The following is a 53,764-nucleotide window of genomic DNA, read 5'->3' as shown; positions in this document are numbered from 1 at the left end:
AGATGGCGTATATCGGTTAACGACGCAAGAATACGATGACTCGGGTATCAAAAGAGAGCGTCTTTATGATCAGTCCTATCATATCGCCCAAGGATTAAAAATTTCTGTTCCAGAGAAGCGAACATTCTCTACCAGACCGTTAAAAGAGTTTTCAAATCTTACGATGAATCATCTGACACTGCTCGTTGCAATCGATCCAGTTGCAGAAGCTAAGCTCGTCGGACTGGATAAAAGTATTCTTAAAGATAAACATTCACGCTATTTCGAAGAGACGGACCAATATCGTAAAGGAGGAAGTGATGGCTCATTCCATACCATTCCAGTCATCATCGATCCCGATGCCGTGAGTCGCGGTAATTTTTCATTTAAAGTCGAAAAATTAAAGATACCCTTCTCGACTGACAAAGAACAACAATCGTTTATCAATCGCCTTGCAAAAGAAGACCTGAACAAAACGTCGTTTAATTCATCTTTAAATGACTACCCAGCAAAAGTTCTACAGACGGAAACAGTTTCCGTCATGGACATGCAACGTATTTTTTTAAATTCATTGAATGGAAAAACGACACGATTCATGAATCGTGACGCTGCCGGATCCAATGTAGCAGGTCTATTTTTTAAAACGAGCCCACTAAAATACAAGACTACTAAAAGTCCCTTTCCTACACGTTGGTCCAATGCGTATGCCGTTGAAACAGCTCCAACAAAATTAAAAAATTGGAGTTTTTCTGAAACTAATATCCCTGCATTCGGTTATCGCTCGATTCAATCAACGGGCAAAAAATTTAAATCGAAAGATCCGGGAATGCTCCCATACGTCGTACCTTATTTTTCGATGAATATCATCGGACAATACGATGCTGACAACATTCAGGTGTCAAAAGATCCGTTGAATCAGTTACCGATGGAGACCTACAGACCCTCAACGGCTGATTTAGTTCTTGACGAAAAACAACAACCAATCAATCCAGCTCGAAAAATTCAATCGTCTGGAAACCCGGTCGGACTGCTGACAAACTCCCCACATATTTTAACGACACTTGATGTTGCAAAAGAGACTTATGGAAACAAATCGATTTCGTCGATTCGCCTAAAAATCAAAGGGGCTTCGACCGTCAGTGAAGAATCCGAACAACTGCTCCAAGACGTGAAACAACAAATCGAACGAGATACCGGTCTCGTCGCAACGATCACGAAAGGTTCTTCCCCACAACCCGTCGTCACGAAAGTCGTCGAACAAGGCAAGACGCTCGGTTGGATCGAACAACCATGGGTTCATATCGGTGCTGCGATGACGATCTTCCGCGAGACGAGCGTCGGGTTCTCAGGCGTCATCTTTGCGATGCTTGCCGTCGCGATTGTCTATGTCCTCGCGACGAGTTATGTCTCAATGCTCGCGCGCAGAAAAGAGTTCGCTGTCTTACTCGCACTCGGCTGGCGGACGAAGGATCTCTATAAAATCGTCTTGATCGAGGCGGCGATCCTCGCTGGATTCGTCTCGACGGTTGCCTTAATTGTCGAAGGGATCTTCTCCTATGTCCGTAACGAAGCGATGAACGGCTGGAGTCTCCTCTGGATCACGCTGTTCAGTCTCGTCATCTACCTGGCTGGTGCGACCTGGTCGGCGTGGACGATCCGTCGCATCTCACCATACGAAGCGATCAAGACCGGTGAATACGCGAAAGCCGCTCGTGTCGGACTGAAGCTTCGTTCGACTGCGACACTCGCACTGAAGGAACTGATCGGAAAATGGAAGCGCAATAGTTTGTCGGTTCTCTCGATTGCTTTACCGACAGCTCTCTTAACCTTCTTCCTGTTCGTGACGTTCCATTTACAGGGTGTCCTTTATACGTCGTGGCTTGGTCAGTTCGTCGCCCTGCAAGTCGGTCCGATGCATTACGTGACGATGGGTGTCGCGATCACGATCGCCATTTTGACGACGGGGGAAATCATGTGGCAAAACGTCACCGATCGTCGCGCATCTCTCGCCGTCTTAAAAGCGCTCGGCTGGACGAACGGCGCGATCCGACAGTTGATTGTCCTCGAAGGATTCTTCGTTGGTCTATTCTCTGGCATCATCGGACTGATTGTTGCTTACACGACGATTTATGTCTTGTATGACCTCGTTCCATGGAATGAACCGTTGTTAATTGGCGTATCGCTCGCCTTACCGATTCTGTTCGGTGTCATCGCGGCGTTCATCCCAGCACAACTGGCCGCTCGTGTTCAACCGTATCAAGAACTGAAAGATGCATCTTAATATTTGGCGGAGAGGCAACAGACGTTGTCCCTCTCTTCACAGGAGGAAGTCTATGTTACCGACATCGATTTATTCGTTATCAGCAGGAGCGGTCGTCTTGAATGACCAAAACGAGATTCTTTTGATCCAAGGACCGGATCGCGGCTGGGAGTTTCCGGGTGGCATCGTCGAGCCTGGGGAAAGTGCAGCTGACGGTATCATTCGCGAAGTCAAAGAAGAGTCTGGAATTGAGATTGAAATCGTGAAATTTTGCGGCATCTATCAAAACCTCGAGGCGAATGTCTGTGCGACCTGTTGGCTTGCAAAAGCGATTGGTGGTCAACCGCAGACGAGCAGCGAAAGTTTAGCAGTCGGTTTTTTCCCGCTCGAAGAAGTGTTACGACGCGTAACGTGGTCGAACTTCAGCGAACGAATCTTACATATCTTAGATGAACAGTCTCATCCATTTTTCGTAGCCTTTACCCCATAAAAGGAGGAATGACAATGTTTCGTTTTGTCTTAAATCAATGGCGCCGGCAGCGAGGGAAATTCATCCTGACGCTTGTCGGTGCGCTGATCATCAGTGCAGGGCTCAGTTTAATGTTCAACTTGACGGACTCCAGTCAAGGAACGGTTGAACAGACGTTACAAAAGAAATGGTCGTCTGCTTATGATATCGTCGTGCGACCAAAAGGCAGTCAGATGTCGACGGAGTCGAGTAAGTTACTCGAACCGAATTATCTCAATGGAATCAACGGTGGGATTTCGTTTAAACAGTACCAACAAATCAAACAGATGAACGAGATTGATATCGCAGCCCCGGTCGCTGTCATGGGATACGTCATGTCTAACGTTTCCTTTGAAAAAGCGATTAAAATTCCTTCCACACCAGGAATCTATCGTTTTACAGAAACCACTTATATTCAAAACGGCTTCAAGAAAGAGCAACAATCAAAAACCGTGCTTCATCTTGCTCAAGGAACAAAAGTTCAAGTTCCTGAGAACGCTTCATTCATTTCTGAACAAATTGATGGTTTTTCAACGGCTGTCGCTAGAAATCCAGTCTTGATCGTCGGTATTGATCCAAAAGAAGAAGCACGGCTTGTAGGTCTGGACAAGAGTGTGCGTACGACGAACAAATCCCGATACTTCAATTCGTCCGATCATCACGAATCAGATGCTGCTAATAATCAAAATATCATCCCGATCTTAGTGAATCCGAACTCTTTTAATAAGGGAAGTTACGACTATGATATCGAACGTCTCGATGCTCCTTATCAAACCGAACAAGACCAGCAAAAACTAATTGATAAGGTCATCAAAAGACAACCAAAACGGTCTATTATCAATTCTCCTCTTGCCTCTTATCCCGCTAAAAATATTCAACACCTTTCCATCCCAACCGCTAAAGTAGAAGAAACCTATCTGCGAACGATGGTTGAAAAAACGAATAGCTTACAAACGGATTCTGAATATGCAGAAGGAGGACAATTGGTTTATCAATCTGGCCCTCTTCAATTCCAAACAACGCTTAGTCCATTTACAAGCCGATGGAGCAACGCTTTTGAAGTATCCACGACGTCGACACGAATTTCAGGAATCGGTATTAGGAAGGAACTTATTTCAGATAAAGGATTTCGCTCCCTCACATCGATGGGACAAAAGGTTAAAAACCCAGAACCAGGCTCATCTAATGTCCGCTTTCCATTTTTACAATTTAAAGTCGTTGGTCTGTACGATCCGAAAAACATCAAGGTCTCAAAAGACCCGCTGAACGAGTTACCAATGGAAACCTATCGTCCCTCGTTTGCCGATCTTGTTTTAGATGCGAAGGGGGAACCTGTCAACCCAGCGAAATCGATTGATACGTCTGGTAATCCCGCTGGACTGTTGACGAGTTCTCCAAACATCCTGACGACGATTGACAGCGCGCGAGCAGTCAATGGCGAACAAGCTATTTCTTCGATTCGTCTTAAAATCAAAGGCGCTTCGACTGTCAGTGAAGATTCAGAGCAACTACTCCAAGACGTGAAAAAACAGATTGAACAGAAAACTGGATTGATGGTCACCATCACTAAAGGTTCTTCTCCACAACCCGTCGTTACGAAAGTCGTCGATGACGGCAAGACGCTCGGTTGGATCGAACAACCATGGATCCACATCGGCGCCGCGATGACGATCTTCCGCGAGACAAGTGTTGGTTTCTCAGGCGTCATCTTCGCGATGCTCGCGGTCGCGGTCGTCTATGTCCTCGCGACGAGTTATGTCTCGATGCTCGCTCGTCGGAAAGAGTTCGCTGTTTTACTCGCGCTCGGCTGGCGGACAAAAGATCTCTATAAAATTGTCTTGATCGAGGCAGCAATCCTAGCTGGATTCGTCTCAACGGTCGCCTTGATCGTCGAAGGAATCTTCTCGTATGTCCGTAATGAAGCGATGAACGGGTTGAGCCTTCTCTGGATCGCGCTATTTAGTCTCGTTATCTACCTCGCCGGCGCCGCTTGGTCAGCATGGACGATTCGTCGCATCTCACCGTACGAAGCGATCAAGACCGGTGAATACGCGAAAGCAGCTCGCGTCGGACTGAAGCTTCGTTCGACGGTGACACTCGCACTAAAGGAATTAATCGGGAAATGGAAACGTAATAGTTTATCCGTTCTCTCAATCGCTTTACCGACAGCTCTCTTGACATTCTTCTTATTCGTGACGTTCCATTTACAAGGTGTGCTTTACACGTCGTGGCTCGGTCAATTCGTTGCCTTACAAGTCGGTCCGATGCATTACGTGACGATGGGTGTTGCAATCACGATCGCCATTTTGACGACGGGTGAAATCATGTGGCAAAACGTCACCGATCGCAGGGCGTCACTTGCCGTCTTAAAAGCACTCGGCTGGACGAACGGCGCGATCCGTCAGTTGATTGTCCTTGAAGGCTTCCTGGTCGGTCTAATTTCCGGAGTCTTTGGACTGATTGTCGCCTACACGACGATTTATGTTTTGTACGATCTCGTACCGTGGAATGAACCGTTGTTGATTGGTGTCTCGCTCTCTTTACCGATTCTGTTCGGTGTTATCGCTGCGTTCATTCCAGCACAACTGGCCGCACGTGTGCAACCGTACCAAGAACTAAAAGATGCTTCGTAATCAAAGGAGTTGTACACATGAATTCTATTCAGGCAATATTTCTTGACCGGGACGGGACGATTGGTGGAGATGCATCCGTCCACTACCCTGGAACGTTTGCGTTATTTTCTTACGTTCCTTCGCTAATCGAACGCTTACGCAATCAAGGGATTTTATTGATTGCGTTTACGAATCAACCTGGTATCTCAAAAGGACTCTCGCATGAAGAGGAGTTCCGGACAGAATTAAAGAACTTCGGCTTTGATGACGTGCTGATTTGTCCGCATGCAGCGGAAGATCGTTGCACCTGTCGCAAACCGTCACCTGAATTATTATGGCAAGCTCAAGTAAAACACGATCTCCGACTCGAGCAATGTGTCGTCATCGGGGACCGTTGGAGTGATATGGTGGCAGCTGCGCACGCCGAGTGTATCAAAATCTTAGTTCGAACCGGTGCCGGAGAGAGCTCCATTCGCGATTACGCTGACCGGGTGGAACAAGCCAGCGTTGACTATATTGCGGACGACTTGGCAGATGCGATCGCTTGGCTTGATACGAAAAACTGAACAACGAAAAGGCGCAACTTCCGCATTGGAAGTCGCGCCTTTGGTTATTTCTTCGAACGTTTCGGTTGAGAAGATGCGTAGACACTGACCGCTAATACGAATAAGATTGCAACCCATGTCGAGATTGACATGCCATCGCCTCCTTTTGATGATGCGTGGGTACTTAAACTGTCTTCTTGTTCTTACCAAAAAGTTCCTGCAATCATTTGTTAGCGATTTTCTGTAATAGATAGAGGGCATAGATGATTGATGGGATCGCCATCGCCATAAGAATAAGATGAACACTCCCAAATAAAAGATTCATTGCTAGACTAAAACCTGACACATTTGTTTCCTCCTACAGCTCAATCCTTTTTCTAATTACTCTTCTAGAATAATACATCAAGACATATTTAACGACTTACAATTATGTAATAAATTTCAATTTTCATTCTTTTTTAGTACTTCACGCTACATGGTTTGTTCCGCAAACGGATAGACGAAAATCCCCTCGTCATGGCGAATCTGCAGTCCGCTCATTAGATCGACATCGATTCCTTTGATGATGAATTCCTGAAACACTTGTGTCGCGTAAAGTGACGTCTCGTCTTGTTCGACGACAGTTCCCATCTCCGCTAACAGTCGAATGGCTCGTTCAGCGTCTTCTAGCGTAACGACGACATCAATGTCACGCGGTGTAACAGGCAGTCCATGATGTGCTAACAGCAATGAACCACCGATGCCAAAGCGAATTTGCTCTTGTTGGAATGCCTTAACGATATAGGCTAATGCTTCCTCTAAGTTCATCGCCGGAACCCTGCCGCTCGAAACGGACCTTCCATCGAAATCGTAAAGATGATCCGGGCAATCTCTTCCGGTGATGTCTCGTTTGGACGGCTCAACCAGGATTCAATGACACCGAGATGAGCGGCTGAGAGATAGGCAATGAGATAATTTTCTGGAACGAGCCGTTCTCCTTGTTCCGGTAGTCCCGAGAACAGAATCTGTTGCATGTAATCGCGGACCCGGTTCCGAAACATTCCATCACTCGCCGGACTGAGTAAAATCCGCATCAGCGTCCGGTGTTCGTAGAGAAACGTCAAAAACGGAATGATCCGTCGGTACGGAGAGTCCTCCGTTTGGTTAACCAGGACAAACGGAATCCCCCGTTCGAACGTCGCCTCGATCTTTTCAAAGATCTCATTCGTCATCCGTTCGAGCAGTTCGTATTTATCCGCGTAATGATGGTAGAATGTCCCGCGGTTGACTTCCGCGCGCTCTGTCAATAATTTGATCGTCACGGCGTCAAAGCCGACTTCGTCGATCAACTGAAGGAACGTTTCGCGTATTCTGCGGTCAGTCCGAATGATGCGTAAATCCTGTTTTTTCATCGAAATCGCCTCTTTCTTCAACAGTTTGTCGGAATGTGTCGCTTAAGCGACAGATAGACGTCAACTGGTCATTGCTCCCAGTTTCTCTCCCTTTTATAATGAAATTAATCAACACGTTGTTCAATAATTATTTTATAAAAAGGAGGGAGAATACGATGGATTTACGACTGAACGGTGTATCAAAATCGTTTCATCAACAGAACGTCCTCCAACAGATTGATCTTTTGATTCCGTCCGGTGAGATTTGTGGGTTACTTGGTCCGTCAGGTTCTGGTAAGACGACACTGATTCGTTTGATGATTGGTGCGATCCAGGCAGACGCAGGTTCGATTCAGATTGGTGACACTTCGATTCCAAGCTTCAAGATGTTATCGGAGATTGGTTTCATGCCACAAAACGATGCTTTGTATGAAGATTTATCGGGTCTTGCGAATCTGCAATTTTTCGGTTCTTTATACAACATGTCCCGTCAGGATTTAGCAAAACGTATCGAAGAAGTGTTAACACTCGTCGATTTAACGAATGATCAAAAAAAGCTCGTTCGCCATTATTCCGGCGGGATGAAGAAACGATTGTCCCTCGCCATCTCAATCTTGCATCGTCCGACCGTCTTATTCCTGGATGAGCCGACCGTCGGGATTGATCCCGTATTACGCCGCCAGATTTGGAATCAATTCCAAGCGATTCGTGCGCAAGGTACGACGATTGTCGTCTCGACCCACGTCATGGATGAAATCAATGAATGTGACCGGGCAGCATTGATCTATAACGGTCGGATCATCGCCTACGATCCGCTCGACCGTTTGTTCGCACAGACTGAAAACGGTCAGGTCGAGGAACTATTCCTGCTCGCTGGAAAGGACGTGACGTGATGTGGCAACTCGCACGACGGGTCATCCGTCAAACGTTGAACGATAAACGAAGCGTCGGACTGATTTTACTTGCTCCGTTATTAATCTTTACCTTGATCTATTTTTTGCTCGGAAACGATGACTACACGCCTGTCGTCGCCATCAGTCAAGATGTACCGGCTCCGGTCTCACAAGCGATTGAAAAACAAGATCTGTCGATTAAAACGTATAACGGCAGCGATGCTGACGCCTACCTCAAGGACCATGAAACGGTCGACGTCGTCTTAGACATGAAAGATAACCAGCTATCGTTGAACCTCCGCGAACCTTCAACGAAAAGTTCAAAGGCACTACGCGAGATTCAAGCTGGACTGGCATCCCTGCAACCGACGATGCAACTTGAGTCGAACTATCTCTATGGTGATGTCGATCAATCGACGTTTGACGCGCTTGGTTTCGTCTTTTTATCCTTGTTCTCGTTCTTTTTCGTCTTTATCTTATCGGCAATGGCACTCGTCAAAGAACGCAGTGGTGGCACGCTCGAGCGGTTAATGATGACACCGATTCGCCAAACCGACGTCATCTTCGGCTATACGCTCGGTTATAGCGTCTTCGCCTCCATCCAGGCGATTCTAGTCGTCCTGTACGCGACGACCGTTCTTGACTTACCGTCTGAAGGTTCGATCATCTGGGTCTTCCTGACGATGCTCGGACTTGCCGTCGTCGCGGTCTTGTTCGGAGCAACGATTTCGATCTTCGCCCAGTCTGAATTACAAGTCGTCCAGTTAATTCCCTTTACAATCATTCCACAGATTTTCTTCTCCGGCTTGATTCCGCTTGATTTGATCCCGTACGGACTCGGAAACATCGGATACATCACCCCGATCTTCTACGGAGCGAGCGCGATCAAGGAAGTACTCGTATACGGCAACGGGTGGTCGAGCATCTGGCCGTACTGGCTTGGACTATTCCTTTATGGGACCGCCTTGTTCCTGTTGAACATGCTCGCCCTCAACAAGTATCGCGGACACCAAAAAAGACACGGCTGATTACACGAGCCGTGTCTGACTTTGCTTAAGCTGTTCGAGGAAAGCAGTCCGTCGAGAGGGATTGAGTGTCTGTTCTGCTACGTCGGCATAGCGAACGAGCTGATAGATTTCATGCGGGACTGTGACTTCTAAGCGTGTTAACCACTCCGTCAGCGTTTCATATGTCCGTCGCTGCTGCGCTGGAGCAAGTGACCGATTGAACGTACGCACTGCTTCGCGAATTTTTGAATCAAGCATACTGTCTTTAGATGAGGACTGGACTTCAGGAGTGAGCGGAAGCGATAGAGCGGTTCGCTTTGGTTGATGCCTTGATGGAAATGACCACTGCATGCGGTTGAATCGTTGTCGATGATACAGATAGAAGATGATCACCAAAGCGATAATCCAAGGAATCACACGTGCGATTTGATTGATTGCATCCGTCCATGATCCCTTTCCCACTTCAACAACAGGTTTCTTATCCGGCTCTTTCCGATATCCTTTGTGCCCATTTTTTGAAGAGCTCAGTGCCTTTGTGATCAAATCTTTTTTCGCATAGATGACTTTTTTAGTCGGTAAAATTGTGCTCGGGACATGTACCCAGTTTCCCGTCGACTGATCGATCGGAGGATCAACCCATGCCTGATACGACAGTTTTACACCCACGACGCCTAAAAATAGCACTAGGCACGTCAAAAAAGTCATTCCAATCATTCGACGTCTCATTTCATCCTGCACCTCCAAAACGAATTAAAATCCGTGACACAAGACCCTTTACCATATGTTACCATGAAAGGAGGCGATTCAGATGAGTTACGAAAAAGTATTTCAAATGCCGATGTTGCAGCTGTATCAGGTATACCGTCAAAAAGTCGAGCGCAAGCAACGGACACAAGACGAACTCGATGACGTGCTGTTTTGGTTGACCGGACACACGAAATCCACTCTTGAACAAGCCATACAAACCCAAACCGTCGCAGCCTTTTTCGAGCACGCACCCGATTTGAACGAACGCCGCTTTTTAGTTACTGGCATCATCTGCGGGATTCGAGTCGAGAACCTAACGGATCCTCACATCCGTAACATCCGCATTCTCGATAAACTCGTCGATGAACTGGCAAAAGGAAAAGCATTATCTAAGATTTTACGATAAGGAGGAATGCTGATGTCTACCCTACTCAGTACACTGGCGATCCTCATCATGGTGACCAGTGTAGCTTATTTCATCGTCTATCAGGTGAAACAAAATAAAGGAACCCATCGTTCACCCGTCTACCGTCTCGTCTTTAGTGGTCTGTTGGTCGGCTTGATGGTCAGTTATTTTTTGTTGACGTGAGTCGAGATTTTTAAGTTTTAATTTAAACAATAAAATCATTAATACAGTATTTGAAATAATAAGAAATAGACGCGAATAACGGTGAACGACTAACCCCCTCATGTCCGTTCGACATGAGGGGGTTTTCTTATGAAAAGATTTAGCGGATCGTTTTTAACGACGTTGCCCACGGAATGACTTGATCGAGCATCTGGTTGACCGATGTTTCTTGAACGGCTGCCGCCTTTAGGACCGATCCGTTCTCGAAATCCGTGAACAAGGATAACGCCGGATGCACCCGGACATCGGCAATCAATAATTCACCGAGGATGCCGCGCAGGTGTTCTGCTGCCCGCGCTCCACCAACGGAACCGTAAGAGACGATCCCTGCCGCTTTATTGTTCCACTCGACGCGGAGATAATCGAGCGCATTCTTAAGTGACGCTGCGATTGAATGGTTATATTCCTGGACAATGAAGACGAATCCGTCTTGCGCCGCGACATCCTTCGACCAAGCAGCAGCACCTGACGCATCGCCGTCTTTTTCACCAAGGAGTGGTAATTTATAGTCGGCGATATCAAGAATCGTATAGTTCGCATCCCCCCGTTGATCGGCGAGTTGTTTGACCCAGTTCCCGACTTGTGGGCTGATGCGTCCTTCACGTGTGGACCCTAAGATGATACCAATGTTTAATTTCTCCATTTTCATTTCCTCCTCTAATTTAGATGCTGTCAGCTTACTTTTCTTTTAAAGATATTCTTTTTCGATGTTGCGCGTGCTCCGGACCGTATCGATCGGACGGACCATTTGTTCGATCTGTGCCCGTTGCGGCTCAAGGAATGGGGGTAACGACAATTTCTCCCCGACCGTTTCGTATGGCTCGTCCCCCATGAAACCAGGACCATCCGTTGCCCACTCGAACAAGACACCGCGCGCGACACGAGCATAAAGGGACTCGAAGAAGAAACGATCGACGTAACCGGATGTGTTGAAGCGAAGCTGTTGCATCCGCTCAATCCATTCCTGTAAGGCAGCCGTATCTTCAACGCGGAAGGCGACGTGGTGCACCGTTCCGAATCCTTGACGTCCGCTCGGCAGGACGACGTTGTGCTCGACGATGACTTGGGCACCGTTTCCGCCTTCACCCATCTCGAACAAGTGCAGTGAACCTGCTTGATCGACTTCACGCATCAACATCGCTTGTTCAAGTACCGCTTTTAAGTTGTCGAATTCCGCAATCCGGATGTGGATTGGACCGAGTCCCGTGATCGCGAACTCGAGGGGTACCGGACCGTTTTGCCACGGTGTGCCGGAAGCGACACCTTGATTATGCTCGTCAGAGATCAACATGTATTGTTGCTCATCGAAATCGACGAACGAGAGCGTCTGCTTGCCGAATTGTTCTTTGATGCCACGGTGTTTGACGTCGTATTTGTCAAAGCGTTTAATCCAGTATTCGAGTGCCGCATCCGTCGGGACACGGAACGCTGTCTTGAAGATTTCATTCGTTCCGTGTGATCCCTTTTGAATACCAGGGAAATCAAAGAACGTCATATCCGTACCGGCAGATCCTTTATCATCAGCAAAGAATAAATGGTACGTCTGAATGTCATCCTGATTGACGGTCTTCTTGACCAATCGCATTCCTAAGACGTTCGTAAAGAAGTCATAGTTTTTCTCGGCACTACTCGTAATCGCCGTCACGTGGTGGATTCCTTTTAATTCATTCATGAAAAATCGCTCCTTTAATGGTTATTATCTCGAATTCGAGATATCAGTCTAAAAAAATTTTATTGTTTTTTTGCTTGATAGCCGATCGTTTTGGCTGTCTCGATGAATGCTTCGAGATCTGACGGGGCTATTTCTTGAAATACCTGATTGATCGCTTGCTCGTGCTCCGGAAAAATCGTTTCCATCAATTGTTCCCCTTCAGGTGTCAGTTCCGCAAATGTCACGCGCCGATCTTCTGGACATGCTTTGCGGAAAACGTAATTCTTCTTTTCGAGCTTATCGATGACATAGGTGATGCTACTGCTCGTGATCAAGACTTTTTTCCCGATCAATTGAATCGGTTGCCTGCCCCTGTGAAACAGCAACTCAAGAACCGAAAAATCCGTCGGGTTCAAACCCCATTGCGCAACATCCTTCTTGATGACTTCATGTATCGCATCAACTGCGCGCACCATGACTGTCAATGCTTTCAAGTTCGGATTCGGTGGAGTCATTTCGTTCACCTCTTTTGTATCTTTAATTCATATATCTTTAATTCGAGATAAATATACCATCCCGATTTTTGTTCGTCAACTGTTTTGAATTACTTTAAATGACGGTGAACACTCTAGATGTACAAAGCGTTCATCATCATTTAGAGCCAAGCACGTATCCTTCTCCTAATAGATAATGATCTGTATCAGATTGAATATACGCTGTATCGTCAGGTAATCCGATGGCGTGATTCATTTGAGACAGGCATTCCTGAAAACGGGTTGCCCGTTTTTCCTGGTTCAAGTGCGGACAGAGACAACCGCTCAGCCAGCCTTGTCCTGTATCCAGGCAATAGTCCGTTCCGTCATCACTCGTACGGATCCCGTATTCCATCGCATAGATTGCTCCAGCGCTGACACCGACGTACCATGTTCCGTGCTTGACGGCTTGCTTGATCAATCCATCCATGCCTTTTAAAGCAAGCGTCTGAACGAGTAACGGATAATTGCCACCGCCGACATAAAGAATGTCGGCACGTTCTATTAATTGTCGTTGTGTCGCTATGGATTGTACGTCGTCAAACAGCGTGACGATCGAGACGGTCGCTCCAAGTGCTTCATATGTATCTCGAAACTGTTGTTGGTATAGCGATTCATCCCGACTTGCCGTCGGCAGGAAGACAATCTGTGGCGCGTGTTTCGTCAGTTGAAAGACATGTCGATTGATACATTGATGCGACGGTGCAATCAGTTGTCCGCCCCCGATTAGCATGAGGTTCATCTTTTTTCTCCTTTAAAACTCCTTATTAGAAACGTGTTGCCTCCATCATACCGTATATCCCGTGAACGGCACTGGCGTCGACAATCGAATCCAGGTCGACGGTTTGCCGTAAATCGATGCGTCATCGAGAAAACATTCCAGTGTTGCAACGGACGCGGTTTGCAACTTGACCATGAAGTTATAGCTACCGGTCAGCCGGTGACACTCGACGACTTCCGGATGTCCTTTACAAAATTCAATCAAGCCTGCGCAGCGTGTCTCTTCGAACATAACGATCGCGAGTAACCCTTGCGCGAGTGCTTCTGGATTAATGACAGCGCGGAATCCTTCGATGATTCCCGCGTCCTCCATTTTTCGGACCCGTTCGATGACGGCAGGTGCCGATAACCCGATCTGTCGTCCGAGTTCCGACCACGGAATCCGTGCATCGTCTTGCAGAATCCGGACGATCTGTTGATCAATTTGGTCCATTTTTCATCTCCCTTTCGAATTAAAACCACTTTCTTCAAATTAATATGGAATCAAAGGAAAAAATAGCCTTTTCCTTTGTTCTGCTTCTGTGTTCATCGAATAGTATTTCTTATACTACTAACAAGGAGGTGATACATATGGAATCAACCTGTGTCCGGTGTCAAGAAACGATTGAAACGACGGTCTATCAGTGCTCGCACGCTTGTACGTTTTGCGAACCGTGTACAAAAACGCTTGATCATATTTGCCAAAACTGTGGGGAGATACTCGAACCCGCAACGCCAGTAGCGACATAAAAAGGGATTGACTCAAAAAAGAATGACTCGTCTTTTCACGCCCTTTCCTCAGGCGAGACACAAGCCAGTTTTCCTGCTTCGTTCAAGCAGGAAAGCGGGTCTTGTTTGTCTCTGACAGCGCAAAATGCGCTTTTTCCTGTAGGAGTGGCGTGTAATGAGCCATTCTTTTTACGAGATAAGGGTGCCAGATCATCATTCTGCCACCCTTATCTGTGTAAAAACTGACTTTTGAGTCAGCCCCTTTTGTCTATTTAGATTGTCTCTTGCGTCTGCCGCTCGGCTAAGCGCCCTTTTGCCTGTTCCTGATGCGGTTTGATTGCCGACTCGCCCAGTGCTTTTGCAAGACCTCGGGTCGGAAGATTGACATACATCGACTCATAATTGCTGACTTCGAACGTCTCATGGAAGATCCCGACCGCTTCTGATGCCCGTGCTTTCTGATTGAATCGTTTCCACGCCGTCAAATGACGCGAACCATGGGCATATGCCATCAACTCTTCCGTCGAGCGCCAGTACTGGATCAACGTCACGGAACGCCAACCGACAAGCGACTCATGCGAAATCAATCCGACATCGTTTGCATAACACTCTTGCAGCATCGGTCCCATCGCCTGGACTGTCGGCAACCATTGCCGGACGGAACGCAAGCGATTGATTCGTAAACCGATGATGAACACGACGACATCTTTGTTCGGAGTCGCAATGATCCGTTTCATGTCAATTTCCTCCTTCAAGGGTCTCAAGGGAAGCGTCACACCAATCGAGTAACGCCCGTGTCTTTCGAATGCCATAATCAAGCGTCAGTAACCAATAGACGGCATCATTCGAGTCCGGATAAGAACGAATCATCGCATCGATCGCTTGATACGTCTCAAGCCGTTCTTCGAGCAAACGCGCATGCTCCTGAATTTTCTGCAAGGTGACTTCTTTTGAAGCATGGCGGGCAAAATAAAGCTTTAACAATAAGTCGTTTCGTTGTACCGGCAGTTCGACGGACGGTTCAGCGACCCAACGTTCGAGTTCCGCATGCCCGTTTTCCGTCAGGGCAAATTGTTTTCGCTCCCCATCCGTGACCTCTTCCACGATCAACCCTTCCGCTTCTAACCGTTTCAGTGTCGGGTAGACTTGTCCGAAACTGATTTTCCAAAAGTGATTCAAACTCGTATCGATTGTGTGTTTCATCTCATACCCGGACGTACAGCCACTGGCGAGAAGTCCGAGAATCGCGTAACGCGTCATATTTTCTTTTGGCATCGGTCCCTCCTATATCTAAAAGATACTATCTTTTAGATATAGTTCCCGTTCATGCAAAAGACAAACTGGAAATGTACTGGATGAAGCAGGAATTTACGTTTTAAGTCCGAATTCTTGTTCACATACTTCATTAAAAGGAGTTTTCATATGACATACGCTGAAGCTTCTATCTTCTTTAGTTTGCTCGGTCTGCTCATCGCCTATATGGTTTTCCCACCGCTCAACTGGTCGTTCGGACCGAACTCGATGCTTACGATCCCAATCGGACTTGTTATTTATCTGTTTGGAATCGGACTCGGGATCGTCGCCATCAAACGACGCGAATCGGGAATCCTCAAATTTGTCAGTCTCGCCTGTGCCGTTCCGCTTGGTGTGTTACTACTGCTCTTTCTCGGTTTCATCTTCAGCGGGCAGATTTAATCATTTTACAATAGTTGTTCATGAGACGTTTTCCCGCCTGCATCGAATGTCAGCCGGTGAATTGCTGGACTCGACATGGCATCTAACCAGTCGTTCGCCGCTCGCCCAGTATATTTTTCAAGAACTAACGACAATACAAGTCCATGTGTCGCGACAACCACTTGTTGATTCGGATGCATGTCACGTAGCTTTTCGATGGTTACTACAGCACGATCAAGTGCCATACGATTCGATTCTCCACCAACTTCTGAGTAATCAACGTCTAGAAATGACTGTCTCACTACTTCCTCGAGTCGCTCAGACGTTAATCGTGCATCGATTGGTTGAAACAGTCGTTCTTGAAATGAAGCCGTCATGACCTGCATGTATCGTTGATTCGCAAGCGGTCGGACGGAATCAACCGCCCGCCGCATCGGACTCGAGTAAATGGCGTCAATCGGCATCGCTTTAAAGAACGCTACGAGTTCCTGCGCTTGCAGTTGACCTGCATCCGTCAAGCCTCGTTCCTGGTCACTCCCCGTTTTGACCGATTCACAATGGCGGACGAAATAAATTACCGTCACCGTAATTGGAGCCATTGCCCTTCAGAAATCACGTCCATCTTTCCTTCTTCGATGCGGATCGCCGTATCATCATCGATCGCATAAGCCGGATTCTGAAGTGCCGTTGCCCAGTCTTTTGCCGCCTGTAGATGATTTCCCGGTAACTGCGGATGGTCGAGATGCGGGAAAATCGAGAAGTCGACGAAACCAAGTGTTTCATCTGTCTGGTCAGCCGAGCTACGCCAATTGATGAACTCCACGCCAATTCTTGGTGTCAAAATCATACTACCTGCGCTCATTCCGACATAGACTCCTGTCAAATTGGGCAATAAGCGATCAAAACCAGATTCAACAAACCAGTGATGCAAAAATAACGGATCACCACCATTGACAAGAATGACATCCGCTTGTTCGACGGCCGGTTGCCAAATAGCCGGATCTAGCACCGAAACGGCTGACAATTCCAACAGACCGACTGACTTCCAGCCTAAACCGACCATCGGTGCCTCATCTTTACCTTGAATGAAGTTGGTAGCAAGGGTTGCTCCGTTTTGTAACGCATAGGATGCTGTCGTGATCGCAATCGCCCGGCATTCATCAATCGGTTTTCCGAGCATCTCACGCAAAGCTTGATGAATCGATTCATTTTTTACCCCACCAGAAGTTAATAAATATTTCATTTTAGACCCTCCTCTTAAAAAATACAATATTTGTTTATTTATGTTATTATTATCTGTATTAACAACCAACAGCACATAGAATTTTCATTCATTTTTTTACGTAATTACAAACATGAACAATCACCGATCATTTCATTTAACGAACTGGAGGTACATATGCATTCAATTCCTAGCTACTTCGTACTCTATTTCAAGATCATGCTGACGGATAAAATCCCGGTCTTCTGGTCGTTGATTTTCCCACTGATCCTTGCCTTCGTCTTTGGATCACGACTCGACTTTACAGAGAGTCGTTTTCTATCCTTTCTCGCTCTTTTTTGGGGCTACATCCTTCTCTCGATTTATGTGAACAGCATCGGTCTTCAACTTGCTCGAATGCGGGAGTATGGATTGATGAAGACCTATATCATGATTTCCGGGAGTAAGATGGGCTGCATTCTGGCACTCGTTCTCGTGCAGCTCGTATTTGCGACAATCAGTTTGACGATCTTTACAACGATCCTGATGCTCGTATTCGGTTTTTTCTCGCTTTCGACATTATCGATGGCTTATCTCGTCTTGATCCTCAGTATCCCGTTTGCCTTAGCAAGCATTGCCTTGACGATGCTCCCGGCGAAGATTTCGAGCATGGCGACATTACTGAATATCGTCATGTATCCGTTATTCTTGTTCGCTAATAGCCAGCCTGATCGCTGGTACAGTTATATCAATCCGTTTTATAGCATAAAAGCAGTAGGAACATCTGTCATTCCTCTTTCGACGACAATGAACGCTACACCTTCCTTGCTGCTGGTAAGCGTGATGTTACTTATTTATCTCATTCTCGGGATATTCGCCATCACACGGTTTAATCCCATGTCTTTACTGACCCGATAGGAGGATTCAGATGCACGTCCAACACATCCGCTTCAACTATCCGAAATCACCCGACCTGTTACACGACGTCTCCTTTTCACTCGTTCCGGGTAAGCTGAACGTCTTGATTGGAATGAATGGCGCCGGGAAAACGACACTGTTTGATTGTATGACCGGTGCTTTACCAATCGCATCCGGATCACTTGACCTCCCCGCCGTTGCAGATATTCTTTACCTCACACAATTCATCTATTATTCAGATGAACTAAAAGGTAAAGACGTCGCCGTTTTCGTCGGTCGACTCGCCCGCTTGAAAGAGTATCGTAAGCAAGAGACCTATATGTATCACCTGCAACAGCCTCGTGAACGTGAATTGTTTGTTCACCTTTGGGAGATGAAAATCGGCAAGATGTCCGCCGGCGAAAAGAAATGGCTCTTCGTCACACTTTTGACGACAGTACCACGTTCGCTCTACATTTTTGACGAGCCGACGAGCGGCGTTGATCCGGCAACCCGCCTCCATATCATGCGACGATTCGAACAGATGACGGCAAACGGTCAAACCTGTCTCTTTTCGACGCATCAATTGCACGATTTATTGCATACCGATGCCCACGTCATCTTCCTTCATCAAGGTCGTATCCTGTACGAAGGTGACTTCAAGGAGTGGTTGAATCGCTTCGAGACGACAGACCCGGACGTTGCGTTCGTTCAGATGTTAGAATTAGCAGGTTGATGGAAATCACAAAAAAACCGGTCATCATGTTCGTCTTCCTAATCGGAACACGAGAACATGATGGACGGTTTTTTGGTAAGTTCATTTTTTCGACTCCGCATACGCCTTGAAACGATCAAGGATTGCCTGCCAACCCGCTTGTTGCATCTCAGGCGGGTTCATCGTTTCCGCATCAAATGTCTCGACTACTTCTGTTTGTTCTCCATTTTTTGAGAAGTCGATCGTTACTTGACGACCATCCTCGAGGACATAAGCAATGCGTTCGTAAGGAACGATTGTCTCGTATGTACCCGTGAAATCAAATCCCATGCTCCCGTCTTTTGCTTCCATGCGGTTCGTGAATTGACCGCCGACCGTCAAATCATTCTCTGACGCTGTCGTATGCCAATCGTCAGACGCCGCATTCCAGCGTTTGATGTCTTCTGGTTCATTCCACATTTCCCACACCGTCTCGACCGGACGGTCAATCACGGCTTGAATCGTCAGTTTCGTCATCACCATTCCTCCTTTTAATTCAACTACCCTCCCCTTTTCGAGAATCCTTATCCAAATTCCTTGTGTCGATTCATTAATTCGGTGGAGACTTCGGACTTTTTGTTTTCCATACTATAAATAAAAGAATCGCTGGAATAAGACAAATGATCACGTCTTGAATCGTCGGTAGATGAAACGCTCGGCTTGTTAAAAAACGAACGCCTTCGATCGTCCAAACCGTTAGTACAAAGGCGGTTAACGCTCCGAGCCGCCAGTATCTCGGAATCCGGATCCAGTAAGCGAGGAGTCGCTCCGATTTCTTCATCCTCATTCCACCTTTCGAACCGCTCTCAGGAAGCTTTGTTCCGTTTTATAGGAGGTGTCGCGCCACATGAAGCGTTTCGTATGCTTGAACGTATTCTGTTCGAACTGGTTCCCGGAACTTGTCTTGAAGTAATGGGCGATACTTAGCGGACCGTCGAACGTGTTCCCGACGATCTTATTGTCCCGGACATCATGTTGGACGAGCAATTGCCCACCTTCGAGTCCTTTCGTATCATTGCCGATCAGCTGATTTTGTTCGATTCGGACCTGTTTTGTTCCACCGCGTTTCGTATCATAACCACCGATTGCAATACCGGTGTACACATTGCGTCGTACATCGTTTTGACGAACGATGATGTCTTCTGCGTAACGTCCGGCATGTTCACTCGTCACTTCAATTCCGATATCACTCGCTTCAACGCGATTCTTCTCAATCGTTAAATCTTTTCCACCATCGACGTAGATACCTGCTGCGTTGTATTCCTTCCCATAAGCAGGATTTCCGTAGCTCGACGTCCGGTAGACACGATTTTCCGACACGACTCCTTCACGGACGTAGTCATCTTTCTTCGACCGGGCGATTCCTTCATGACCGATCAAATCAATCCCGATGTTGTCGTTATCCCGCAAGACATTCTTCGTCACATAAAAATCTTTGACGTTTCCGTTTAAGACGAGGGCTTCGCTCGCACCGAGACGGTTCTGTTCGACCCGGTTGCCGGTGACAATCAAGTTTCGAATTGCTCCCGTTCCGTAGACAGCGATTCCGTGTGCATTCCCGTCTTTCGCGAGCGTCTTGATTTGGCGGACCGTATTGTTCTTCAACGTGATGTGAGATCCTGACCCTGTAATCAGAATCCCGATTGGTGTTGCGTCCGCTCGTTTCGACTGAACGTCTTCGATTGTCAGCCCTTGAATCGTCACGTATGTTCGATCCTTGATTTGGATGATTGGTAAGGTTGCGTCCCGATCTTTGATTTTTTCCCCACTTAAGATGACCCGTTCGCCTTGATAGTTTTTGAAGGTGATTGGTTGCTGTTTTGTTCCACTATATCTAACGTTCATCGCTTCATGATACGTTCCTTTTCGCAAGTAAACGGTCGTTCCGGCAGTCGCTTTTTGAGTCGCCTGTCGGATTGTTTTAAACGGATGCTGCAGCGTTCCCGCATTGTCATCATCCCCGCCCGGTGCGACATAGAACGATTTTGCCGTCGATTCAGCCTCATCACTCGTTGATGCACAACCGACGAGCAGGACGGTTGCTACTAACCAGTTCCCCTTCATGATTTCCTCCTTTTATCGCGTTTCGACGTGCGACATGTCGGCCACGACTTGAATCAGTGCTTCTCCATCCTGATATGCAACGATCGTCAAACTCGTTCCATGAATGAACGGTGGGTCCCATAACGTCGCGAACGGTTTTTGCTGGAGATGCGTCAGCAAAATATTCAGGAAGATGCCATGTGTGACGATCAAGATGTTTTCGTGTTCCGCATGGACAGCAAGTCGTTCCAAAAACGAAAGAATGCGCTCGCGGACGTCGTCAAACGACTCTCCGGATTCCGGTATGTATGCGTGTGGTGTTTGCCAAAATGCCGTATGGGCAAGAGGATGTGCCATTTCAATTTCCGCTGCCGTTCGACCTTCCCAAGTTCCCATATGCATTTCTTTTAGCCGTTCGTCGATCGTGACTGGAATCGACGGATCAAGATTCATCATCCGAACCGTTTCTTGAACGCGCCCAATCGGACTGACGTACAGGTGGTCAAAAGGAACGTCACGTAAGCGGTGACCCAAATCCCGCGCATTTTGTCTGCCTTTTTCTGTTAAGGGGGAGTCTTTAAAGCCTTGCATCCGTTTTTCTAAGTTCCATTCCGTCTCGCCATGCCGTGTAAGATAGAGTGTTGGCATTTAAATCATCCTCTCGATTTATCTTTCTCTAAAAAGTGTATCAAACTCTTACTGCTTTTTCCTGTAACTAGCGGAAAACGATCCGAAACGTGAAATCGAGTGATCCGTTCGGTATGATCAAGGTATACATAAAGGAGGAATTCGATGAATCGCCAAGAGATGCTTGACCTTGCCAAACAGATCCGTTCAGAAGAGGAGCGACCATACATCCTGCCGCCATATCCACCGCAAGCTGTCACGACTACGCTACAGGTGCCGACGTCCATCGGCGACGTGCGTGTGTTACTCCACTCGCCACTCGGTGAAACGGAAACGTTACCCGGATTCATCAGTTTTCATGGTGGCGGTTTCATCACCGGGACGCCTGAGATGGATGAACCGTGGAATCTATTTCTCGCTGAGACCGTCAATTGTCATGTGCTCAATATCGAGTATCCATTAGCACCGGAGCACCCTTTCCCGATTCCGGTCCACGTCGCCTACGAAGTCGTCCAGTGGATTTTTAAGCAGTCCGATACGCTTCATCTCAATCCTTCACGGATCGCGATCGGCGGTCATAGTGCCGGTGGCAATCTCGCGACGACAATCTCTTTATGGAATGCTGAACAGGCAAGTCCCCTACCGCTCATCGCCCAAATCCTGGATTATCCTCCACTTGATCTCGCGACGGATCCCGCGGACAAACCGCACTTTGAGGAGGGGATTCCGGTCGAGCTGGCACGACAGTTTAATGCGATGTACATCTCGCGAGCTGAAGATGTCTACCATCACCTCGCTTCGCCACTCTATGCAGCTCAACTCGAAGCGTTACCACAGACGCTTGTCCTGACGGCTGAGCACGACTCACTGGCGCAGGAAGCTCGGCAGTACGCGAAACGACTTCAAGCAGCAGGCATCGCTGTTGAGCATCAGGAATTCGCAGGACAACCTCACGCCTTTACGCATCATGGAGATGCAGACGTTGCACTTCAAGCTTGGCAACATATGGCGCATTACCTTAAAACGGTCTATCGTTCGTAATCAAAAGGGGGACGTCTGACAGAGACGTCCCTTTCGTATGTTCAGCTTGCTCAACTGCTTATTCCGTCAGAAGCGCATCAACCGGCTTTTCCGCTGTGCATCCGCTGATACAGAGAAGTCCCCCCATTAAAAGAGGGAGCACTTTTTGATAACGGATTCGTTTCATCGCATACACCCCATCCTTTTCATGAACGTATTTGTAGACTCGGGTCATCGTTCCATCCTTTATCGTGCACACGTTGTTTGAATATGGCGTGACGGTCGGTACCTGAGCGAAAAGCGGGTGTCGGTCGAATGATCCGTTCGGCATAGTCTTCGGCTCCGTAGGGAAGAAACAGTTCGAAGTCCGGTCGTTTCGTCACGCCGATTGCCGTGACCGTCTCCGGAAATTGTGCAATCGCCTCCCGTGCTGATGGATAAGGCGGCAAATCGTTAACGATTTGCATGCGGGCTTGATTTTTCACTGACCAGGGGTGGTTCGAGAACTTCCGTAAACACGATTCGTAGTATTTCTCTGTGTCCTCGGATTGATCATCCCGGTCAAAGTAAACGACATCGACATCCGATGGAACGCCTACATTCCAAATCATCGAACGCAAGACGCCGGCGCATATCCACCAGTCAGGCAGTTGCAATCGTTCAACCAGTAAGAGCATCTGCTGCAGCTCCGTGTTTTCTCGTAATCGTTGTTCGATTTGTAATTGATGGATTGTAATTCCTCCTTTTTTTGTCCTTTGCTACCTCTTTATTCAGTTTACCTGATTTCATCATACAGGTAATGATTTCCTGAATTTTATTCCATTTTATGCCTCAACGCTTGTATAAATACATTATAAATAGTATATTTTGGTTAAATATTCTGAAAATTACATCAAAAAGGAGTGTTTGTATGTTACGTTCACGTAAAGTATTGCCTGTTGCTCTTGCTACTGCGGTTTTACTTGGAGGGGCCGGTCTCTATTGGTCGTCTCATCAAGAAAAAGTCGTACAGGTTTCTTCCGAAACGAAGCTTGCCGGGGTCAATGAATCGAAGGAAGACCGTATTCTTTCGATTGACGAACTGATGGAACAAGGAACCGTCAAGACCTATCCTGGTGATCCTAAGCTGAAGAAAGAAACGTTCCGCGCAGAAGCACTCCTTACCTCTCCGCCAAAAGAGTTGAAATTAAAAGAGGAAGCAGGCTACCGTTATATCACCGTTCCGCTCGTTCTGCATGACAAATCGGATGATTTTGGTGCATACAGCGTCTATAAACCGAATCTGTTTGTTCTCAATGATGGTAAGGGCAACGAATATGATGTCGTTGATTACGTCAGTCATAATCCAAAAGCTTGGAAGAATACGCATCAATATTATTCTCCTAATCGCGCTCAAATCGATCTCGTCTATAAAGTACCGGAAGAATCAAAGACGTTCGTCCTATTCGCCTCTTCCGACGCATTCCCGAAAACACATACGATTAAGATTGAGCTGTGAGGTGTCGCGCTTGCATGATTGTGCAGGCGCTTTTTACATAGAAAAGGATGAGAAGGGAAGTGCTGATCATATTACGATTCATTTGGAATTCGTGGTGGCGCAATAAGGAACGATTCATTTTATTACTCGTCGGTGTCCTCGTCGTCAGTACCGGTCTGAGTTATTTGATCGGAACGACACAAGCAAATAACGGAACGGTCGTCGACGAACTGCAAAAACGTTGGAAGTCTTCCTACGATATCGTCGTACGTCCACCGAATAGCCGAAGTGTGACGGAAGACCTCAAACTACTCGAACCGAACTATATGAGTGGTCTCGATGGCGGTATCACGATGAAACAATATAAGACGATCCAAGATATCACGGACGTCGAGGTCGCAGCCCCGATTGCGATGATCGGAAACCACTTGACAACTGCACCTGTTGGTACGCATCGGTTTGACGATTACGGTGTCTATAAGCTGACGATCACCGATAAACAGAACACCGGTCTGACCGTCGAAAAGTACTCTACCGTTAATTATCTCGCTGCCGGTTGGACACCGGATGAAAATGCAACACGCTCCGGCGTCTCTCCTGCTGTTTTGGGTGAAGATCCGTTACTTGAATTCGGGAGCGATACGATGGTTGCCGGAATTGACCCCGAAGCAGAAGCCCGCTTGATCGGACTCGATGATGCGACGGTCAGCGGAAAACATAGTCGTTACTTCGACAAACAAGATATAGCAAACGTCGTCGATCCGGAACTCGGAACGGTTGAGATGCCCATTTTGATGAACGAACGGGAATATGTCGATGCGTCACGGACGTATACGTATGAGAAATTAGATCTCCCGCTTATCAATGACTCGATTCAAGAGACGATTCAAGATGTGACGAAGCGTGGTGGCGAAAAGTTTTTAAAGACGCTACAGACGACTGACGATCCTGCAAAAACGTATTCAGTCACCACGCAGGACGTTCAGAAAACTTTGCTAAAACAGATTATGACGGACTCGTTTCCTGAGCTGCCGTCAGGAAATTCCGAATGGCTGATCCTCAAACCGTCACCGATCAGTTACCAGACGATTTCAAGCCCTTTTGCGTCGCGCTGGCCGTTTAGTTATCAGGTTGAGCCGAAAAAAGTCGATCCGGATTCATTACTTGCGAAACGAACGATGTACCGGGAAGCACGCATGTTCGGGAAAACGAGTGACGATTGGCCACGGATCCGTTTGAACTATATCGGCGTCTTCAATCCGAAGAAATTGAATTTATCGAAGGATCCGTTGACAGAACTACCGATGGAGACCTACTTCCCTGCAAAGGCACAATGGGTCATGGATAAGAAGGATCATCCGGTTAATCCCGTCAAGGATGTCAAACCGACGAATGATCCGTATGACTTCCTGACGAAACCCCCTTCGATGTTGACGACGCTCGATGCCGCTTTCAAGATTCGCGGCGAAAAAGCAATCTCTGTCATTCGGGTCAATGTCAAAGGCGTCGATCAGATGAATGCAGCGAGTGAGCAAAAGCTCCAAGACGTCGCGAAAGAAATTGAGGAGAAAACCGGTCTGATCACGGACATCACACTGGGTTCCTCTCCGCAGCTCGCTTTGACGTACTTGCCAGGACTCGAAAAACAATCGGCCCTCGGGTGGGTCCAGCAACCGTGGATTAAGCTCGGTTCTTCGATGACGATTTTCCAGGAAGCGAAGGTCGGCATGTCGGGTGTCATCGCTAGCGTCATCGCGGTTGCGCTCGTCTATGTCTTTAGTTCAAATATCATTCTGCTCTATGCACGAAAAAAGGAATTCGCGATTCTGTTGTCTCTCGGCTGGCGTCCGCGTCAACTTTCGAAATTACTGTTCCTTGAAGCGACGCTACTCGGATCTCTCGTAGCGTTAATCGCCTGGTCGATTCTCGGTACGTTCTGGTTAACGACTGATCATCCGATCGCCTTGGGACGAATTCTATTCATTGGTCTTGCTGGTCTACTCATTTACTGGGGTGGGACGCTCGTTCCGATGGCGTTGATCCGTAGAATCAAACCATATGAGAGCATGCGTTCTGGTGAAGTGTCTCGTTCGCGGCGATTCGTTCGGTCACAATCCATTTTTGGTATGAGCATGAATCAACTCTTCACGTATTGGCAACGAACGCTCCTTTCGATCATTGCGATCGCCTTACCGACGAGTCTGTTCATCTTCTTCCTCTTCGTGACATTCCGCTTGAAAGGGGTGCTCTATGCGACGTGGCTCGGTGAATATGTCGCCTTGGAAGTCGGTACGATGCATTATGTCGCGATGGGGGTTGCCCTATTGATTGCCATCTTGACGACGACAGAAATCCTTTGGCAAAACGTCAATGAACGTCGCAGTCAACTTGCTGTTTTAAAAGCGACCGGTTGGCAAGACAGGTTGATTCGACGCCTCGTCTTATTAGAAGGTGTGCTGACAGGGTTACTCGCCGGAATCGTCGGTCTTCTCTTTGCCCTAGTGATGATTTGGCAAGTCTACCGTCAATTCCCGACGACGGAACTCGGTTTCTTGTCTGCAACGATTCTAATTCCCTTGCTGACAGGAATCATCGGTGCAATTTTACCAGCACAGCGCGCTGTCCGCATCGTTCCAAACGCGGCAATCAGTAACATAAGCGTCAACTCTAAGGAAACAGAACGTCGTTTTAAACTAGCACTCTCATCCATCGGAGCTGTGTTATTCATCGGTGTCCTCTCGCTTTTCTTATTCGCGACGAATGAGGATCCGGTTGAACAAACACCAACAGCGAAAGCTCCAAAAGTCGTCACGACGGGAAGTAAGATTTCTGATGGTCTAACCGGTTCAAAACGTCAGCTTGAAGCGACGAAAAAAGAATCTTCCGGGGTGATTGAAGAAACGATGGCGAAAGGAACGATCAAGACGTTCCCGGGAGATCCTGCTTTAAAAAATACGAGTTTTTGGATCGGAAAGTTGTTGAAGCAACCGCCTGCTTCTCTTAAATTAAAAGAAAAAGAGGGCTATCAGTATATTACGGTACCGACGTTTTATCAGGACATCCATTACCTTGAGGCTGGTGAAGAGAGCTACTACTATCCGAATCGTTTCCAACTGACCGGTGTCAGCGGTATCTACGAACCGATTGATTATGAAAATAAGAATGAGAAAACCTGGAAGCAGGGCATCAAGTACGTCGCACCAGGCAAGTCACACGTCAATCTCGTCTATCAGGTCCCAGCAGACGAAACGGAATTCGTTTTGTTCGTATCGGGAGACATTTTCGCAAAGACGATTACAGTTAAGATCAACGTAAATTAAGCTTAAAACAGACCGTCTTACGCGTAAATACAACTACGCGCGAGACGGTCTGTTTGTTTAGAGACGGATCAGGACGATACCACCGAGCATGACGAGCAGACTGACGATTTGCACACCCGTGACCGGTTGTTTTTTTGCACCGAACCAGCCGAAACGGTCAATCAAAAGACTTCCGGTCAATAAACCAATCGTGACGATGACGACGGCGAGTCCTGTCCCGACAAGTGGAACGATGAAGGCATTGCCGGCAACGAACAGTGCTCCGATCAACCCGCCGATCCAAATCCAGGCAGGAAGCGGTTGCGTCCGGTCGAATTGCCACTTCGTCCGCAAGAGCAGATTCAACAGCAGCAGTGTGATGACGCCGATGACGAACGAGATCAATGCGCCTTTCACGGCTGAACCAAGAACCGTTCCGAGATGACCGTTGATGGCTGTTTGGGCAGCACTCATCATACCGGTCAGAATTCCGAGGATACGCCAGACGAATAACGAATCCGCTTGAGCCTCCAGATGGTTCTGATGGCGCCGCGCCAAATAGTCACCGAGCGCAACCGTTCCGACGACACCGAGTAACACAAGCACTGCTCCGATCATCCGCGTCAGCGAAAGAGGTGTGACGTTTGCTTTAAACAATCCGAAGTGATCAATCAACAATCCCATGATGACTTGACCAAAAATCGGCATGATGACTGTTTGGACACCGCCGAGTCGTGGAAACAGCAGGATGTTCCCGGTCAAATAAATGACACCGAGTACACCGCCGCCCCAGATCCAAAACGGTTCGTCTGCCGCTGTCGCAAGACCCGTCACATTACCATCGACGAGAAGGACGAGGATAAAAAGAAAGAGTGAACCGATAGTGAACGAAATCAGCGAGGCAAGAAACGGTGACCCAACGACACCCCGGAGCCGTGTATTGACACTCGTTTGAACCGGTACGAGCAGACCGATGATACATCCAATGATGATGGCAAGCATACAATGGCCTCCTTTTTCATGTGCCCTTCCATCATACGGTAGGCAGATGGTTGACGCGACAGGAATGCTCAAAAAGGAGCCGATCGGTTGACCGGCTCCTTGATTCAAATCTTTTTCCACGACTTCGGATACGTCCGCAACTCCTTCTTCGTCGGATGTTCGGCATCGAGCCGCTTTCCATTGCGTTCAAGTAACGTATCGGATAGTAGCAACCCGATCGCGAGGACGACGTAGACGGCAAAACTGAGGAAAAACGGTAAATCGAATACGATGAGCACCGGGAAGAATACTCCCATTAAGATGACGAAAAAGAAATCCGTCACGTACTGCCATTGAATGATCTTCTTCATCCGTGGTTCTTCTGTCAACGCCATATCCCGTTCGACTTCTTGCGAGTGAATCCGCGCAATCCAGACCAATGCCACAAACAACAAAAACAGTGGCCAATACACGTCCCGATTGGCGACGACTAACAGGATGCTGACGCCGTACAGCAAGGAGCTATACAGCCGTGGTTTGACGAGTTGACGTTTTTCCTCCTGAATATAGGCAACGCGTTCCGCTTTTGACTTCAAATAAATTCCCCCAAACGGATGTAACATACGTACTTAATTCGGTCGAACGATCCGTGACCGTCCGATATATTCCACTTTATTCCGGAAGACACGATACATCCGGTATTCTCCCGTTGGCGCAGATTTCAGCTGGACGGCAATCTGGTGACGCCGTGATTTTGACGATTCCGACGCTACGAAATACGGTTTGACCGAAGTGATATTATCGCGTCCGAACTGCTTCGTCACGTGTCGAACGACTTGTATTTCAACGATTTGTTCATAGGTCGCATCGCGTTCATCCGAAATCATCCACCAGCCGACACTGCTGATCAACAGTAGTAATAAAATCGCCCCGATCGTTTTTCGCATCCCGATCCCCCCCGGTTCACTTGCCCTTACTTACTGTTTCAATTCGTGAACGAGGTTTTCCTGCTTCCGTCGGGTGACGAACCAAGCGATGCCGACGACTAGTACTACTAAACCGGCAATGGTTCCGGCAATCGTCGGTACATTGAAATAGAATGATCCTGTATCATCAATTCGTGTCACGAAGAAGGTCGTCCCGACACCACTGATCAGTCCGAAGATGACACCGCTCCCAATGAACAAAAGCATTTGAACAAGTGTCAGCTGTCGGAGCTCGTTTCGTTTCAATGCAATCGTCCGTAGCAAGGCATACTCGCCTCGTTTCCCGCTGACGAAGCTGAGTAAGGCGTTCGCAAGTCCGAACCAGACCGAACCACTTATGACGACGAGCGCAATCAAGAAGACGAACCAGCGCTCCGTCGTTTGTTGCTCCGCATCGCGAAGCGCGTTAGATAGTCGATTCACTTGCAATGTCGGATAACTTTCTGTGATCTCTGATAATGTTGTGGTCACTTGCGCCTTCTTTAACTCAGACGGGACGTCGATGTAGACATTCAAGATATGATCGTTCGCTTGTCGCAGCTGCTCGTTCCGCCAATCCACGAGGACGTCGGATGCTATCTTCTTTTCAATTCCAACGATTCGGAATTGACCGACCGAAACGCTTCGTTCTTGTTCCCCGTCCCATCGCCCGAGCGGCAACATATCGCCTTTTTCGAGACTGTGTGTTTTAGCGAAGGTCCGTGAGACGATGATTCCTTCTGTGTCACTCGTCTGTTCTCCTTCTAAGACGTCAAGACGTCGATAGTCCGTCACTTCGTATTCGATCGAGACATCTTCTTGCGGCGACTTATATTCGAAGGAATTTCGAGACGACAGGAAGGTCGCTTTGGCGCCAGGTAGTTCCGTTTCAATCCGTCGAATCAATTGCAGCGGGTTCCCTTTTGTTCCCTCATCCAAGCGACTCTTTAAGACGACTTCTGTCGGATATTGGCTGATGATGTACTTCCGTTCGTTTTGTTGTACTGTCTCAAGGAACGTCGAGCCGATGACGACGATGATGATCAACACTTGAACGATCAGCATCAACCAGGCATTTTTCCGTAGTTGTGGCAACACGCCCCGGAAGGCGACGAAACTCGTCGGTCCCACTAACCGTCGAACGATTGGTTCCGTTCGATGAAGCATCCCCTGCAAGAGAAGGGGTGTTGCAAGATGCATCGACAGTAAAAAGGCAACGGTCGCACCGAGCCAAGCCATCGCCCGCGCTCCGTCCGTGCTTGCAATCACTTCAGCAAATAAGATCAAGCTGACAGTCAACCCACTACTAGCGAGGACAAGCCGTTTTCGTTGCGTCGGTCGTGACGCTGATTTCAGATTGTCTCGCAAGACGTGGAGTGGTAACACATCCCGTTTTCGGTAAGCAGTACTCGCGAGCAACATCAATATTAACAAGGCACTGCCGAATGTGACGAGCCCTAAGAAAGCACGATGTTCGAGTAAGAGTGAGACGATCATCTTTCCCTCAGTCGGCCAGACAAGTTGACCAAGTAACGGTAAGCAAATTCCTCCTAATATCGCGAGCATCGTCCCCGCAAATACGATCAAGCCGGACTGAACGAGGAACAACTGAAACAGTTGCCGTGTCGTCGCCCCAAGTGTCCGAATGATGGCAAATTGGACGGTATGCTTGCGTAAGTATAAATCGAAGTTTGCGATTAAGATCAAACCGGAAACGACCAAAATCAATAAGGACAAGATCCCGATGTAACCGTTCAGTGCCGGTGAGAGTGCTTGTCCTTCCGCAAGCTCAACGCGGAGCTTTGGATTCGATTGGACGAGTCTATCGGCATAGCGTACGACATCCGTCCCTTCTTTCAGATCGAGCAAGATCGCTTTACTTTCACTTGTGTGATGCTTCTGCAGATCAGCATATGACAGCAGGACTTGATCTTGCGTGTTTCCTGATGTTTTGGTGTCCGGTAGAATTTCGCGAATCTGATACGTCTCTTCTCCGACACGCAGCGTTTGCCCGACAGTACGGTCAAGCGCCGTCGCGAGTCGAGCCGACAGGATTGCTTCTCCGCGGTTTAAATCGTTTGTGAAATGGTATCAACTTTTCGTTAACGTATCCGACTGAATACCGATCGTTTCGACGTCGGCCATCGTTTGACCAGAAATTCGCGCCGTCGTCTGTAAGATTGGCTCTGCGCGTAAGAGATTTTTATCCTTTTGGAGTTGCTCAAGCAAGGTCTGGTCCGTTCGCTCGTCTTCAGGTGAATATTTGATTGTCAGATCGACTTGACCGTATGTCAGCTGTCGATCCGTTTCGATTGTTGCTTGATGATGTAACAAAAAGATCACCATCGTTAAGACGAGACCGATTGAAATCATGACACTTCCGATTGACGTCACTAAAATCATCGGACTTTTACGATACAGTCGATGCGCGAGTCGAAAGAGATGTTGTCGTTTCATACAGCCCCCACGAACTGCTCGTATGTCTCTAAAATTGGTGCCACGTCTCCGGTCGACAGCTGATCAGCGACGATCTGACCGTCATGGAAGTAAAGTACCCGCTTCGCATGAGCGGCTACTGTCGCATCATGCGTCACGAGCAGGATACTCGTCTGTTGTTCGCGATTGAGTTCTTGCAACAACTGCATGATTTCAGCAGATGTCTTAAAATCGAGGTTTCCCGTCGGTTCATCAGCTAAGATGATCGGCGGTCGACTGATCAAGGCACGGGCAATCGCGACGCGCTGTTGTTGTCCACCCGATAACTCTTGCGGTCGATGATTTTTCCACTTCGTCAGTCCGACACGGTTGAGCCAAGTTTCAACCTCTTGATGGATCGTTTGATCATCCATTCCTTTCAGCATCAACGGTAAAGCGATATTCTCATGGACCGTCAAGTCATCGAGTAAATGAAACGACTGAAAGATGAATCCGATGTGCTGCTGTCGGTATAGCGTCGCTGCAGGTTCAGCAAAAATGTCCCGTTGCCGTGTCCCCTTTAGCGTCAACGTTCCACCGGTTGGTGCGTCAAGCGCGCCTAAAATATTCAATAAGGTACTTTTTCCGGAGCCACTCGTACCCATGATGGCGATGAAGCCACCTGCTTCTAACGTGAAAGAGACTTGTTTTAGCGCTTCAATCGTCTCTGTCCCTCGTGTATAGGTTTTTGTTAATCGTTCGACTTCTAATAAAGCTGACACGTACATCCCTCCTTTATTATCCAACATCTATCATACCCAATATAAGGATTATTTAGAAGTAAATGAAAACCCTCATCGAATGATGAGGGGTTTCATTTTACTGTCTGACATATTTTAATGGAATCAAGTCCGCAATCCGGACTTTTGTCAATTGTTCGTCCAGATTCAAAAGGACAAATGCGTCTGGTGCATAATCAGAAATCAGTTCGCGACACATGCCGCACGGACTGACGACACGAATCGTCCGGTCCGTCTCGTCCGAATAGGGATGTCGCACGGCAACAATCGTCTCAAAATCCGTTAATCCATCCGTGATGGCGGAACCGATCGTGATGGCTTCCGCGCAAACTGTTACACGTCCGATATAGGCTTCGACATGAACGCCGGTTTTTGTTGCGCCATCTGTTGTCCGTAACGCAGCTGCGACGTGATGTTTGTCGTCAGCATAGCGGTTTTGAATCGTTTCGGTTGCTAGTTCGACCAGTTGCAGGTCGGCTTCTGTAATGGGATAGGTTTGCATCTCATACTCCTTATGTGTCTTTTTTCTTATAGGTCAAACCGATGAATTGTGCTTTTTCGTTAAATAGTCGGCGGTAGGATAAAAAACCGACGAGGACCGATGCCATCGCTGCCGTCGTTAAGATCAGGAATAGAATCAATAGTTGATAGAGGACGGCTTCCATCGGATCCGCGCCACCGATGATCAAACCACTCATCATCCCGGGTAGTTGAACGAGTCCCATCGTTTTTTGCGCTTCAATCGTTGGAATCATACTCGTCCGGATTGCTCCTTTTAAGCTTGTATCAATTGCGGTCTTCGCATCCCCACCGAGTGAAAGAATCAGTTCGATGACCTCGTCACTCCGTTCGACCTCGTCCTTGAACTTATTGAGAAACAATAAAGACAAGATCATACAGTTTCCGATGACCATCCCGCTGATTGGAATGACTTGCTGGGCTTCGAACGGAATGATCTGTAATCCGAGCAAAATGCCCATCGTCAATGCTTCGACAGCAATCAGTGTGAACAAGATGATCCATTGAATACCAGGAATCCCGTCCCCTTTACGGATGACGTTCAGTGTCGCTGCACCAATCATCAACAGAATCATCAGTAACATGAAAATTGGACTACCGCTTTCAAAGACGAACGTCAGAATATAACCGATGATCAACAGTTGTACAATCGATCGAACGGTTGCGATGATGATGTCCTTTTCTAAACCAAGCCGTAACGTCCGCGCTAAAACGAGGGGAATCAGAATGAAGATCAGCGATGTCGCCAGTTGAAGGTAACTCATTCCGATTCCCCCTTTAAGAACGCTTGTGTCTCTGCTTGACCACTTGAAACAAGCTCTTTAAAGGCACCATACTCAATCAATCGCCCGTCCTTTAAAAACCAGACGTCGTCGCTGACCCGCTTCGCTTGCTCCAAGTCATGGGTAATCCAAATGATCGTCGTCTGCAACTCCTGCTGTAGGTCGAGGATTAATTTCTCAATCTCCTGCACCATCCGGTAATCAAGGCTTGCCGTGATTTCGTCGAGCAACAAAACATCCGGTCGATTGACGAGTGTCCGCGCAATACCGAGTCGACTTCGTTCCCCACCCGATAAGTCTTTGACCGGGCGATCGAGTTCGACGGATAGTTCGACTTGTTGCAGTAACTTTTCCGCTTCTTCGCGAGGTAACGATTCTCCGAAGATTGATTTTGGTAAATTAATATTGTCGTAGACGGTACCGGGAATCATCGGCGCACTTTGAAACGCCATTCCGATTCGTTTGCGGACATCGAGCAGATTCATTTGCTCGAGTGGTTCGCCTCGAAAACAAATTTCGCCGGTATCCGGTGAGATAAGTCCATTGATGTGTTTCAATGTCGTGGATTTTCCGGCACCACTCGGTCCGACAAGTGTCGTGATGACACCTTCGCGGAACTCACCGGTTATTTCGTGTAAGATGTGTTGATAGCTGACTTCGTGAAACGTAAGAATCGACATACTGTGTGTTCACCTGACTTTCTAAGAATTTCGGGTAATGCTCCTGTAGTGTTGTACCCGAAATCGAGTCGCTTTAGTACGTCAGGGAACACTTGATTACGTATGAACGATTTCTCCGGCAAAATCATAGGGGACCGTTCGACCGAAAAAGAGCGATTCTTTTGATGTTTCCGGCAGATTGAGATGTTTGAACGCTTCCTCACGGTCCATCCAGACGAGTCCAGAGATTTCTTCCGGGACATTCGTTTTTAACTGCCCTGTCGTAATCTCACCCGCGAAGAAGAAAAACAGACAATGTTCGCCCGCTTGCGGAAAAAATGCTTCCGCCACATGAACGATATCCCCTGGAATGATGGTAAATCCTGTCTCTTCTAGTACTTCACGCGTGATTGCCGTATGTAACGTTTCGTCGTGTTCAACCGTCCCGCCTGGAAGTGTATAATAATCACCGTGATCGCCACGATTCTCGACCATCAATAATCGATTGCCAGCTGCATTGAATAATGTCGCATAAACAATGTTTTTTCGTGTGTTCATGTTCATCCTCCTGTCGTTTTGTACATCTGTCGCTCCAGATTAAGGCTTTTTCTTTTTAACATCTCCGTCGTCTGATTGCTCCAATTCTTTTGTCCAAACTTCGATGTGACCTTCTAAGAATGTCAGCAATTCCTTCATTCCCACATCACTTGGTAAGAAGGACACACCCGCTCTCGCATAAACCTCTTGAATCGAATGGGTTTGACTAAGCGCTAAAGCTGCAAGGAAGTCCTTTATCGTTTCGTCAGGATCTTTCGTAAAACGGTGATACAACTCAAGAGCAGCAAGCTGCGCTATCGCATATTCAATGTAATAGAACGGCGTCTCAAACATATGAATGACACTCATCCATTCGAGTCCTTTCCAATCAGGCGTTTCCGACCAATCGATGACGTCCGTATCATACGTCTCCCGGAGACGCGCAAAAGAAGCTTGTCGTTCTTCCGGCAGATGGTCCGGGTGCGCATAAAGCCAGGACTGGAAACGATCAACGATGATCGTTTGTGGCAAAAACTCCACTATGGAACGAATTTGTTCGAGTTTCGCTCGGGCAACGTCTTTTCGATCTGGAATCACTTGATGCCACTCGTTCATCGTCAACAGTTCAAGCGACATGGCGGCGAATTCGCCGACTTCGAGCGGAATCGGTTGAAGCCCATCATACGTCTCTTTCATCGTATCATGATGGACGGCATGCCCCATCTCGTGCATGAAGATGACGAGATCATCGAACGTCTGCATGCGGTTCATGAACAAGAACGATTGTCGTTCAACGGGTAAATACTCGCAAAAGCCACCGCCGGCTTTATTCGACCAGGCCCCGATATCGAGATGATTCGCTTGGCGCATCTCTTTTAGGAGATCAGCAAAAGACGGATGAACATTCTCGAGAATCGCTTGTGCCTTATCTAAGAATGAAGAGTCAGAACCGGTCAAGTGATGATCAATCTGCGTATAGGCTGATTGCCGGACGTCCCACGGATGGAGCGCCTGTTTGCCAAGAAACGTTTGTTGCTCGAGCTGAAATTGCTGTTTAATCGGCAGAAAATATGTTTGAATGATGCTAGCGTAATGATCGACGTCGTTGCTTGTGTAATCGATACGACCAAGCTCCGCAAAAGCCAATGCTTCGTATCCCGTCTGATGACTTGCAGAAGCACGCGCTTGTCGCAAGTCGACAAGTTGCGAAAATAATCGTTGAATGACAGATTCATTCGTCCGGAACGCTTCCTCAATCGATAAGAATGCTTGTTTCCGTGTCGGCTCATCCGCGTCAAATAAAGCAGCATAAAGATCTGAAACTGGCTCTCCCGACTTTGTCAGCATCGTTGCCTCAATCCGGAGATAGTCTTGGATGAGACGTGCTTCCTCTTCCGTCACACCCGTCGCTCTAAGTGACTGTTTCCAGCGTGCTCGCGTTCGGAGCGGGACGTCGTCGCGCGATAGGAAATCCAGTTTGACCGAACGTCTTAACGTATCGAGTTTGTCTGATAGTTGCTGACGCCCTTTTTCGTATGTAGTAGTCGCGTCCGAGTCTGTCACGTCCTGGAGATACGTGATTTTTTGTTTGAGCAGCAATTCTTCTAATTCGAGAATCAAATGAATCCGACTCTTCACGTCCTGAACGTACAAGATATTGTCTGTCGGTAGTTGAGATTTCATTAACATCGTCCACATCTCCTTTCACCTTATTCTAGTATACATTTTATTCCATACTTATCATTGATTTATCACTAAAAAGGAGCATCCGGTCAATCGACCGGACGCTCCTTGACATGCCTTCAAACATCACGATGATTTTGTTGCTGATGGACGTCTTGCTGGTTCAGTGTATACTCCTGATCGTCGAGCGAACGATGTTTCGACTGACTGCGTGCTGAAATGAACCAGACGACTCCACCGACGACGAGAAAAATAGCAATGAAGATCATAGACATCCTCCTGTAGATTCCTTTTTTACTTTATTCTTCCAACACCCTTAATTTTCCTTTACGATAAGGTAGAAGATAAAAATATTTAGGGGGCGATAGGATGTTTGGCAAAGAACCGACATGCATGCATTGTGGCAAAACGATCGAAGGAAACGAGAAAGTTTACATTCAGATGCGTTATCCGAAACATCGCGGGATGACGGAAGTAAAAGCTTACTTAAAAAGCGAAGGTCGTTTCATTTGTGAGAAATGTTTCGCTGAAAAAACGGAGTTAAAGGAGTAAGCATTCATGAACTTAAACGAGAGTACGATTTTGATTACAGGAATGACCGGGACGCTTGGCTCACGTGTCGCGCGTCGCGTCCTAAACGAAGCGCGTGAAGTTCGAGGACTCTATCGTTCTCAGGAACAAGCGAATCAGGATTCATCAAATGACGTGATTCCAGTCATCGGTGAGCTCGGTAGTCCGGCTTCGCTCCTTGCAGCACTACAAGGCGTTGATCTGTTGATTCACTGTGCTGCCTATCTTGGAGATGATGCCGACTTAGCACACGAAGCAAACGTCATAGGTGTGAAACATCTCGCCGATGCTGCGACAAAAACTGGTGTCAAGCGCATCATCCATATCTAGACGACTTCCGTTTACGGGGAAGTGGTGCGTGGACACTTTACGGAAACATCACCGTTACCAGCATCAAAACATGTCTACATCCACACGAAGCAAGAATCAGAGCGACTGTTACGAGAGCATACGCCGCAGTCTGATTTGATCATCCTACGCCCAGGATCGATTTGTGCCGAGGAACGATCCTACTGGGGGGATCGACAAGTCGAGCGGATGAAAGAAGCAGATGTGATTACCTGGGTGCATCCGGACGATGTAGTCCCGTGGGTACATACGGATAATCTAGTCGAAATGATCATGATCGCCGCAAAAAATGCGCATAATGGGGACATCTTTAATGCGATCGATATCAATCTGCCAGAAGCAGACTTTCGCATGAAATTGATTGCAGCGAGTGGGAAGCCTTTTCAAGCACCCGACCGTCCGGCAGAACGAGCTACTTTCTCGAATGATCAGATCAAGCAACTGGGATACACGCCATTACGCACGCCGCGAGAGACGATTGAACAGCTGATTCATTCCTTTACAGTACAATCATGATCTCACAAGCGATCATATTAGTGGACGGATACGTATTGATGGTGCGGCAATATATCGAACGCGGTGACATCGTCTGGAATTTTCCAGGCGGAAAAATCGAGTCTGGTGAAACCCCTCAACAAGCATGTATTCGGGAAGTGTTCGAAGAAACAGGATATACTGTTCATCCGGATCGACTACTTTTTAATGACGAACGAAAATATACCTTCCTCGTAACAATAAAATGTGGGTTTCTTGAAGTCAATCACTCGCTTGAGGAGAACGCAGACATTCTCGAGGTTGCTTGGATCCCACTTACGCGATCTGACCTGTTCGATGGATACACTTCTCCACTTCTTAATCTTGCATTAAATACGAATTGACCAGATTATTTTTATGAAAAGGAGCACTGAATCCATCGACTCAGTACTCCTTGTTCATGTTTTCTCTTGTATCCATTCGTACCATGTTTCCCGATCATGTCACTTTAGTTCTGCAAGTGTTTGAATGACTTGCTCCGTCCCGAGCGTTTGTTCCGCTTCAGGTATACCATGTTTTCCGAGTGAACGATCCAGATTAAATGTTAGCCAGTCCAGCTTCCCTTGGACGCTGCTATCAATGACGTATATCCAGTCAACGACAGGCAAAGATTGCTCTGTTTGATAGCCGTAAAGAAAGGCAGAAAATCGATCACGATCAAACGCATCATTTCCAAGATTCGACCAATAGCAGGCGGTCTCAAATAAATCGACGGCGCGATGAATCAACCCTGCCGACTCCCAGTCGATTAAGACCGGGCCGTTCGTTGTCCATAGAACATTTTTCGGATCCAGATCACGATGACTGACGACGTGCTCGTTTCCCAATTTTTTAAGCGAACGGCAGAGATTCTCTTCCATCATTCGTAATCGTCGCTCATCCGTTTGCAACTGTTCCAACCACAGGAGATTGTGAATCCGCCCCTGCCGGATATAAGCAGTCCAGTCAACCTTGTCATATGAAGTGGACGGTTTTTTGAAATGTGACTTATCCAGTGATAACTGATGCAATGCTGCTAACACGTTCCCGATTGTTTCAGCATGAGCCGGTTGTATTTCTTCAGGTGCTAAGGTGTTTCCTACGATCCATGGAAAAAGCAGATAATACGTGCCTTCCATTTGATAAAGTGGACCGTTGTTGCGAAGTGCCGGTAGTGCAGGAATTTCCTCTGCCGCAGCATGTGCCACATCCTCGGCATACTGGAAATTGAGGTATGCATCCGCCCGTTTCATGATGTGCTGGTTCAGACGTTTTACGGCATAACGTCCAGTATCCGTCGAAAAGGTAAACAATTCGTGCATCAACCCTCCCGAAACCTGCCGGACATCCTGTCGGTAAGTTCCGATTTGAAAAGCCTGGCACAGCGTATTCATTTGTTCATTATTCACTGTTCATCGTTCACTCCTATCAGCTCGATTCATCCGTCTGGTCCGTATGTGTAATAAAGTAAAATTCGCCGATGAAAATCACGACGATACTTACAAGGGAAACCACCAAAATCAATGGATCCGTCGTCCCTTTCAAGTAGAGGAATGCCAGTAACACGATACTGTCAAAGATGATGGCTAGCGTCACGACCCAGACGCGGACGTGCAGCTTTTTCCGCAAATGTTTTAAGACACCGACATGAATGATGATATCCATGACCAAATATAAAATAGCGCCCATCGAGGCGATTCGCGAGAGATCGAAAAAGACGGTCAAAAGCATTGCCAAAACGATCGTATACACCAGCGTGTGCTTTTGCACCGACCCCGGCATCCCGAAATGACGATGCGGAATCATATGCATATCCGTCAACATCGCAAGCATGCGAGAAACCGCAAAAACACTTGCGATGATTCCGGAAATCGTTGCCAAAATCGCAATTGATACCGTAAACCAGACTCCTTTATCTCCAAGTAGCGGACGAGCGGCTTCCGCCAACACGTAATCTTTTGCTTGAATGATTTGATCGAGCGATAATGTCGATAAAACCGCGAAGGCGAGCAGGAGATAGACAATCAGACTGATCACGATCGAGAGCATGATCGCCACGCCGACATTTCGTTTCGGATTTTTGATTTCGGAGCCGCTGTTCGTAATGGTCGTAAACCCTTTGAAAGAAAGAATCGTTAACGCGACAGCCGCTACGTAATTAGTAATCGGACCCTCTGCCGTTACTTTCGGACCGTCCAGCTCAAATCCGCCAATCGATAGGATCAGGATTCCGAACAAGACGAGTGCTCCGATTTTTAGTGCTGACGTGATTAATGAAAACGTCTGGATGAACGAATTCCCTGAGATGTTGACGATGAATGCTCCGACCAGTAATACAACGCCGAGTGCGGGAATCCAAAAATTCGATTGTTGCCCGGGAACGAGCTGTAACAAATACGTCCCGAATGTCCGGGCGACGAGACTTTGATTGATGATCATCGAAATCGCCATCAGAAGTGCTGCAGCGGCAGCAATCGTTCCCTTACCATAGGCTTTGACAAGAAACATGCCGATGCCTCCAGCAGAGGGAAAGGCATTACTCAACTTAATATAGGAATAAGAACTGAATCCGGTAACGATACCTCCGATAATAAAAATGTACGGTAACCAAGATCCCGAAAGATTTGCAACCTGACCAAGCAAGGCAAAGATACCGGCACTGATCATGACACTGGTCCCAAGACCGACTGCACCTCTCAGGCTGATGCTGTCCTTTTTGTAATCTGCCAAAACCGTTCCTCCTCTAGTTACTTCAGTAAGTTAGATAACGTTTCCCTAACGTTCGGAGGATATAACCTTTTTTTAAAATTCAGCTCTATTCCGTTATACTAATAACGTCGATTTCTATCACGAATCTAAGAGAAGAGGAACTGCCATGAAACAAATTCATCATATCTGCATTCAGACGACGGATTACGTCGCATCTAAACAATTTTATGAACAACTCGGGTTCTCGCTCGTACAAGAATCGCCAGGTTTTCATGACCGTGCCTTTAACAGCTGGTTACGTCTCGGTGACTTCTATATCGAATTGCAAACACCCAAATCGGGTCAGCCGTTCACCGATTATACGAAACAAGCAGCGGGTCCTGTTCATTTCGCCCTTTATGTGGACGACTTGCAAGAGGAAGTAACACGCTTGGAACGACTCGGGATGCCTTTCCTACCGAAACACGGCGGAAACATCTACTTCGTCGTCGATGGTCATCTCAGCAAATTAAAAGCACCCGAAGGAACAATCATCGAATTACGGGATACGTTTGCGATCTCTTAATTTCGTTTCAACCGCCCATAATAAGGCGGTTTTTATATTGTCCAAACCAGTACTTCGTGTTACTATATAGTGGTAGTCATTAATACTAAGTAGATGATTTATTAAGTATCGAGGTGAATAATTTGGAAAATATCACAGAATTGCTCAAAGGTATACTTGAAGGATGTGTACTTGAGATCATCAGCCGCGGTGAAACTTATGGTTATGAAATCACTCAACAGTTACGTCAACTCGGATTCTCAGATGTCGTGGAAGGTACAGTCTATACAATCACGATGCGCTTAGAAAAGCAGCAGCTCGTTCATATCGAAAAAAAAGCATCAACAATAGGACCTCCTCGAAAATTTTATAAGCTAAACGAAGCAGGACACGATCGTTTACGTATCTTTTGGGAAAAATGGGCGTTCGTATCTGACAAAATGCAAGAACTGCAGCAGTTAAAACAAGAAGGGAGTACGACATGATGAGAATATTCGAGCGGATCACCGGGAGTATGGAAGCTAAACGAGAATGGCGGTCGATGGAGCAGCGGGCTAAATCTCTTCCTCCTCGCTACTATGAGGCTTATCAAGCGATTCAACGCTATTTAAATGTCACGGGTGGACTAACGAGTTGGCAAAGTAGTCATCGTGTACTGACCGTCGTCCTCGAGTTGATGGAACAAGCCGCCTTCGAGCAAAAACCAGTGACAGATTTCACTGGAGAGGATGTTGCTGCGTTTTGTGATGAGTTAGTGAAGGACGAGCAGTCTTGGCAAACATCGTACCGTCATAAATTGAATGAAACCATTCGTCAGAATTCATGATGACGTATGGAGTAAGGGGATGTGTCAGACACATTCCTTTTTTGTATTCATCAAATCCGTCGATTGACAAATATTAATACGATTGGAAAGAACAGGATTTGCCCTCCTAATGCTAGCAACAGAGCAAATTGAATGTCTTTTATGATCGACAGATTAACGAGTACCAAAATCAAGTAAAGATAACCAATACTAATTAAATAGGCGATATGTCCACTACGTATTTTGACCTCGTTTTGCCGCTCATCATACGGTTGGTTCGGTGAGAAACTCACCGCCGTGATGCGTGAGGCAATACCTGCTAAAATCAGAACGATACCAATTGTTTTCATTTCTGGGATCTCCATCGTCATATATATCCCCATTCCAATTAAAGCAAGATCCAACAATATATTAAATCGCTTCATGCTGTTCCCTCCTCATTCACTCGATTCGGTATAAAGATCTCTTCAATTCGCCGTTCAAACAGATCAGCTAGTGAAAACGCGAGGTCGAGTGACGGATTATACCGCTCTTTTTCGATGGAAATGACCGTCTGACGCGACACGTTCAATCGTTTTGCCAGTTCGCCTTGCGACCAACCTCGTTCTTCGCGCATCTCTTTGACCTTATTTTTCATGATTTCACCTCGTAGTCCCACTATATGTAAATAACACACTACCTGTCAAGTTTCCTTTACACACTCTTCATACGTTCCCACATGATAAAATGATCGTCACTCCCGACCTGAATCAATCCCGCTTTTTCGAGCACTCGGATCGATGCTTGATTTGTCGACTCCATCATTGCGAGTACTGCAGTCACTTCGGTAACAAGACCGATGACTAATGCGCTCGAAAACACCTTAACGAGAAAAGCAATCATCTGCCGCCTCCCGCAATAAGCGAAATGCCTGTTCAATCGCCTGTTGGTCTGTTTTTGACATCGTAGCAAGCACTTGATTTAACCGTTCAGGATCAAGTTCCGTATGACGCCGAACGATTGTATCTCCCTCGTTTGTTAAACCGATCGTTACTTGACGTTGATCTTCCGGATTCCGTTTTTTTTCGATATAACCTAATTTCTCCAACTTTTTGACGTGCTCGGACGTCGTATTATGTGAGAGGCGAAATGCCTCGGCAATCTGCTTAATCGTCGGATTCGTCGTAAATTGAATGTGTTGCAAAATACGTACACTCTGGTGAGATAGGTTTTCCTCGAATCGTGGATGTAGTTGATAATAGATTTTTGCAAAGTCAGATAAAATCATTATGCTCCTCCTTATATCGTATAAAACGAATATGTCGTAAATTACGATATATCAATAGAGAAAGAGGTGTATTTCGTGAAAAAGATGTCAGCGACTATAGGCTTAGTTGCGCTTTGCCTCAGCGGATGCCAACCGGAAACCACGACTTCGACGACGGACCTGATCGCGGCAGAAGCCATTGAACAAGATCAGGACGTCATCCGCTTGAACGACCGCGTTTACCGAATAGATCAGTCTGTAACCATCTCTCAACTTTCCTTAACTCCTGGACCACATATCAAAAAAATGCTGTCGGATAAGACGCTCAAGGACGGCATGGCAACTCGTCTTAAGAGCGGTACCGTCATCAATCAAGAAAAAGATGATACGATGTTTCTATATGTGCAGCGATACAATAAATGGTACCGCTATCAATCGATCCCTGAAGGATAAGGAGGAACTTAGATGAACTATCCAACAACACGTGGAACAAAAAAGGGCTATATCGATAACCCGACATCCTTCGAGATTATCTCCGTTAGATATCTTGCCGTGATTCAAGACGTCGTCGCCTATGTACAATCCCTATCTGCGTTCCATGGAGTGTACTTGTATGGAAGCGTCGCAAAAGGAACAGCGCGTCCCTTTGCATCCGATCTCGATTTTACACTGATTTTGACAGAACCGTTAACGGAAGAAGAACACGATCAGCTAGATGAACGGACAGAAGACTGGTTGACGGACTATCCATTCGTCACCAAAATCGATTATGACATCGGTCTGCTTGACAACGTCATACGGGATGACGAAGTACTTCGCTGGGGTGTCTGGTTGAAATCCGTCAACTTGTTTTTGGCAGGTGAAAATCTCCAAAGTCGATTTCCGTTCTTTCGTCCGACACGCGCTCTTGGCTTCGCATTAAACAGTGGGCTATCCGAGCAGTTGAGGTCTGATCTATCACGTCTAGAGAAGGGGCAAGTCACCCAGCTTGATTCGGATTCAATCGTGAAGCGAATCGTTCGGAGTGTCTATCATCTCGTCTTAGAGGACGATCTGAGCTTCGTCCACGATCTAGAGACGCTACGTTCGATCTTGCTTCATTATTTTCCTGACGAACCGCGTTTTTTGTCACTGTTCGCCGCTTACGATTCGCAACAGATCGTTTCGCAAGAGGACGTCCGCTACTTTCTAGACTGGTTTACGTCTCGGATGCCGGACGAATCAATCCTTTAATCGAAATAATCCTGTCCACAGTCCAGCATGCCCAAATAATACATCTGGATTGTCGACGGGTTTCATTTCCGTTAATTCGATGACGTCGAACGCATCAAATATGGTGCGTAATCGCTCTTTCGTATAACCGAGCCCGCCTTGGAGACTGTTCTCTTGATAAACTTCCCAGTCCGTCAATGTTGACCCGCCAAGCGGACCACCGGCGACAAAACAGGTCAATCCGAAATATCCACCCGGTCGTAACATCTCTTTTAGGCGCGTTACGTACGTCAAACGTCGATGGGGCGCCATATGGTGGAAACAGCCTGAATCATAGATGAAGTCATATGTATCCTGTTCCGTCGTTGCTAAAAAATCTTGCTTTCGAAACGCGACCTCTTGTCCTGAGCGTTGTGTTTGTTCCGTTGCCCATTCTAACGCGGTTGTTGAGAGATCCAGTCCTGTCACCGAGAAACCATGCCTTGCGAGGTAGATTGCATTTCGCCCAGGACCTGTTCCAAGATCTAGGGCATCCCCCGGGGTAATCCAGCCCTGCTCAACATAACGGACTAAATTCTCATCCGGAACATTCTTGAAAAAAGGAACGGATTTTGTTCGATCTTCATAAAACTTGTCCCAAAACGGTTCTGGTTCACGCAGTTGCGCATCGAGCATCTTTAAAATATCTTCCATCGTATCAATCGTCTGTGTTTCTGTCATTGATCAGTTCCCCCTCTTTTCTTCTATAATATTGTATTCGCTTTCTCTCCCTGATTCTCCTGTATTTTCTAGATGAATATGCTCCGTTTTTCCTACCTTACGATATTGTTAGTATGTTCTCGAAATCGCTCATGCTACACTAGCCTTTAATTGAACCAACCATTCAAAAGGGAGATATCTTGCATGCGTCAACATCCGACTTCCACTTCTACCTTAGCAACGGATGAGAAGATCATCCGCTTGATTCAAGGTCTTCATCAAATGCACCATTCACCTATGAAAGCTACCCACTATCAAAAGTTAGCGGCACAACTACCTTATCCGTCACTTGAAGAAATCAATGCTCGATTCGGCTCCTGGACACAGCTGTTGGAACGTGCAGGAATCATTGATGCTACCCGTCTTTCCTCAAAAGAACAGCTGGTCTTAAACCGTCCTGCACCTGTCAAACGAGCCAATCGATGGACTATTGAAGAGAGCGTCGCTTTTTATGTCGCTCAAAAAGGAACGAACATGACGATTCGCTCCTATACAGAGCTGCGTGACCTACATACTGAGATGATGAGTGCCAATACGATCATCCGCCGATTCGGTACGTGGAAAAATGCCTTAACGCACTTCCACCTCACCTCAAACGGTATCTTTTCTGACCAAGACTGCCTAGAAGCACTCAAACAAGCTGCAGAAACACATGGACCGCTACTGACGAGTCAGCAGTATGCTAAGTGGGCACGTGCCCATCATGCTCCTTCACTGACGTTGTTAATCGAACGGTTTTCGAGTTGGCGCGAAGCGTTGCGTCGTCTTGATTTGTAAAAAAAGGATCGTGCCCGCTGATCATTTCAACAGGACACGATCCTTTTTGATTATGGTGTTGGCAACCGTAGCAGTTCATGATCTGTTCCTTCAGTGCATTTTCGTAACGTATAGACCGACTGTTCCTTCTCGCTTGTCTTGACGAGTCTCTTACAGATTTCGTTTTTACGATCATCGTCTGTCGTACCGAACGGATCACGTGATGAATCGGACGTATACTGATACGATTTGCCATCATATTTAACGTCATACAACACCGGATCTCCTTCAGTCGTAAATGCCGTGATACGAATCTGATCTGATTCACCTTGTTTCGTCTTCTTTAAAAAAGACTCGAATCGGTCGCTGTTCTCAACACCCTTCTGGACGATGATGTCGCCATTCTCCTTTGCCTCTTCCATCGTATATTTTCCGCAACCTACGAGGAATAGGATACATAAAGCTAAACCGATTTTCCGCGCCAAAACATCGACTCCTTCTTACTGTTTCGTCAATAGGTGATCTAGGCGATACAGTTGCGACGTAAAACCTTCCTTCATTCCCATGCCAAGCACTTCTTGCAGGGCTGCTTCCGTTTCGTAAGTCGATTCAAAAACGATCAAGGTCGTTTCTCCACGGTCAATGAATGTCGTGACATTTTCGCTACCTGGTAAATGCTCAGAGATGGTACCTGACGCGTCGGAGAAGTAATCGGCATGACTATAGGTGTTCGGGGCATCGATATGTCTGAAAATTGCTTTCCCCCATGATTCCATGCCATAAAAATCACCTTGCGCCGGATCGACACACCGCATGCAATAATGCCAAACGCCATCCGGTTTAAACTCGAACGTCTTGATTGTCGTCTCCCAGCCTTCCGGTCCCCACCAGGCTTCGAGCTGCTCTTTTTCCGTGAATGCGGCAAAGACGCTACCTCGTGGCGCCTCACACGTCCATTCCATTCGTAGCGTCTTCCCATCAATCGAAGTCTTCAATTCCTTTTTCATTCGTCCCGTCTCCCTTCACGTTCGACTGAATCTTCTTTAAATGTGCGTCTAGACGATGCATACGGGCTTCCATTTGCGCAAGCGAGTTACTCCACGTGACGAGCTCTTGAAATGCTTCCGGACGAAGACTGTACAAGCGACGATTCGCCTGCCGTTCGACAGTGATTAGTTCTGCGTCAAGCAACAGCTTCAAATGCTTCGAGGTTTGCGGTTGGCGTAACTGTAGTTGTTCAGCCAACTCATTGACGGAGCGAGGACCGTTTCGTAATGCTTCAATGAGTTGTAGTCGTGTTGCGTCTCCGAGTGCTGAAAATCGTGCGGACATCCGCTCGTTCATATCCGTTCACCTTTTTGCTTTATATATTCCCAATTAAGAATATTCTAAACGAGGAATATTTGATAATGCAAATTGATTGTCAGAGTCGCTAAAATGACGTACGTTCTAGAGAACCTGTATGAAAAGAGCGTGAACCAATGAAGACCGAATGGATGGAAGCATTTCTCGTCACCGCGGAGACCGGAAGCCTGACGAGAGCAAGTGAAGTACTGCATATGACGCAACCGGCGTTAAGTAAACAAATCAAGAGTCTTGAGAGTGCACTCGAAGTCTCGCTGTTGCACCGATCAGCACATGGTGTCACGTTGACGCCTGCAGGCGAAATCGTCTTTGAAGAGAGTCGTGAACTGCTTGATCGGATTGATCAAATGAAACGACGGATTGGTACGATCGACGAACGGACGACCTTGACGCTCGGATCATGGCCAAGCGTCGCGATGACGTATTTACCGCGTCACGTCTCACGTCACGCAACGGCACCAGACCTCAAGTTGAAGACAGCGCATACGACGATTGATTTGATGCAAGGTCTTGAAGAACGCCGATACGATGCCGTCTTACTCGACGATCGACATCATGTCCATCCGTATCATACGACACATTTGTATACGGAGAACTTTTTACTTTACGTGCATCAAGACGATGAACGATTCACGAGTTGTACGTCTGTAGCGTTTGATCAAATTCGAGATGCCTCTTTCCTATCGCTTCCGATTGATTGCGATTCGACGAACATCCTAAAGGACGCGTTCATCGAGCGAGGTGCTGTCTATCAAGCAGAAAACGAGATGGAATTCGGATCAAGCGTCCTCGGTTTCATCCGCGCAGGACTCGGTATCGCTCTATTGCCGGAGATTTTCCAAGACGGACTATCCCCTGAAATCAAGACGTTACCGGTCGATGGGTTTGATGTCGTCCGCGAATTGTCACTCGTCTCACGAGACGCTTCCCACCATGCGATTCTGCTTGATTTACTCGGTCAGTCGCGTTGAAGATGCACTTGTAGTTCATGTCTTAGATGTTCGACCTGATCTTGTGAAATCGCCGAATCTGGTGTCTCACCGTACCGGACGAGATGATAGATTGATGGATCGAGCGTGACATCAATCCGCTGTAACCATTCGCCGACCGTCTCTTCGGAGCGGCGGCGTTTTTGTCGTGTCAGTTGCCGATCGAACGTTTGTAACAGACGGCGAATCTCTGACTCAGACTCTTCGCCGACAAGCGTTTGTTTCATCGAACGCTTTGGAGTAAACAGCGGCGGCGGCTCCATTAAATCGTCGGTTACGATCTCTCGTTTGCGTCGTTTTCGCCAACGCTTCAAGAAGTATCGTACGCTGAAGAGGACGATCAGTAGTATGACAAGAGCGACGACGCCGTAAAAGGTGCAACTCCTAATACATCCTTATCCGCAAATCCCCCGCTTTGAATGTCCATCTTTTGTTTGGTCGGTTCCCCTTCCTCTTTTCCTCCACCTTCAACTGTAAACCGGGCTTGATAAGTTGCCGGATCATAAAAGAAATAGCGGTAAACTTCCGTACCGACCAATTGAATAGCAACAAGACTCACGAGTGCTATACATAATGTCACAACTAAACCACGTTTCATCCCATCCCTCCTTTTCAATATTTTACCATCTCCACTCCATCTCGGAATGATTTTTCTTTCTTTTCAGTTAATTTTTTATTAGAGTAAGGGGTGACTCTCAATAAAAGGACGTGACATCATGTATCTTCCAAGTTTTTCGTTAACCGATCAGACATTTCTCATCACAGGGGCTGGTCGTGGTATTGGACGTGCGCTCGCCATCGGGATGGCAGAAGCTGGTGCCGACATCATCCTCGTCGCCCGAACGGAACGAGATTTGCAGGAGACGGCACAACAAATCAAACGACTCGGTCGAACAGCATACATATTCCCGTGTGATATCACTGACCGGAAACAGGTCGTCGAGACGGTGGCTCGGGCTTATGAATTAGTGCCGCAGATCGACGGGCTCGTCAACAACGCCGGAATGAACATCCGCTCGAAGGCACTTGACGTAACGGAAGACGAGTGGGAAACGATTCAACAGACCAATCTGAAATCCGCTTTCTTTTTCGCTCAAGAAGTCGGGAAACGGATGCAGGAGACAGGTGGAAGTATTCTGAACATCGCCTCCGTCGCGGGACACGTCGCCTTACGGACCGGTGTCGTATACGCGACGACAAAAGCGGCAATGATTCAGATGACAAAAGTACTGGCGCTTGAATGGGGAGCCCAAAACATTCGGGTCAATGCGATCGGACCGTGGTATTTTAAAACACCGCTGACGGAACCCTTACTGAAAGACCCGGCATACTTACAGGATATCGTTGACGTGACACCACTCGGTCGGGTCGGTGAATTAGAAGAACTCGTTGGTCCAGCTGTCTTCTTATCATCTGCCGCTGCCCGCTACGTGACGGGGCAAACACTTTATGTTGATGGCGGGATGACGATCAAAGGGTTTTAAAACAGAAGAAGACGGATGCGCATCTGCCCATCCGTCTTCTCGTATTTGAAAGGAGTTCCATCATGCCGTATTCGAAACGGATTGCCCTTGTCGCTGGTGCCTCCCGTGGCGCTGGACGTGGCTTCGCCTATGCTTTAGGTAGGTGACGCCGGAATGATTGTCTACGTCACGGGACGGAGTACGAACGAACAGACAACGGATCATCGAAGCGAGACGATCGAAGAGACGGCTGCCGGTGTCACGGCTCGCGGCGGACTTGGCATCCCGGTCGCTTGTGACCATACGAGTCTTGACGATATCGATCGTCTGATTCAGCAAATCCAGCACCGACATGGTCGAATCGACCTTCTCGTCAATTGTGTGTTCGGTGGTTCAGAAAGCCACTTACCGTCTGGAACCGGTCGACGGTTTTGGGAGCGACCACCGGAACATTGGGACGCGATGATGTCCGCCGGACCGAAAGCGTACGTGTGGACAATCCGCGCTGCGATGCCGTTACTACTACAGAGTCCAGCTGCACTCGTCGTCAATCTGACGTCATTCACTCCAGATCAAGTAGCCGGGAATCTCTATTACGATCTAGCAATGCAAACGATTAATCGGATGACACACGTCATGGCAAGTGAGTTAGCTCAAACGACCATCTCCGTTATCGCGCTCTGCCCCGGTTTTATGCGGACGGAACGAGTCGTTGACGCCGGTTTCGCGAGTGCTGCGACCGAATCAACGACCTATATCGGACGCGCTGTCACAGCGCTGATCGCAGATGACGAAGTGAGCCGTTATTCCGGGCAAGCGGTCTTCGTCGCAAATCTTGCGATGACCTATCACTTTACGGATCAAGACGGAACGCAACCGTTACCGTTTTAATTACTTTACTCGATGGATTCAACTAGTTTTCAATCATTCACTTACGTTCCGGTCGTGCTGGATCAAAGACCTCTTTCGCATCAAAGAACGGATCGAGTACATCCGTCTTTCCGGCAACGGCTTGACGTAAACGAATCCCATCCACGTTGATCCGGGCTTGGCGGAAGTAGTCGGGACCAACTTGTTTCCACGCATGTTGACTTGCATCAACATTGAAGAAATAACGGAAACCACTATCGATGAGCAAACGATATTTCTCACCCGAATAATCGTGCCAATCCCCGACGTCACTGCCGTACGGATAAATCAGTTGCGTTGTTTTTCCAATCAATGGTTCTACGTCCTGTTTATAGCGTTTTAAATCGGCACGGATCGTAGGAACTGACTCTTTTCCGACCCAAATATGTCCGTACGTATGACTCGCGAACTGCCAGCCGTCCTTGTTTAATGCGACGGCGGTCTGCGTCGCTTGTTTTCGTGCCGTTTCGACCTTTTCATTGTGCCCATATTGGTTGTAAGAAGAACGATACCCAAGCACTCCGTTATAGCCTGTGATGCCGAGCAATCCTTTTGCTCCTTTATAGGAAAAGTCAGGATGCGACTGGACGAACGCATCAACGATTGGGACGAGATCATAGGCACCATCCGGTTTTCCGACCATCGTATTGACGATTTTGCCATCCTTCACTTTTAAATTCTTCGCAAATCCATCCCCTTCCATGTATTCGTAATAATTGACGTCATCCTGCGACAGCACGAGTGGCTGTTTTCCTTTCGGTAAACGAATCGGTGTCTCGACAATCTTTCCGTTCGCTACTTTTGCTAAATCCGTCGGTCGGACGAGTACGTAATCGTTTTTATACAATGCATCCAAAATTCGTTCGAACTCCTGTTGTGTCACCATATAATCGTCGTATCCTGCTTCCTTTCGGTCGCCATCAAACGCTTGTTTTGGATCAGCAATCAATGAATGGAAAAAGAGATGCGGCACAGGTTTTGCCACAGGCAGAAGTGTCTGCTTTTTCTGTTCGTATTCTTCCGTTTTCAGATTCGTCTCTTTTGTACGGACTGGTTTTAACACCTTGATCGCCCGGTCATAATCGTACTGGGCAGCGTAACGCTCGGCACGCTGTATCGTCTTTTCTATGTATGCCTGTTGCGAGGCTTGCCTTTTTTGCTGTGTCTCGCGTGGTTTTTCAGACTTCTTTTCGACGACTTCTTTCTCCCCACATCCACTTAGCAGTAGGCTCAGCGTCACACCGCCAATGATCCAGTTCCTTTTCATTTCTTTCGACCCCTTTATCAATTTTGACATTTTGATTCCCCATTTATTTTAACTATTCCCGATTGTTCAGTCGATTAACTACTTTGTTAAGTCATTCCGTTTCGTTATGACTGTCCATCCAAAGCGGAACTTCCGCTCACTCATCTTGAGGTGTTTAATAGGGAGCGTAATGAAATTCACGGAGGTGCAACAAGATGATTGAAAAGAACTTAATTAATGGTGAATGGTATGACACAACAGAAACGATTCCGGTCTATGACCCAGCAACAAAAACGTTACTCGGACATGTTCCAGCCAGTTCAGCGGAAGACGCACAACGTTCCGTTGACGCAGCGAGCGAGGCATTCGTGAAATGGTCAAACGAAACAGCAGATACACGAGCGAACCTGGTTGACGCGTGGTACCGCTTGATCAACGAACACCGCGAGGAACTTGCCCGCATCATGACGACGGAACAAGGGAAACCGTACGTCGAAGCACTCGGCGAAGTCGATTACGGCAATCAATACGTCCGTTGGTACGCTGAAGAAGCACGCCGGATTTACGGTGAAACGATTCCGGCTTCTGTTCCAGGGAAACGACTCTTCGTCGAAAAAGAACCAGTCGGTGTCGTCGCAGCGATCACACCATGGAACTTCCCGGCAGCGATGATCACACGTAAACTTGCACCGGCTCTTGCAGCGGGTTGTACGATCGTCCTTAAACCGTCGGAAGAGACACCGTTTACGGCACTTCGCCTCGTTGAATTAGCAGAAGAAGCAGGTATCCCTAAAGGTGTCATCAACGTCTTAACAGGTGACGCAGCAACAATCAGTGGTGTTTGGCAAGCCGATTCCCGTGTCCGCAAAATCACGTTCACAGGTTCAACAGCCGTCGGGAAACTGATCATGCGTCAAGCAGCCGATACGATGAAAAAACTATCACTTGAACTCGGTGGTCATGCACCATTCATCGTCACGGAAAATGCGGATCTCGACAAAGCCGTTGAAGGTGCGATGCGCTCGAAATTCCGCAACGGTGGTCAAGCCTGCGTCGCGACGAACCGTTTCTACGTGCAAGCATCGGTCCTCGATGCATTCACGGAAAAATTCACAGCAGCCGTCAAAGAACTGCAAGTCGGTAACGGGATGGATGCTGACTCGACAGTTGGTCCATTGATCAATGCGAAAGCCGTCGCAAAAGTTAAAGCACACATCGATGACGCTGTCGCAAAAGGGGCAACGATCCTGACTGGTGGTACGATTGACGAATCTGTCGGCTACTTCGTCACTCCAACCGTTCTTGCGAATGTCACTGAAGACATGCTCTGCATGCAGGAAGAGACGTTTGGTCCGCTCGCACCAATCTCTGTCTTTGAGACGCTTGATGAAGTCATCGAACGGGCGAATAATACACCTTACGGACTTGCGGCTTACGCGTTTTCTGAACGTATCGATGAAGCATTGATGCTCGGAAAACGACTCGAATACGGGATCGTTGGGCTGAACGATGGCGCACCATCTGCTGCACAAGCTCCATTTGGTGGCTATAAAGAGAGTGGTCTTGGCCGTGAAGGTGGCGTCTACGGGATCGAAGATTATCTCGAAGTCAAATACTTGTCACTCGGTTAATCCATTAGACGATTTGTTTGAAGCAAACGATCGTCACCCCTAGGAAACCCCTCATTTCTAAAACGAAATGGGCTAACCTAAAATTTTGAGACAATATAAAACACCTTCGGAGTGGTACACTTTTAAAAAGTACTAACATCGGAGG

The 53,764-nt window shown here is 47.3% G+C and carries 69 protein-coding genes and 2 pseudogenes (1 of these 71 cut by a window edge); 28 read left to right on the top strand and 43 right to left on the bottom strand.

The window, feature by feature from the left end; translation table 11 throughout:
- The 4 genes in view from ACRPK8_RS07300 to ACRPK8_RS07285 are tightly spaced (at most 52 nt apart) and all read left to right on the top strand, a layout consistent with a single transcriptional unit that may run on beyond the window.
- On the top strand, positions 1–2,260 hold the 3' portion of the coding sequence (locus ACRPK8_RS07300) for an ABC transporter permease (protein WP_432237612.1). The gene continues 383 nt to the left of window position 1, outside the view; only the last 2,260 of its 2,643 coding nucleotides appear in the window; its start codon lies off the left edge, out of view; the stop codon is at positions 2,258–2,260.
- A 52-nt stretch (positions 2,261–2,312) separates the two neighbouring features.
- Positions 2,313–2,729 (top strand): NUDIX hydrolase, encoded by a 417-nt coding sequence (locus tag ACRPK8_RS07295; RefSeq protein WP_055968256.1) that lies wholly within the window; start codon positions 2,313–2,315, stop codon positions 2,727–2,729.
- A gap of 14 nt (positions 2,730–2,743) precedes the next feature.
- Positions 2,744–5,380: an ABC transporter permease gene (locus ACRPK8_RS07290; protein WP_432237611.1), complete on the top strand. Its 2,637-nt coding sequence runs from the start codon at positions 2,744–2,746 to the stop codon at positions 5,378–5,380.
- A gap of 17 nt (positions 5,381–5,397) precedes the next feature.
- Complete coding sequence (locus tag ACRPK8_RS07285) at positions 5,398–5,925, top strand: HAD-IIIA family hydrolase (RefSeq protein WP_432237610.1); 528 nt, start codon at positions 5,398–5,400, stop codon at positions 5,923–5,925.
- Positions 5,926–6,375: 450 nt separating this feature from the next.
- On the opposite strand, the gene ACRPK8_RS07280 is transcribed toward ACRPK8_RS07285, so the two are convergent.
- Positions 6,376–6,711 carry a nucleotidyltransferase domain-containing protein gene (locus tag ACRPK8_RS07280; RefSeq protein ID WP_432237609.1) on the bottom strand — a complete coding sequence of 112 codons (336 nt, stop codon included), beginning with the start codon at positions 6,709–6,711 and terminating at the stop codon, positions 6,376–6,378.
- Positions 6,708–7,295, bottom strand: a complete 588-nt coding sequence (locus ACRPK8_RS07275) for a TetR/AcrR family transcriptional regulator (protein ID WP_432237608.1) — start codon at positions 7,293–7,295, stop codon at positions 6,708–6,710. The genes ACRPK8_RS07280 and ACRPK8_RS07275 overlap by 4 nt, the downstream gene beginning before the upstream one ends.
- Before the next feature lie 155 nt (positions 7,296–7,450).
- On the opposite strand from ACRPK8_RS07275, the gene ACRPK8_RS07270 reads away from it, so the two are divergent.
- Together ACRPK8_RS07270 and ACRPK8_RS07265 are read left to right on the top strand one after the other, a co-directional pair.
- Positions 7,451–8,167, top strand: coding sequence for an ABC transporter ATP-binding protein (locus ACRPK8_RS07270; protein ID WP_432237607.1), 717 nt, complete (start codon positions 7,451–7,453; stop codon positions 8,165–8,167).
- On the top strand, positions 8,167–9,195 hold the full coding sequence (locus ACRPK8_RS07265) for an ABC transporter permease (RefSeq protein ID WP_432237606.1): 1,029 nt from the start codon (positions 8,167–8,169) through the stop codon (positions 9,193–9,195). Before ACRPK8_RS07270 ends, ACRPK8_RS07265 begins: the two co-directional genes overlap by 1 nt.
- Here the strand turns inward: ACRPK8_RS07265 and ACRPK8_RS07260 are convergent, their stop codons facing one another.
- A complete protein-coding gene (locus tag ACRPK8_RS07260) occupies positions 9,196–9,888 on the bottom strand; it encodes a hypothetical protein (protein WP_432237605.1) in 693 nt (230 codons plus the stop codon).
- Positions 9,889–9,982: 94 nt separating this feature from the next.
- On the opposite strand from ACRPK8_RS07260, the gene ACRPK8_RS07255 reads away from it, so the two are divergent.
- Together ACRPK8_RS07255 and ACRPK8_RS07250 are read left to right on the top strand one after the other, a co-directional pair.
- Positions 9,983–10,327 (top strand): DUF2200 family protein, encoded by a 345-nt coding sequence (locus ACRPK8_RS07255; RefSeq protein ID WP_432237604.1) that lies wholly within the window; start codon positions 9,983–9,985, stop codon positions 10,325–10,327.
- 12 nt (positions 10,328–10,339) lie between these two features.
- Complete coding sequence (locus ACRPK8_RS07250; RefSeq protein ID WP_432237603.1) at positions 10,340–10,510, top strand: hypothetical protein; 171 nt, start codon at positions 10,340–10,342, stop codon at positions 10,508–10,510.
- Positions 10,511–10,649: 139 nt separating this feature from the next.
- Here the strand turns inward: ACRPK8_RS07250 and ACRPK8_RS07245 are convergent, their stop codons facing one another.
- From ACRPK8_RS07245 to ACRPK8_RS07225, 5 genes are all read right to left on the bottom strand, one after another.
- Positions 10,650–11,192, bottom strand: coding sequence for an NADPH-dependent FMN reductase (locus tag ACRPK8_RS07245; protein ID WP_432237602.1), 543 nt, complete (start codon positions 11,190–11,192; stop codon positions 10,650–10,652).
- Positions 11,193–11,237: 45 nt separating this feature from the next.
- Positions 11,238–12,221: a ring-cleaving dioxygenase gene (locus tag ACRPK8_RS07240; RefSeq protein WP_214860083.1), complete on the bottom strand. Its 984-nt coding sequence runs from the start codon at positions 12,219–12,221 to the stop codon at positions 11,238–11,240.
- Between the two features lie 59 nt (positions 12,222–12,280).
- On the bottom strand, positions 12,281–12,715 hold the full coding sequence (locus ACRPK8_RS07235; RefSeq protein ID WP_432237601.1) for a MarR family winged helix-turn-helix transcriptional regulator: 435 nt from the start codon (positions 12,713–12,715) through the stop codon (positions 12,281–12,283).
- A gap of 136 nt (positions 12,716–12,851) precedes the next feature.
- Complete coding sequence (locus ACRPK8_RS07230; protein WP_432237600.1) at positions 12,852–13,475, bottom strand: Type 1 glutamine amidotransferase-like domain-containing protein; 624 nt, start codon at positions 13,473–13,475, stop codon at positions 12,852–12,854.
- A gap of 45 nt (positions 13,476–13,520) precedes the next feature.
- The gene (locus tag ACRPK8_RS07225; RefSeq protein WP_432237599.1) at positions 13,521–13,946 is read right to left on the bottom strand and encodes an Lrp/AsnC family transcriptional regulator; all 426 of its coding nucleotides are present in this window, start codon (positions 13,944–13,946) and stop codon (positions 13,521–13,523) included.
- A gap of 137 nt (positions 13,947–14,083) precedes the next feature.
- Here ACRPK8_RS07225 and ACRPK8_RS07220 point away from each other — a divergent pair, with 137 nt between their 5' ends.
- On the top strand, positions 14,084–14,242 hold the full coding sequence (locus ACRPK8_RS07220; RefSeq protein ID WP_432237598.1) for a DUF1272 domain-containing protein: 159 nt from the start codon (positions 14,084–14,086) through the stop codon (positions 14,240–14,242).
- 251 nt (positions 14,243–14,493) lie between these two features.
- On the opposite strand, the gene ACRPK8_RS07215 is transcribed toward ACRPK8_RS07220, so the two are convergent.
- Positions 14,494–14,958 (bottom strand): DUF4188 domain-containing protein, encoded by a 465-nt coding sequence (locus tag ACRPK8_RS07215; RefSeq protein WP_432237597.1) that lies wholly within the window; start codon positions 14,956–14,958, stop codon positions 14,494–14,496.
- Position 14,959: 1 nt separating this feature from the next.
- Positions 14,960–15,496 (bottom strand): PadR family transcriptional regulator, encoded by a 537-nt coding sequence (locus tag ACRPK8_RS07210; protein ID WP_075642403.1) that lies wholly within the window; start codon positions 15,494–15,496, stop codon positions 14,960–14,962.
- A 147-nt stretch (positions 15,497–15,643) separates the two neighbouring features.
- On the opposite strand from ACRPK8_RS07210, the gene ACRPK8_RS07205 reads away from it, so the two are divergent.
- Positions 15,644–15,916, top strand: coding sequence for a hypothetical protein (locus ACRPK8_RS07205; protein WP_432237596.1), 273 nt, complete (start codon positions 15,644–15,646; stop codon positions 15,914–15,916).
- A 5-nt stretch (positions 15,917–15,921) separates the two neighbouring features.
- On the opposite strand, the gene ACRPK8_RS07200 is transcribed toward ACRPK8_RS07205, so the two are convergent.
- Entirely contained in the window at positions 15,922–16,494 is a 573-nt protein-coding gene (locus ACRPK8_RS07200) for a histidine phosphatase family protein (RefSeq protein ID WP_432237595.1), read from the bottom strand.
- A complete protein-coding gene (locus ACRPK8_RS07195) occupies positions 16,476–17,138 on the bottom strand; it encodes a Type 1 glutamine amidotransferase-like domain-containing protein (protein ID WP_432237594.1) in 663 nt (220 codons plus the stop codon). The genes ACRPK8_RS07200 and ACRPK8_RS07195 overlap by 19 nt, the downstream gene beginning before the upstream one ends.
- A 156-nt stretch (positions 17,139–17,294) precedes the next feature.
- Here ACRPK8_RS07195 and ACRPK8_RS07190 point away from each other — a divergent pair, with 156 nt between their 5' ends.
- Entirely contained in the window at positions 17,295–18,014 is a 720-nt protein-coding gene (locus tag ACRPK8_RS07190) for a hypothetical protein (RefSeq protein WP_432237593.1), read from the top strand.
- A gap of 10 nt (positions 18,015–18,024) precedes the next feature.
- Positions 18,025–18,729 carry an AAA family ATPase gene (locus tag ACRPK8_RS07185; RefSeq protein WP_432237592.1) on the top strand — a complete coding sequence of 235 codons (705 nt, stop codon included), beginning with the start codon at positions 18,025–18,027 and terminating at the stop codon, positions 18,727–18,729.
- Between the two features lie 81 nt (positions 18,730–18,810).
- Here ACRPK8_RS07185 and ACRPK8_RS07180 read toward each other — a convergent pair whose 3' ends face one another.
- The 4 genes from ACRPK8_RS07180 to ACRPK8_RS07165 form a co-directional block, all read right to left on the bottom strand.
- Positions 18,811–19,224, bottom strand: coding sequence for an SRPBCC family protein (locus ACRPK8_RS07180; RefSeq protein ID WP_432237591.1), 414 nt, complete (start codon positions 19,222–19,224; stop codon positions 18,811–18,813).
- 73 nt (positions 19,225–19,297) lie between these two features.
- Complete coding sequence (locus ACRPK8_RS07175) at positions 19,298–19,528, bottom strand: hypothetical protein (protein WP_432237590.1); 231 nt, start codon at positions 19,526–19,528, stop codon at positions 19,298–19,300.
- Positions 19,529–19,530: 2 nt separating this feature from the next.
- The gene (locus ACRPK8_RS07170) at positions 19,531–20,811 is read right to left on the bottom strand and encodes a right-handed parallel beta-helix repeat-containing protein (protein ID WP_432237589.1); all 1,281 of its coding nucleotides are present in this window, start codon (positions 20,809–20,811) and stop codon (positions 19,531–19,533) included.
- A 12-nt stretch (positions 20,812–20,823) separates the two neighbouring features.
- Positions 20,824–21,438 carry a histidine phosphatase family protein gene (locus ACRPK8_RS07165; protein WP_432237588.1) on the bottom strand — a complete coding sequence of 205 codons (615 nt, stop codon included), beginning with the start codon at positions 21,436–21,438 and terminating at the stop codon, positions 20,824–20,826.
- A gap of 144 nt (positions 21,439–21,582) precedes the next feature.
- On the opposite strand from ACRPK8_RS07165, the gene ACRPK8_RS07160 reads away from it, so the two are divergent.
- On the top strand, positions 21,583–22,458 hold the full coding sequence (locus ACRPK8_RS07160) for an alpha/beta hydrolase (protein WP_432237587.1): 876 nt from the start codon (positions 21,583–21,585) through the stop codon (positions 22,456–22,458).
- Positions 22,459–22,643: 185 nt separating this feature from the next.
- Here the strand turns inward: ACRPK8_RS07160 and ACRPK8_RS07155 are convergent, their stop codons facing one another.
- Complete coding sequence (locus ACRPK8_RS07155) at positions 22,644–23,114, bottom strand: nucleotidyltransferase family protein (RefSeq protein ID WP_432237586.1); 471 nt, start codon at positions 23,112–23,114, stop codon at positions 22,644–22,646.
- A gap of 233 nt (positions 23,115–23,347) precedes the next feature.
- On the opposite strand from ACRPK8_RS07155, the gene ACRPK8_RS07150 reads away from it, so the two are divergent.
- Entirely contained in the window at positions 23,348–23,935 is a 588-nt protein-coding gene (locus ACRPK8_RS07150; RefSeq protein WP_432237585.1) for a hypothetical protein, read from the top strand.
- 59 nt (positions 23,936–23,994) lie between these two features.
- Positions 23,995–27,234, top strand: a complete 3,240-nt coding sequence (locus ACRPK8_RS07145; protein WP_432237584.1) for an FtsX-like permease family protein — start codon at positions 23,995–23,997, stop codon at positions 27,232–27,234.
- A gap of 57 nt (positions 27,235–27,291) precedes the next feature.
- On the opposite strand, the gene ACRPK8_RS07140 is transcribed toward ACRPK8_RS07145, so the two are convergent.
- The 13 genes and pseudogenes from ACRPK8_RS07140 to ACRPK8_RS07080 all read right to left on the bottom strand — a co-directional run bounded on the left by ACRPK8_RS07140 (position 27,292) and on the right by ACRPK8_RS07080 (position 36,823).
- Positions 27,292–28,215, bottom strand: coding sequence for a DMT family transporter (locus tag ACRPK8_RS07140; RefSeq protein ID WP_432237583.1), 924 nt, complete (start codon positions 28,213–28,215; stop codon positions 27,292–27,294).
- Between the two features lie 104 nt (positions 28,216–28,319).
- Positions 28,320–28,790 carry a hypothetical protein gene (locus tag ACRPK8_RS07135; protein WP_432237582.1) on the bottom strand — a complete coding sequence of 157 codons (471 nt, stop codon included), beginning with the start codon at positions 28,788–28,790 and terminating at the stop codon, positions 28,320–28,322.
- A gap of 33 nt (positions 28,791–28,823) precedes the next feature.
- On the bottom strand, positions 28,824–29,141 hold the full coding sequence (locus tag ACRPK8_RS07130; protein ID WP_432237581.1) for a hypothetical protein: 318 nt from the start codon (positions 29,139–29,141) through the stop codon (positions 28,824–28,826).
- A gap of 30 nt (positions 29,142–29,171) precedes the next feature.
- Positions 29,172–30,581, bottom strand: coding sequence for an ABC transporter permease (locus ACRPK8_RS07125; protein WP_432237739.1), 1,410 nt, complete (start codon positions 30,579–30,581; stop codon positions 29,172–29,174).
- A pseudogene (locus ACRPK8_RS07120) lies at positions 30,579–31,217 on the bottom strand (ABC transporter permease); the annotation flags it as partial. The pseudogene ACRPK8_RS07120 and the gene ACRPK8_RS07125, both read right to left, overlap by 3 nt.
- 33 nt (positions 31,218–31,250) lie before the next feature.
- Complete coding sequence (locus tag ACRPK8_RS07115; RefSeq protein ID WP_432237580.1) at positions 31,251–31,616, bottom strand: hypothetical protein; 366 nt, start codon at positions 31,614–31,616, stop codon at positions 31,251–31,253.
- The gene (locus ACRPK8_RS07110; protein WP_432237579.1) at positions 31,613–32,362 is read right to left on the bottom strand and encodes an ABC transporter ATP-binding protein; all 750 of its coding nucleotides are present in this window, start codon (positions 32,360–32,362) and stop codon (positions 31,613–31,615) included. The genes ACRPK8_RS07115 and ACRPK8_RS07110 overlap by 4 nt, the downstream gene beginning before the upstream one ends.
- A 91-nt stretch (positions 32,363–32,453) precedes the next feature.
- Positions 32,454–32,876, bottom strand: coding sequence for a cytidine deaminase (locus ACRPK8_RS07105; protein WP_432237578.1), 423 nt, complete (start codon positions 32,874–32,876; stop codon positions 32,454–32,456).
- A 10-nt stretch (positions 32,877–32,886) separates the two neighbouring features.
- The gene (locus ACRPK8_RS07100; RefSeq protein WP_050677271.1) at positions 32,887–33,657 is read right to left on the bottom strand and encodes an ABC transporter permease; all 771 of its coding nucleotides are present in this window, start codon (positions 33,655–33,657) and stop codon (positions 32,887–32,889) included.
- Positions 33,654–34,355 (bottom strand): ABC transporter ATP-binding protein, encoded by a 702-nt coding sequence (locus ACRPK8_RS07095; RefSeq protein ID WP_432237577.1) that lies wholly within the window; start codon positions 34,353–34,355, stop codon positions 33,654–33,656. Before ACRPK8_RS07095 ends, ACRPK8_RS07100 begins: the two co-directional genes overlap by 4 nt.
- Before the next feature lie 96 nt (positions 34,356–34,451).
- Complete coding sequence (locus ACRPK8_RS07090; protein WP_432237576.1) at positions 34,452–34,892, bottom strand: NUDIX domain-containing protein; 441 nt, start codon at positions 34,890–34,892, stop codon at positions 34,452–34,454.
- Positions 34,893–34,931: 39 nt separating this feature from the next.
- Positions 34,932–36,560 (bottom strand): M3 family metallopeptidase, encoded by a 1,629-nt coding sequence (locus ACRPK8_RS07085; protein WP_432237575.1) that lies wholly within the window; start codon positions 36,558–36,560, stop codon positions 34,932–34,934.
- A gap of 113 nt (positions 36,561–36,673) precedes the next feature.
- A complete protein-coding gene (locus tag ACRPK8_RS07080; RefSeq protein WP_432237574.1) occupies positions 36,674–36,823 on the bottom strand; it encodes a hypothetical protein in 150 nt (49 codons plus the stop codon).
- Between the two features lie 100 nt (positions 36,824–36,923).
- Here ACRPK8_RS07080 and ACRPK8_RS07075 point away from each other — a divergent pair, with 100 nt between their 5' ends.
- The 3 genes and pseudogenes from ACRPK8_RS07075 to ACRPK8_RS07065 all read left to right on the top strand — a co-directional run bounded on the left by ACRPK8_RS07075 (position 36,924) and on the right by ACRPK8_RS07065 (position 38,350).
- The gene (locus ACRPK8_RS07075; RefSeq protein WP_432237573.1) at positions 36,924–37,106 is read left to right on the top strand and encodes a Fe3+ hydroxamate ABC transporter substrate-binding protein; all 183 of its coding nucleotides are present in this window, start codon (positions 36,924–36,926) and stop codon (positions 37,104–37,106) included.
- Positions 37,107–37,112: 6 nt separating this feature from the next.
- A pseudogene (locus ACRPK8_RS07070) lies at positions 37,113–37,988 on the top strand (NAD-dependent epimerase/dehydratase family protein).
- Positions 37,985–38,350, top strand: coding sequence for an NUDIX hydrolase (locus ACRPK8_RS07065; protein ID WP_432237572.1), 366 nt, complete (start codon positions 37,985–37,987; stop codon positions 38,348–38,350). Before ACRPK8_RS07070 ends, ACRPK8_RS07065 begins: the two are co-directional and overlap by 4 nt.
- A 99-nt stretch (positions 38,351–38,449) precedes the next feature.
- On the opposite strand, the gene ACRPK8_RS07060 is transcribed toward ACRPK8_RS07065, so the two are convergent.
- Both ACRPK8_RS07060 and ACRPK8_RS07055 read right to left on the bottom strand, forming a co-directional pair.
- On the bottom strand, positions 38,450–39,394 hold the full coding sequence (locus tag ACRPK8_RS07060) for a phosphotransferase (protein ID WP_432237571.1): 945 nt from the start codon (positions 39,392–39,394) through the stop codon (positions 38,450–38,452).
- Positions 39,395–39,413: 19 nt separating this feature from the next.
- The gene (locus ACRPK8_RS07055) at positions 39,414–40,715 is read right to left on the bottom strand and encodes an APC family permease (RefSeq protein ID WP_432237570.1); all 1,302 of its coding nucleotides are present in this window, start codon (positions 40,713–40,715) and stop codon (positions 39,414–39,416) included.
- A gap of 145 nt (positions 40,716–40,860) precedes the next feature.
- Here ACRPK8_RS07055 and ACRPK8_RS07050 point away from each other — a divergent pair, with 145 nt between their 5' ends.
- From ACRPK8_RS07050 to ACRPK8_RS07040, 3 genes are all read left to right on the top strand, one after another.
- Positions 40,861–41,259, top strand: a complete 399-nt coding sequence (locus ACRPK8_RS07050; RefSeq protein WP_432237569.1) for a VOC family protein — start codon at positions 40,861–40,863, stop codon at positions 41,257–41,259.
- A gap of 122 nt (positions 41,260–41,381) precedes the next feature.
- On the top strand, positions 41,382–41,723 hold the full coding sequence (locus ACRPK8_RS07045) for a PadR family transcriptional regulator (RefSeq protein ID WP_432237738.1): 342 nt from the start codon (positions 41,382–41,384) through the stop codon (positions 41,721–41,723).
- A gap of 29 nt (positions 41,724–41,752) precedes the next feature.
- Positions 41,753–42,064 carry a DUF1048 domain-containing protein gene (locus ACRPK8_RS07040; RefSeq protein ID WP_432237568.1) on the top strand — a complete coding sequence of 104 codons (312 nt, stop codon included), beginning with the start codon at positions 41,753–41,755 and terminating at the stop codon, positions 42,062–42,064.
- A 50-nt stretch (positions 42,065–42,114) separates the two neighbouring features.
- Here the strand turns inward: ACRPK8_RS07040 and ACRPK8_RS07035 are convergent, their stop codons facing one another.
- The 4 genes from ACRPK8_RS07035 to ACRPK8_RS07020 form a co-directional block, all read right to left on the bottom strand.
- Positions 42,115–42,393 (bottom strand): hypothetical protein, encoded by a 279-nt coding sequence (locus ACRPK8_RS07035; RefSeq protein ID WP_432237567.1) that lies wholly within the window; start codon positions 42,391–42,393, stop codon positions 42,115–42,117.
- A 71-nt stretch (positions 42,394–42,464) separates the two neighbouring features.
- A complete protein-coding gene (locus ACRPK8_RS07030) occupies positions 42,465–42,680 on the bottom strand; it encodes a helix-turn-helix transcriptional regulator (RefSeq protein WP_432237566.1) in 216 nt (71 codons plus the stop codon).
- A gap of 56 nt (positions 42,681–42,736) precedes the next feature.
- On the bottom strand, positions 42,737–42,925 hold the full coding sequence (locus ACRPK8_RS07025; protein ID WP_432237565.1) for a hypothetical protein: 189 nt from the start codon (positions 42,923–42,925) through the stop codon (positions 42,737–42,739).
- Positions 42,906–43,310, bottom strand: coding sequence for a MarR family winged helix-turn-helix transcriptional regulator (locus tag ACRPK8_RS07020; protein ID WP_432237564.1), 405 nt, complete (start codon positions 43,308–43,310; stop codon positions 42,906–42,908). The genes ACRPK8_RS07025 and ACRPK8_RS07020 overlap by 20 nt, the downstream gene beginning before the upstream one ends.
- Positions 43,311–43,394: 84 nt before the next feature.
- Between ACRPK8_RS07020 and ACRPK8_RS07015 the strand changes: the two genes are divergently transcribed.
- Both ACRPK8_RS07015 and ACRPK8_RS07010 read left to right on the top strand, forming a co-directional pair.
- Positions 43,395–43,742 carry a hypothetical protein gene (locus ACRPK8_RS07015; RefSeq protein WP_432237563.1) on the top strand — a complete coding sequence of 116 codons (348 nt, stop codon included), beginning with the start codon at positions 43,395–43,397 and terminating at the stop codon, positions 43,740–43,742.
- A 12-nt stretch (positions 43,743–43,754) separates the two neighbouring features.
- The gene (locus tag ACRPK8_RS07010; RefSeq protein WP_432237562.1) at positions 43,755–44,522 is read left to right on the top strand and encodes a nucleotidyltransferase domain-containing protein; all 768 of its coding nucleotides are present in this window, start codon (positions 43,755–43,757) and stop codon (positions 44,520–44,522) included.
- Here the strand turns inward: ACRPK8_RS07010 and ACRPK8_RS07005 are convergent.
- On the bottom strand, positions 44,511–45,221 hold the full coding sequence (locus ACRPK8_RS07005; protein WP_432237561.1) for an SAM-dependent methyltransferase: 711 nt from the start codon (positions 45,219–45,221) through the stop codon (positions 44,511–44,513). The genes ACRPK8_RS07010 and ACRPK8_RS07005 overlap by 12 nt on opposite strands.
- A 183-nt stretch (positions 45,222–45,404) precedes the next feature.
- On the opposite strand from ACRPK8_RS07005, the gene ACRPK8_RS07000 reads away from it, so the two are divergent.
- Positions 45,405–46,037, top strand: a complete 633-nt coding sequence (locus ACRPK8_RS07000) for a homing endonuclease associated repeat-containing protein (RefSeq protein WP_432237560.1) — start codon at positions 45,405–45,407, stop codon at positions 46,035–46,037.
- A gap of 50 nt (positions 46,038–46,087) precedes the next feature.
- On the opposite strand, the gene ACRPK8_RS06995 is transcribed toward ACRPK8_RS07000, so the two are convergent.
- Genes ACRPK8_RS06995 through ACRPK8_RS06985 form a run of 3 tightly spaced genes read right to left on the bottom strand, consistent with a single transcriptional unit; the run spans position 46,088 to position 47,360 of the window.
- Entirely contained in the window at positions 46,088–46,501 is a 414-nt protein-coding gene (locus ACRPK8_RS06995) for a DUF4362 domain-containing protein (RefSeq protein ID WP_432237559.1), read from the bottom strand.
- A 15-nt stretch (positions 46,502–46,516) separates the two neighbouring features.
- Positions 46,517–47,023, bottom strand: a complete 507-nt coding sequence (locus ACRPK8_RS06990; protein WP_432237558.1) for an SRPBCC family protein — start codon at positions 47,021–47,023, stop codon at positions 46,517–46,519.
- The gene (locus ACRPK8_RS06985; RefSeq protein ID WP_432237557.1) at positions 46,995–47,360 is read right to left on the bottom strand and encodes an ArsR/SmtB family transcription factor; all 366 of its coding nucleotides are present in this window, start codon (positions 47,358–47,360) and stop codon (positions 46,995–46,997) included. Before ACRPK8_RS06985 ends, ACRPK8_RS06990 begins: the two co-directional genes overlap by 29 nt.
- Positions 47,361–47,497: 137 nt before the next feature.
- On the opposite strand from ACRPK8_RS06985, the gene ACRPK8_RS06980 reads away from it, so the two are divergent.
- Positions 47,498–48,352 carry a LysR family transcriptional regulator gene (locus ACRPK8_RS06980; RefSeq protein WP_432237556.1) on the top strand — a complete coding sequence of 285 codons (855 nt, stop codon included), beginning with the start codon at positions 47,498–47,500 and terminating at the stop codon, positions 48,350–48,352.
- On the opposite strand, the gene ACRPK8_RS06975 is transcribed toward ACRPK8_RS06980, so the two are convergent.
- Positions 48,340–48,684 (bottom strand): hypothetical protein, encoded by a 345-nt coding sequence (locus ACRPK8_RS06975; RefSeq protein WP_432237555.1) that lies wholly within the window; start codon positions 48,682–48,684, stop codon positions 48,340–48,342. The genes ACRPK8_RS06980 and ACRPK8_RS06975 overlap by 13 nt on opposite strands.
- A gap of 26 nt (positions 48,685–48,710) precedes the next feature.
- On the bottom strand, positions 48,711–48,968 hold the full coding sequence (locus tag ACRPK8_RS06970; RefSeq protein ID WP_432237554.1) for a hypothetical protein: 258 nt from the start codon (positions 48,966–48,968) through the stop codon (positions 48,711–48,713).
- A 118-nt stretch (positions 48,969–49,086) separates the two neighbouring features.
- Here ACRPK8_RS06970 and ACRPK8_RS06965 point away from each other — a divergent pair, with 118 nt between their 5' ends.
- The gene (locus ACRPK8_RS06965; protein ID WP_432237553.1) at positions 49,087–49,854 is read left to right on the top strand and encodes an SDR family NAD(P)-dependent oxidoreductase; all 768 of its coding nucleotides are present in this window, start codon (positions 49,087–49,089) and stop codon (positions 49,852–49,854) included.
- A gap of 153 nt (positions 49,855–50,007) precedes the next feature.
- Entirely contained in the window at positions 50,008–50,724 is a 717-nt protein-coding gene (locus ACRPK8_RS06960) for an SDR family NAD(P)-dependent oxidoreductase (protein WP_432237552.1), read from the top strand.
- 37 nt (positions 50,725–50,761) lie between these two features.
- Here ACRPK8_RS06960 and ACRPK8_RS06955 read toward each other — a convergent pair whose 3' ends face one another.
- Positions 50,762–52,009 carry a polysaccharide deacetylase family protein gene (locus ACRPK8_RS06955; protein ID WP_432237551.1) on the bottom strand — a complete coding sequence of 416 codons (1,248 nt, stop codon included), beginning with the start codon at positions 52,007–52,009 and terminating at the stop codon, positions 50,762–50,764.
- Between the two features lie 194 nt (positions 52,010–52,203).
- Between ACRPK8_RS06955 and ACRPK8_RS06950 the strand changes: the two genes are divergently transcribed.
- Complete coding sequence (locus tag ACRPK8_RS06950; RefSeq protein WP_432237550.1) at positions 52,204–53,619, top strand: NAD-dependent succinate-semialdehyde dehydrogenase; 1,416 nt, start codon at positions 52,204–52,206, stop codon at positions 53,617–53,619.
- Positions 53,620–53,764 lie beyond the last annotated feature (145 nt).

It is taken from the genome of Exiguobacterium sp. TDN 0502 (genome assembly GCF_050846835.1).
Taxonomy (GTDB): Bacteria; Bacillota; Bacilli; order Exiguobacteriales; family Exiguobacteriaceae; genus Exiguobacterium_A.
Note: the sequence above shows the minus strand (reverse complement) of the source record. Positions and strands in the feature narration are given on the sequence as shown.

Bases quoted from the DNA above. Each gene is read 5' to 3' on its own strand.
- ACRPK8_RS07295 (WP_055968256.1), top strand. From the start codon at position 2,313: ATGTTACCGACATCGATTTATTCGTTATCAGCAGGAGCGGTCGTCTTG.
- ACRPK8_RS07290 (WP_432237611.1), top strand. From the start codon at position 2,744: ATGTTTCGTTTTGTCTTAAATCAATGGCGCCGGCAGCGAGGGAAATTC.
- ACRPK8_RS07285 (WP_432237610.1), top strand. From the start codon at position 5,398: ATGAATTCTATTCAGGCAATATTTCTTGACCGGGACGGGACGATTGGT.
- ACRPK8_RS07280 (WP_432237609.1), bottom strand. From the start codon at position 6,711: ATGAACTTAGAGGAAGCATTAGCCTATATCGTTAAGGCATTCCAACAA.
- ACRPK8_RS07275 (WP_432237608.1), bottom strand. From the start codon at position 7,295: ATGAAAAAACAGGATTTACGCATCATTCGGACTGACCGCAGAATACGC.
- ACRPK8_RS07270 (WP_432237607.1), top strand. From the start codon at position 7,451: ATGGATTTACGACTGAACGGTGTATCAAAATCGTTTCATCAACAGAAC.
- ACRPK8_RS07265 (WP_432237606.1), top strand. From the start codon at position 8,167: ATGTGGCAACTCGCACGACGGGTCATCCGTCAAACGTTGAACGATAAA.
- ACRPK8_RS07260 (WP_432237605.1), bottom strand. From the start codon at position 9,888: ATGATTGGAATGACTTTTTTGACGTGCCTAGTGCTATTTTTAGGCGTC.
- ACRPK8_RS07255 (WP_432237604.1), top strand. From the start codon at position 9,983: ATGAGTTACGAAAAAGTATTTCAAATGCCGATGTTGCAGCTGTATCAG.
- ACRPK8_RS07250 (WP_432237603.1), top strand. From the start codon at position 10,340: ATGTCTACCCTACTCAGTACACTGGCGATCCTCATCATGGTGACCAGT.
- ACRPK8_RS07245 (WP_432237602.1), bottom strand. From the start codon at position 11,192: ATGGAGAAATTAAACATTGGTATCATCTTAGGGTCCACACGTGAAGGA.
- ACRPK8_RS07240 (WP_214860083.1), bottom strand. From the start codon at position 12,221: ATGAATGAATTAAAAGGAATCCACCACGTGACGGCGATTACGAGTAGT.
- ACRPK8_RS07235 (WP_432237601.1), bottom strand. From the start codon at position 12,715: ATGACTCCACCGAATCCGAACTTGAAAGCATTGACAGTCATGGTGCGC.
- ACRPK8_RS07230 (WP_432237600.1), bottom strand. From the start codon at position 13,475: ATGAACCTCATGCTAATCGGGGGCGGACAACTGATTGCACCGTCGCAT.
- ACRPK8_RS07225 (WP_432237599.1), bottom strand. From the start codon at position 13,946: ATGGACCAAATTGATCAACAGATCGTCCGGATTCTGCAAGACGATGCA.
- ACRPK8_RS07220 (WP_432237598.1), top strand. From the start codon at position 14,084: ATGGAATCAACCTGTGTCCGGTGTCAAGAAACGATTGAAACGACGGTC.
- ACRPK8_RS07215 (WP_432237597.1), bottom strand. From the start codon at position 14,958: ATGAAACGGATCATTGCGACTCCGAACAAAGATGTCGTCGTGTTCATC.
- ACRPK8_RS07210 (WP_075642403.1), bottom strand. From the start codon at position 15,496: ATGCCAAAAGAAAATATGACGCGTTACGCGATTCTCGGACTTCTCGCC.
- ACRPK8_RS07205 (WP_432237596.1), top strand. From the start codon at position 15,644: ATGACATACGCTGAAGCTTCTATCTTCTTTAGTTTGCTCGGTCTGCTC.
- ACRPK8_RS07200 (WP_432237595.1), bottom strand. From the start codon at position 16,494: ATGGCTCCAATTACGGTGACGGTAATTTATTTCGTCCGCCATTGTGAA.
- ACRPK8_RS07195 (WP_432237594.1), bottom strand. From the start codon at position 17,138: ATGAAATATTTATTAACTTCTGGTGGGGTAAAAAATGAATCGATTCAT.
- ACRPK8_RS07190 (WP_432237593.1), top strand. From the start codon at position 17,295: ATGCATTCAATTCCTAGCTACTTCGTACTCTATTTCAAGATCATGCTG.
- ACRPK8_RS07185 (WP_432237592.1), top strand. From the start codon at position 18,025: ATGCACGTCCAACACATCCGCTTCAACTATCCGAAATCACCCGACCTG.
- ACRPK8_RS07180 (WP_432237591.1), bottom strand. From the start codon at position 19,224: ATGACGAAACTGACGATTCAAGCCGTGATTGACCGTCCGGTCGAGACG.
- ACRPK8_RS07175 (WP_432237590.1), bottom strand. From the start codon at position 19,528: ATGAAGAAATCGGAGCGACTCCTCGCTTACTGGATCCGGATTCCGAGA.
- ACRPK8_RS07170 (WP_432237589.1), bottom strand. From the start codon at position 20,811: ATGAAGGGGAACTGGTTAGTAGCAACCGTCCTGCTCGTCGGTTGTGCA.
- ACRPK8_RS07165 (WP_432237588.1), bottom strand. From the start codon at position 21,438: ATGCCAACACTCTATCTTACACGGCATGGCGAGACGGAATGGAACTTA.
- ACRPK8_RS07160 (WP_432237587.1), top strand. From the start codon at position 21,583: ATGAATCGCCAAGAGATGCTTGACCTTGCCAAACAGATCCGTTCAGAA.
- ACRPK8_RS07155 (WP_432237586.1), bottom strand. From the start codon at position 23,114: ATGCTCTTACTGGTTGAACGATTGCAACTGCCTGACTGGTGGATATGC.
- ACRPK8_RS07150 (WP_432237585.1), top strand. From the start codon at position 23,348: ATGTTACGTTCACGTAAAGTATTGCCTGTTGCTCTTGCTACTGCGGTT.
- ACRPK8_RS07140 (WP_432237583.1), bottom strand. From the start codon at position 28,215: ATGCTTGCCATCATCATTGGATGTATCATCGGTCTGCTCGTACCGGTT.
- ACRPK8_RS07130 (WP_432237581.1), bottom strand. From the start codon at position 29,141: ATGCGAAAAACGATCGGGGCGATTTTATTACTACTGTTGATCAGCAGT.
- ACRPK8_RS07125 (WP_432237739.1), bottom strand. From the start codon at position 30,581: ATGTTGCTCGCGAGTACTGCTTACCGAAAACGGGATGTGTTACCACTC.
- ACRPK8_RS07115 (WP_432237580.1), bottom strand. From the start codon at position 31,616: ATGAAACGACAACATCTCTTTCGACTCGCGCATCGACTGTATCGTAAA.
- ACRPK8_RS07110 (WP_432237579.1), bottom strand. From the start codon at position 32,362: ATGTACGTGTCAGCTTTATTAGAAGTCGAACGATTAACAAAAACCTAT.
- ACRPK8_RS07105 (WP_432237578.1), bottom strand. From the start codon at position 32,876: ATGCAAACCTATCCCATTACAGAAGCCGACCTGCAACTGGTCGAACTA.
- ACRPK8_RS07100 (WP_050677271.1), bottom strand. From the start codon at position 33,657: ATGAGTTACCTTCAACTGGCGACATCGCTGATCTTCATTCTGATTCCC.
- ACRPK8_RS07095 (WP_432237577.1), bottom strand. From the start codon at position 34,355: ATGTCGATTCTTACGTTTCACGAAGTCAGCTATCAACACATCTTACAC.
- ACRPK8_RS07090 (WP_432237576.1), bottom strand. From the start codon at position 34,892: ATGAACACACGAAAAAACATTGTTTATGCGACATTATTCAATGCAGCT.
- ACRPK8_RS07085 (WP_432237575.1), bottom strand. From the start codon at position 36,560: ATGTTAATGAAATCTCAACTACCGACAGACAATATCTTGTACGTTCAG.
- ACRPK8_RS07080 (WP_432237574.1), bottom strand. From the start codon at position 36,823: ATGATCTTCATTGCTATTTTTCTCGTCGTCGGTGGAGTCGTCTGGTTC.
- ACRPK8_RS07075 (WP_432237573.1), top strand. From the start codon at position 36,924: ATGTTTGGCAAAGAACCGACATGCATGCATTGTGGCAAAACGATCGAA.
- ACRPK8_RS07065 (WP_432237572.1), top strand. From the start codon at position 37,985: ATGATCTCACAAGCGATCATATTAGTGGACGGATACGTATTGATGGTG.
- ACRPK8_RS07050 (WP_432237569.1), top strand. From the start codon at position 40,861: ATGAAACAAATTCATCATATCTGCATTCAGACGACGGATTACGTCGCA.
- ACRPK8_RS07040 (WP_432237568.1), top strand. From the start codon at position 41,753: ATGGAAGCTAAACGAGAATGGCGGTCGATGGAGCAGCGGGCTAAATCT.
- ACRPK8_RS07035 (WP_432237567.1), bottom strand. From the start codon at position 42,393: ATGAAAACAATTGGTATCGTTCTGATTTTAGCAGGTATTGCCTCACGC.
- ACRPK8_RS07030 (WP_432237566.1), bottom strand. From the start codon at position 42,680: ATGAAAAATAAGGTCAAAGAGATGCGCGAAGAACGAGGTTGGTCGCAA.
- ACRPK8_RS07025 (WP_432237565.1), bottom strand. From the start codon at position 42,925: ATGATTGCTTTTCTCGTTAAGGTGTTTTCGAGCGCATTAGTCATCGGT.
- ACRPK8_RS07020 (WP_432237564.1), bottom strand. From the start codon at position 43,310: ATGATTTTATCTGACTTTGCAAAAATCTATTATCAACTACATCCACGA.
- ACRPK8_RS07015 (WP_432237563.1), top strand. From the start codon at position 43,395: ATGTCAGCGACTATAGGCTTAGTTGCGCTTTGCCTCAGCGGATGCCAA.
- ACRPK8_RS07010 (WP_432237562.1), top strand. From the start codon at position 43,755: ATGAACTATCCAACAACACGTGGAACAAAAAAGGGCTATATCGATAAC.
- ACRPK8_RS07005 (WP_432237561.1), bottom strand. From the start codon at position 45,221: ATGACAGAAACACAGACGATTGATACGATGGAAGATATTTTAAAGATG.
- ACRPK8_RS07000 (WP_432237560.1), top strand. From the start codon at position 45,405: ATGCGTCAACATCCGACTTCCACTTCTACCTTAGCAACGGATGAGAAG.
- ACRPK8_RS06990 (WP_432237558.1), bottom strand. From the start codon at position 47,023: ATGAAAAAGGAATTGAAGACTTCGATTGATGGGAAGACGCTACGAATG.
- ACRPK8_RS06985 (WP_432237557.1), bottom strand. From the start codon at position 47,360: ATGAACGAGCGGATGTCCGCACGATTTTCAGCACTCGGAGACGCAACA.
- ACRPK8_RS06980 (WP_432237556.1), top strand. From the start codon at position 47,498: ATGAAGACCGAATGGATGGAAGCATTTCTCGTCACCGCGGAGACCGGA.
- ACRPK8_RS06970 (WP_432237554.1), bottom strand. From the start codon at position 48,968: ATGAAACGTGGTTTAGTTGTGACATTATGTATAGCACTCGTGAGTCTT.
- ACRPK8_RS06965 (WP_432237553.1), top strand. From the start codon at position 49,087: ATGTATCTTCCAAGTTTTTCGTTAACCGATCAGACATTTCTCATCACA.
- ACRPK8_RS06960 (WP_432237552.1), top strand. From the start codon at position 50,008: ATGATTGTCTACGTCACGGGACGGAGTACGAACGAACAGACAACGGAT.
- ACRPK8_RS06955 (WP_432237551.1), bottom strand. From the start codon at position 52,009: ATGAAAAGGAACTGGATCATTGGCGGTGTGACGCTGAGCCTACTGCTA.
- ACRPK8_RS06950 (WP_432237550.1), top strand. From the start codon at position 52,204: ATGATTGAAAAGAACTTAATTAATGGTGAATGGTATGACACAACAGAA.